Raw genomic sequence first — 57,671 nt, 5'->3', positions numbered from 1 at the left:
TCGTCCAAGCCGGAATCGGCGAGGCGCTTTGCGTACTCCGGGTAGCTCGCCAAGCGTCCGTTCGTGATGAGGCTCACGCGGTCGAAGCCAATGCGCTTTGCGATTTGGATCAACTGAAACACGCCGCGACTGAGGGTCGGTTCCCCGCCGTCCAGCGTGAGCTCGCGCGCCCCGCGTCGATACTCTTCGCTGAGGTGTTCGCTCAGCGCGCGTAGCCGCGCGCGTTCATCCGTTGGAACCTTATTGCCGGGCGGAAGCGCAGGTGGGCTGCCGACGCTGCAGAACGTGCAGCGGTTGTTGCACTGGTAGCTCACCGCCAGTCGAACGTGCGCCGGCTGGCGTAGCGCCTCCATGCGGCGGTCGAAGCTCTGCTTGAACGCGCGTAGATCGTCGCTGCTGAATGCACTGGTCTCGAGGCTGGGGTTGCCCTGAAAGTAAGGACCCCAGTCGCGGACCACGGGAAGCGCGGTGGCGCCCTTCTTGAGCGCTTCACGTGCGAGGCGCGTGCCGGGTAGCGGGGTAGCGAACTGGACGCTTGGCTCCGCGTTGAAACGCTCGAACAAATCCAGCGCGAAGCTCAGCGTGCCGTTGATCTCCGCGGCGCTCTCGCCGGGCATCCCGATGATGTAGTGAATCAACAGGTGCACGCCTGCTGCGTGAGCGCGCTCTGCCGTCTCCACGATGGCGCGCAGATCGAGCTGCTTGCCTACCACCTGATCAACCACCCGCTGCACCCCGCTCTCCGCGGAGATGCTCAGCGTCGTGAGGCGACCGCTCATCGCCGCGAGGTGCTTCGGGCGCACGTAGTCCGCGCGCACGCCGTTCGGGATTTCGAAGTTCAGGCCGCGTGCCTCGAGCAACTCCGTCAGCGCGTCGAAGTGTCGCTCGTTGACGTTGGCCAGCTCATCTAAGAGGTGCACGCTGCGGGCGCCGTGCTGCTGCAGCCAGTCGAGCTGTGCGGCCAGGCGCTCCGGAGAGTAGCGCCGCTGCGTCTTGGGTTTCCCCGCGGGAAGGCCCGGGTTGCTCGAGCAGTGGGCGCAGCGAAACGGGCAGCCACGGCTCGAGAGCATCGGAAGGTGATCGGCGTCGATGGGAAACGCCCAGTGTGGCCTGCCGAGGCCTTGCATGACGGAGCGGTGAAAGGCGAAATAGCTTCGCGTGTCGACCAAGTCCCACGCGGGTAACGGGAGCTCGTTTAGGTCGATTTCCGGGCCGTTGTTTCCGTCGCGCACCTCACGCGTGACGGGTCGGCCTTGCTCGATAAGCTCCGCGACCCAGGGCACGAGGTGCCCCTCGGCTTCGTAACGCAAGAGGCCGTCCACCTCAGGGTAGGCCGCGAGGATGTCCTCGCTCGACGCATCCACCACGTGCTGACCGGACTGATAGAGATCAGCCAATAGGATCGGGCGCGTGGGTGCTTGCGCGCGTAGCCCTTCGAGCAACCGCGCGAGCGCCGGGTCTCGCGTGGGCGGGCGTTGAAAGGGCGTGTACGCGACCAGCGCCAGCTCAGCGTCTGTCGCGCCGGCGAGCAGCGTCTCCACGTCGACGCCTAGGCGCACCTGGTCGCCTGCGAGCGGCGTGAGGCTTGCGCCGGGGCTGGCGAGGGCGTCGTGGAGCGTCACCTGGTGCCCTGCCTCGCGCAGCACGGCCGCCGCCTGCACCGCTCCCAGATCAGCAAAGTAGGGGTAGTCGATGAAGTCGCGGGAGATCTCGAGTGGGGCGAACCACACCGCGACGCGCGCCATTCCTCGAGAATAGCCTACGGATCGCCCTGTCACTACGATTACGGGTTGACCCTCGCTGGGGTGGGGGCCCACATAGCGACGGCGATATGCTGCGACGTTGCTTTCGATCCCGCTTTGGAACGCAGGCTTTCACCGCTCCGCTCGGGGCGTCCGTGGCGGTGTGCGCCACGCTGAGCGCACTGGCGCTGCCCGCGCAGGCGCAGGCAACCGAGGGTGAAGGAGCCGCCGCCGCTGCCGAAGCGGCCCCGGCGCAGACCCCGCCAGACTCCGACAAGTGGGACGGCGACTACGACATCAAGTACACGCGGCGCTCCGACGTGATGCTGAGTCTGACCGCGTCGGGGCTCATGGGCTTCGTCTCCGGTTACCCGAACGACGTCGACAAGATCGACCAATCGGAGTTCAAGGCTACCACTGGCGCCGCCCCTGGCTGGAGCGGTAGCGGCATCCTGGGCGTCGCTTTCCGCGACTGGCTGAGCTTCGGAGTCGGCTACTCGCAGCAAGGCTTCTCCGGGAATGGCAACAAGGGGAGCGCCTACTTCTTCCTATTCCGTACGGAAGCATATCCACTGTTCAATGAGTCGGAGCTGGGCAAGAACCTCGGCTTCGCGATCACCGGCGGCCTCGGCAACGTGAAGCTCGAGAAGGACGGGGAGAACACCGCCGACGGCGGCGCGGTCAGCATGGTCGGCCTCGGCGCGTTCTGGGAAGGCCTCCAGGCAGGCCAGCTGTCAGTGGGACCGGCGCTCGACTACCAGTATGTGTTTAGTGAGCCGCTTCAGGCGCACCTGATTTCGCTGGGCGTGCGAGGCGTGTTCTATGGGGGACCCTGAGCAGGGGCAGGGGCCGGGACAGGGTCAGCGTCAGGGGCGGGGTCAGCGATAGCGGCTGAGGCTGTGAGTGCGACCGTGATGATCGCGGCGCGCGTTGCGCGGCCGCTGCGTAGAGGGTGGCGCGCTGTTGGGTTGGGGTGATCGCGGCGCGCTCTCGCGCGGCCGCTAGTGGTGGGGTTTGGGTTTGTTGGTGGTCGCGGCGCGCTTTGCGCGGCCGCTGCGTAGAGGGTGGTGCGCTGTTGGGTTGGGGTGATCGCGGCGCGCTTTGCGCGGCCGCTCCTGGTGGGGTTCGGGCGTTGGCGTTCGGCTGGAGCAAGCGCGTGCCAGGCTTCGCCTGTCACTGGCGCTTGCTTTGTTGCCGTGCGGATTTGATGGGAGCCACTGCCACTGCCGCCGTCGCCGTCCCTGACCTAGTCGCCGTCCCTGACCTAGTCGCCGTCCCTGACCTAGTCGCCGTCCCTGACCCAGTCGCCGTCCCTGACCCAGTCGCCGTCCCTGACCCAGTCGCCGTCCCTGACCCAGTCGCCGTCCCTGACCCAGTCGCCGTCCCTGACCCAGTCGCCGTCCCTGACCTAGTCGCCGTCCCTGACCCCGTCGCCGACCCTGACCCCGACCCGGACGCCGTCGCCGTCCTGTTCCGCCCCTTCGGCGGGGCGGGGCTGTGAGCCCCGCCTCCGGGGCGGAAAGGAAAAACATGGCCCTCAGAATTCACTCCACCGCTATCGAAGCCATCGCGCTTCTCCGTCCAATCGTCTTTCGCTTGCGGCGCTACGACCTGCCGCTCGCGAGTCAAATCTCGCGCAGCGCCTCGAGCATCGCCCTCAACATCGGGGAGGGCGAGCACTCCACGGCGGGCACCCGCCGCCAGCGCTACTTGACCGCTGCCGGTTCCGCCAACGAAACGCGCACCGCGCTCGAGGTGGCTCAGGCTTGGGGCTACATCACGCACGAGGATTGCCGCGCGGTACTGGGTCACTTGGATCACATCCTGGCGGTGCTCTGGAAGCTCACTCGCGCGGCCTAACGCGGCGGTTGGCATCCGCGCCTTGTGGCGCGGATGCCACATATTGCGGCGCTAGTGTCCGCCAACCAGGCGGACCAAGGTGCCTAGTACGCGATCGAAGCGGTCGCGCAGTTCTGGTTCTACCGGAGGCAGGTAGCCGAGCGCTGCCGCCGTTTCGAAGCACGCGAGGCACTCCCGGAGTGAGCCCAACGCGTTGTGGTAGCGCGCCTTGCGATTTCGGCCTTGGCTGTAGCTGCCTTCCGCCACGTTCAGCGGCGCGCTGGCCAACGCCCGGCGGCATTGACGGGCGAGATCGGGATCGCAACGCTCCAGAGAGCGTATCCGAGGGGAAACAGACTCAATCAGTGAGAGTAGAACGGGATAGATGCGTAGCATGTGTTGCTCCTGTGTATCGCCCGCACACCGCGCGCGGGCTTCGCTCATCCCGGGCCGCCGCGCGCAGGCGCGGTCGAGGCTGCGGGCAACGCCCGCACCGCGCGCAGCCACGCGCAGGCGAAGCCGAGCCTGGCGAGCACGGCCACGGCCTCGACCGCACCGAGCACGGCGGCAGAATCAAAAGCCCAGCGCGAGAAAAACTCGCAAAGCGCCACCAACCGCCTTCGACGCGAGCGAGCAGCCGAAGCCCAACGTTCTTCCGATGCGAACGCCGCGAGCGAGCAGCCACCAGCTCGGGCGATTCACCGACTTCCGATGCGAGCCCCGCGAGCGAGTAGCCATGCGCGCTCTCAGAACGGTGAACGACTTCCGATGCGAGCGCCGCGAGCGAGTGGCCGCTCACCGACTTCCGATGCGAGCGCCGCGAGCGAGTAGCCATGCGCGCTCTCTGACCGGTGAAGACTTCCGATGCGAGCGCCGCGAGCGAGTCGCCTTTCCTCACGCGCCCGCGCTCTCCTCACGCGCCCGCGCTCTCCTCACGCACCCGCGCCCCCTCACGCTCTCCGCGCACTCACGACCCTCTCGTGCCCGCCATAGTCTTTCTTCCGCTGCACCTCGACGTACCCGAGCGACTCCAGAAGCTCGCTCGTGCGTTGCGCCTGGTCGTGATGCAGCTCCATCGCGAGCACTGCTCCGGGCTTGAGGAAGTCGAGTGCGCCGCGGCTGATGCGCTCAACGAAGCGCATGCCGTCGCTGCCGCCATCGAGGGCCATGCCGGGTTCGAACTCCCGGATGTCAGCATCCAGGCCTGGGATTTCGCCGCTCGGGATGTATGGTGGGTTCGCCGTGATCAAGTCGAATTTGTTTGCGTACGGAATCGACTCGAAGAGGTCACTGGCTTGCCAGCACAGACCCCAAATCGCCCCCAGACGGATTGCGTTCTCTCGAGCTAGCGCCAACGCGTCCTCTGATAGGTCGCTCCCGATGACTCGCCAGGTAGGTCGCTCCTTGTGCAGCGCGATCGCCACACAGCCGCTCCCGGTGCACAAGTCGAGGGCGTTGCCGAAGGTCTCAATCCCTCGGGTGCGCTCCAAGGCTACCTCGACCAGCGTCTCGGTGTCGGGTCGAGGGATCAGGGCCCTTGAATCCGTACGGAACTTGAGCCCCCAAAACTCTCGTTCGCCCAGGATGTAGGCGATGGGCTCGCCGGTGCGTCGTCTCTTGATCAGCTCGCGGTAAGTGGAGAGCTCCTCCGGCAACAGCGGGCGCCCAGAGTCCATGATCAGCTGGACGCGACTTAGGCCAAGGCACTCACCCAGGAGCAGCTCGGCGTCTAGCCTTGGGGCGCTCAGCCCGCGCTTTGCAAAGTCGTCCTGGGCCCAGCGCAGCACCTTGCCGATGGTCCAGCTTTCCGCAGCTTCCGACATGAAACTCAGGCGTTGGCGGTCGCGCTGGCGACCAAGCCTTCCACATGCCCCTTCAGCTCTTGGAGGCGCTCTGGAGTTTGGGCCTCGAAACGCAAGACGATGATGGGGCCGGTGTTCGATGCACGGGCGAGGCCCCAGGAACCGTCAGGGTAGGAGACGCGCACGCCGTCGATGTCGCTCAGCTCGCCGTTGCCTTCGGCGGCGAGCGCTGCCTTCACCTGCTCCACCACGGCGAACTTCTTGTCGTCGGGACAATCCATGCGGATTTCCGGCGTGGTGTGGCCCTGAGGCAGATCCGCCAGCAGTTCGGAGATGCTCTGGCCAGAGTGGCTCAAGATTTCGAGCAGACGCAGGGCGGCGTAGATGCCGTCGTCGAAGCCGAAGTAGCGGTCAGCGAAGAAGAAGTGGCCGCTCATTTCCCCGGCCAGCGCGGCGTGCTCTTGCTTCATCTTGCTCTTGATCAGCGAGTGACCCGTGCGCCACATGATCGGCTTACCGCCATGCTTGGCGATGTCGTCGTACATCGACTGAGAGCACTTCACTTCGCCGATCACCGCAGCTCCGGGGCGTTGCTCGAGCACGCGCCGCGCGAAGAGTGCGAGCAAGCGATCGCCCCAGATCACGCTGCCGTCTTTGTCCACGACGCCCAGGCGATCTGCGTCGCCGTCGAAGGCGATGCCCACGTCTGCACCTTCCTTCTGCATCGTGGCCATTAGATCCTTGAGGTTCTCCACGACTGTAGGATCGGGATGATGATTCGGGAAGCTACCGTTCATGTCGCAGAACAGCTGGATCGGCTCGATGCCGCAGCCCTTGAGTGCCTGGACGCCCAGCGGACCGCCGGCGCCGTTACCGGCGTCGAGCACCACCTTTAGCTTGCGTTGCCCTAGGGAAATGTCCTGGCGCAGCTGGGTCAAGTAGGCTTCTTGGATCGGCACCGTCTCGATGGAGCCGCGGCTTCGTTCGGCGAGCTCGCCGCCCTGGGCTAGCTCCTTGAGGGCTCGGATGTCGTCACCGAAGAACGACGCCTTCCCCTTCATGATCTTGAAGCCGTTCTCGTTGCCCGGGTTGTGACTACCGGTGATCATCACCCCGCCATCGGCGTCCAAGTGATGCACCCCGAAGTAGACCAGCGGCGTCGGGCCGACTCCCACATCCGTCACGTGAGCACCGCCACTGGTCAAGCCCTTGAGCAGCGCTTCGAACAAGCGCGGTCCTGAGGCGCGGCAGTCACGGCCCACGACGACGTGTGGTGCCTTTCCGCTCGCTGGACGCAGCAGGCGGGCGAGGCCCGCACCAATGCGCTGAGTCAGCTCATCGGTCAGGTCGCGATCGGCGACTCCGCGGATGTCGTATTCACGAAAGATGTGAGCGGGGAAGTCCGTCATGAGGCGCCCGGCATAGCAGAGCAGGCGCCTGGAGGCGCGGTTATCACGCAGCGCTTCCGGGGACGCCGTAGCGGGGGTTGGCCCCGGGGCGAGCTGGTGCGCCTCACCCCCAAACTCGCCTTGGACTGTTCCCGCGGCGCCAACTACAAAAATAAAAAGTAGGAAGTCCTACTGTTAAGATTGGGTTTGGCGGCCGAGGGGGGGCATTCCAAGTCCATGGAATGCCGCCACAAAACTCGGTTCCACTCGCTTATACGCAGTTTTCTGCTGGTTTTTGGGGGGAGGGAGAACTGGAGCGGACGTTCGATTGCTCTTGGAGCGCACCGTCTGGTTGGGTTAGACACATGCCCGCCATGGACACCCCCTCTGTCGAACGACCCCGCCGAGGCAACTCCAAGGAGCGCGTGCTGCGCGCCGCGGGTTACCTCTTTTCACGTCAAGGTTACGCCGCCACCAGCGTCGACGAGATCGCCACTCGCGCGCAGGCGTCGCCGTCGAGCATCTACTGGCACTTCAAGGGTGGAAAAGAAGACATCCTCGTTGCCGTGCTCGAGCAGGCCGCGCAAACGTATATGCGGCGCCTGGCGAATCAGGTGCAGTCCGGCGGCACGATGCTGGAGAAGATCGACATCTTCCTCGCAGACGTACGCCAGCAGGTCGAAGAGCAACCTGACACGCTTCGCTTGATCATGCAGATCGCCCTCGAGCGTTCCCATGCGGATAGCGGCGTGCGCACCCGCATCCAGAACATCTACCGCGCTTACCGTGCGGCAATGGTAGAGGAGATGCGCAAGCTCGTCCCCGACGAGGAGACCCGGCGCCTCGAGCGTTCCGCGTTTCTGGTGGTCGGCTTGCTGGAGGGTATCTTCCTGCAGTGGCAGCTCGACTCCGAGGACGTCGACATCGACGGTGCGCTACAGCTGCTGCGCGTGCTGATCTATCGGCAGTACGCCGGGCGCAACGTGCGCATCCCGCCGCTGCCCAACGTGCGCCCGAGCTCGCCCCTCGCGGCCAGCGTGCCCCCCGAACAAGATGAACCAGCGGCGGAGGCACTCGCCTCCGCAGAAGAAGCGTTGGCGGCGGCCCGGGTCAACAGCGGCCCTGTATTCGCCGCGGAGTAGAGCGGCCCAAGCAGCTGCTACGAGGGCGCCGTCCGGTTCCGGTCGGCGCCTTCGACGCGTCAGCCGTCGTTGCTTTCTTTGATTCGGCAGGCCTTGGGTTCCTGGCAGCTGGCGCCGTCGTCGGTGTACCAGTGCCCAGAGAGGTAATACAGCTCACCGCCCGTTTCCGAGGGCAACCAGACCATCACTGGGGGCGCGTAAAAGCAGCTCGCTGGGGCTTGCACGTAGGCGCCGTCTTGCCACTCCCAACGTCGCCCAACGTACTCCCAGCGCCCGTCCACCCAGACGCATGGCGGTCCAGGATCCGCAGGAAGCTCTTCCACCTCGGCGGGCGGCGGTGGAAAGTCGACGACCTCCGGTTCCGAGCCGTTCACCGGGTGGCTGCCAACTCGAGCGCGACGTAGGTCGCTCCCACACCCAAGCAGAACGGTTGCGACGAGGCACAGCGCAATGCGCCCGATCGGTACCGCAGGGATACGATTCATGCGCCAAGCATCCAGTCTCTGAGCTCCGCGATCAGGTAGGGACCGAAGAACTGATACTCCAAGATGGCCAGCACCAAGAATGGGCCAAACGCCAAACGGGCCTGGCTGAAACTGCCATCGGACTCCTCTGCCAATGGGTCGGCTTCGAACTCCGCGAGCAACGCTTCACGCTCCTCACCCTCTGCTGCCTCAATGGCTTGCTGCAGTTCCTCCCGCTGGCGCTGCACTGCCTCAGGCTCGCTGATCTGGCCTCTAGAGACCAGCATCACGATAGCGCCGAGGGTGCCCTGGAAAGCGCCGACGAAGAGCGCGAACACTGCGCCCACCCAACCGAACCAGGCGCCAGCGAGCAACAGGAGCTTGGCGTCCCCTAGGCCCATGCCCGCCTGCCCTCGGAGCTTGCGATACAAGACGTCAAAAGGCAGCCAGACCATCAAGAAGCCAATCGCTGCCCCAAGCAGCGACTCCTGCCATTCGATTCCTGGACGCACGAAGCTCGTTGCGAAGCCCAGGACTGCGCCCCCCAGGGTGATCTCATCCGGAAGAATCATGTGCTCGACGTCGATGAATGCCGCCGCGACTAGCCCGAGGGTGAGCGCCAGGTTCGCGCAGAACAGCCCGAGCGCCGTCCAGGCGTTCGTCTCTGGCGGTAGCCCCATCACCACGACTTCGATGATCGCGTATGCCGCGAGTCCGCCAACCAGCTCAACCAACGGGTAGCGTGCCGAGATGGGCGCCTGGCAACAGCGGGCTTTTCCGCGAAGAACCACCCAGCTCAGGACCGGGATGTTGTCATAGCCGCGGATCGGCTTTCCACACGCTGGGCAAGCGCTGCCGGGGTAGGCGAGGTTCTCTCCACGAGGCAAGCGATAGATCACGACGTTCAGGAAGCTGCCGAAGGCCAACCCGAACGGGATCGCGAACGCCAGCAAGAAGACGTGGGGGAAGTCGCTCAGCTGCAAGGCTCGGAATCTACACCAACTGAGCTATCGAGACAGGCGCCGTGCTGGAGGCGCTGCTCACCCCGCGCCGAAGCTGTGTTCGCGCCCGGGGGACGCGAACAAACAGCGTTCACGGCTGCGGCTCTTCAGCGAGCAGGCGGTCTAGCTGTCCGCTGTGCTCCAGCGCCGAGAGCTCCGAGAAGCCGCCGATGGAGCGATCGTTGATGAAGATTTGCGGCACGGTGTGCTGTCCGGTGGCTTCTCTCAGCCAGGCTCGTCGCTCGAGGTCCCCCGACACGTCGATCTCCTGGAAGCTGACGTGCTTGCCCTTCAGCAGGAAGTTGGCCCGGATGCAGTAGGGGCAGAACCGGGTGCGGTACATCACGACGTTTGCGGCCACCGGTTACATCTAAGTCAGTCTGAGGCTCTGCGCCAGACCTGCCGTGACCGCCGTGTGCGCCCCGGGCGTGAGCCGTTCTTTGGCCGCCGGCGAGTCCGGAGTACTAAGGGACATGGCAGAAGCCACCACCAAACTCAGCCTCGCGCGCTTCCGACCCGATGCAAAGGCGTTGGTCGCCGGAGCGCAGACGCTAGCCGACGAGCGCAAGCACGCAGAGGTGACTCCGCTTCACCTGCTATTTCGTGCTGTGGACCGAGACCCGGGCGTGGCGCACGTCCTGCGCCTCGCAGGAGTCGATCCGGCACTCCTTGGATCCGCGACGGAGCAGCGCCTGGCTGAGCTCCCCGCCAGCGGTGAAGAGGCGTACCTCTCGACCCGACTGCTCGATCTGCTCGAGCGTGCTGAGCGGGAGGCCGAACGGGATCACGTCGAACAGGTTGGGGTAGAGCAGTTGTTGAATGCCCTGTCCCAGGAGATTGGTGGCCCCACCGGTGAAGTGCTCGAAGCCGCAGGCATTCGCCCTGGGAGCCTACGAGAGTATGTTCCCTCGTTGAAACAAGTGCCGCGGCCTATGGTCAGGCCAGCCAGCGAGCTCACCGCGACGCCTCGCGACTTGGTTGAGTTGGCTCGCAACGGCGTCCTCGATCCGATGATCGGTCGAGACGTCGAGCTGCGGCGTCTGATTACGATCCTCGAGCGGCGTAGCAAGCAGCACCCGCTCCTTGTCGGCGAACCCGGTGTTGGCAAGAGCGCGGTAGTGAGGGGCCTCGCAGCTCGTCTTGCGAAGGGAGACGTGCCGACGTCGATGGTCGGCGTGCACCTGCTCGAGCTCCAGCCGGGCCAGCTCCTGGCCGGACCGCGCCTGCGTGGCGAGATGGAAGAGCGTGTGAAGCGCTTGCTCAGCGTGCTCAACGACGAGCGAGGAAACAACGTCTTGGTCGTGAGGGGGATCGATACGTTGCTCGCGCAGACCGGTAGCGGGTCAGCCGTGGGTGAGTTGATTGCCTCCGCCTTGCAGCGAGGCGAACTCCGCATGTTGGGAACCACGACGCCCGAGGGCTTGCGGAAGTTGCAAGAGCGCGACGGCAGCCTGCTGCGCTCCTTTACCCTGTTGGACATCGCCGAACCGTCCACCGCGCAGGCTATCGAGATTCTGCGGGGGATCGCCATCAAGTACGAGGAGCGGCACGACATTCAGATCAGTGACAGCGCGATCGTGGCTGCGGTGAACCTCGCCAAGCGCTATCTTCAAGATCGTTTCCTCCCGGATAGCGCAGTGGACTTGCTCGACGAGGCTGCCGCGTCCTATCGAGTAGAACAAGATGGTCTCCCCCGCGAGGCCGACGGGGCGCTCCGGCGTTTGGAGTCTCTCGACGCGCAGCTTCTGAGCCTCGCGGACGCGGAAGACGTCGCAAGCGTCAAGACTCGCCAAGTACTGAACGAGGAGCGCTCGGCTCTCGAGCCGCGAGTTACGGAGTTGCGCACGAAAGCAGAGAGTCGCCGTGGCGCGGTCGCGGCCATGCGCGCGCTCGACAACGAACTGACCCAGGCGCTCGCCGACAAAGAGAAAGCACAGGCCGCCAAGGAGTTCGCGCGCCTCGGCGAGCTAGAGCACGTGACGATTCCGGGCCTCCGTTCGCGGCTCGACGCTGCTCAGTCCGCTGTACGCAAGCTGGGACTGCAGACCAAGCCTTGCCCTCTCGACGACGCGGTCGTGGCTGAGACGCTTGCGATCTGGACCGGTATCCCCGTGGCAAAGATGCTGGAAGAAGAGGCCGAAAAGCTCCTGCAGATGGAGCAACGACTCGAGCAAAGGGTCGTGGGCCAGGACGACGCGGTGCGTGCGGTGAGCAAGGCGGTACGTCGCGGTCGTGTCGGCCTACGGGATCCAGGAAAGCCAATTGGCTCCTTCTTGTTTCTAGGACCGAGCGGCGTTGGCAAGACCGAGCTCGCCAAGGCCGTCGCGGAGTTCCTGTTCGATGATGAGCAGGCGCTCACGCGCCTGGACATGAGCGAGTTTGCGGAGCGCCACATGGCCCAGCGCTTGATTGGCGCACCACCAGGCTACGCTGATAGCGAGCAAGGTGGGTTCCTGACCGAGGCCGTCCGTCGTCGCCCCTACTCGGTGCTGCTCTTCGACGAAGTGGAGAAGGCCCACCAAGACGTGTTCAACCTGCTACTTCAGGTACTCGATGATGGCCGGCTCACCGACGGTCGTGGCCGGCTCGCTGACTTCTCCAACACGGTGGTCATCCTGACGAGCAACATCGGGTCCCAGCGCATCTTGGACACTGACGCCGGCCTGTTCGAGCATGATGAAGGACGCGAAGCCTTGCGCGACGTCTTGCTCAACGAGCTGTCCGACTTCTTCCGACCTGAGTTCTTGAACCGTGTCGACGACGTCGTGGTTTTCCGCCCGTTGCTGCGTGCCCACCTGAGACAGATCGTCGATATCCAGCTTGGAAAAGTGCAGCGGATGCTCCAGGACCGGGGGCTCGACGTGGAGGTGGATGAGGCCGCCAAAGATCGATTGGTGGAGCTAGGCTACGAGCCGGCGCTCGGCGCACGACCGCTCAAGCGTGCCGTGGTACGGCAAATTCAGGATCCACTGGCAGAAGCCATTCTGAGCAAGCATGCCGAGGCGGGTACACGCCTACGCGTTCGGTGGTTGGACGGAGAGTTCAGCATCACCAACGAATCCATGTGAAAAATATCCCGCGGCGCGCCCTGGACGCCAAGCGGTGCCAAGGCGCTGGGGTCCAGCTTGTCCGAGCGCGCCACCCAAACACCTTCAGTAAGCTGCAGTTGGTACGTTGCGTCATGCAGCGTGGTGCAGCGACCAGGGGAGTCTAGGGAGCGCGCGGCGCGCCGCGTCGGACACCCAACGGGTGGTCCCGATGTGGTCCCCCAGGCGCACGAGGTCGTACACAATAGTGTCATCGGGACGGCCGGCCCGTTGACGAAACCTGCGAAAATAAAGGACACTCAGGGACGGAGGCTTGTCATATGAAGAGCGCGAAAGTCAGTCGCCGCGAAGCTGCACAGGCGTTGGGTCTTGGTGCGGCGGCATCGGTGGCGCTGGTCAGCGGGATGGGGAATGCTGCCCCAGCCAGTCCAACTGTTGTTTCCGCGGGGGCGTCAACCGTGAACCCCGAGGATACGAGTGAAGGTGTTTCCTCCACCGCACACATGGGTTTCCAGTTGGTCGCCCCCCTGACCGCCGGGAGTCAGCTTGGTCGCTGGAAGGTGGCCGGTGTACTACCGCTTCGTGAAGGCGCCGTGAGTGTCGTGATGGCGCACGGAAACGACGAGCGGTTCCAGCTCGACGTGGTTGCGCGCGGTGATCAGCGCGCGCCCGGTGAGTCCGAGTTCTTCCAAGTGATGGTGGTCAACCGGGGTGACGGCGCCACTACAACGCGAGAGGAAGAAGGCTTGGCTGCGATGGCGTTGGCCGACGTGATTCGCGCCAACGAGCACGCGGTCGATCGCTCGGGCTTCCTCACGTTGGAGCAGCGAGCAAAGCGGGCGCGCCAACACCTCCACGAAGTCAACGAGAGCTAGCCGGTGCGCCGGGTCCAGCTTGCGGCGAACTGCAATAACCGCTGCGTGTTCTGCGCGCAGTCTTCGCCTTTCCATGCGGAAGAGGCCGGTTACGAGCAGTTCGTCGATCAGCTGGATGAGGCCGAGGTCATGCTCGTCGGGGGTGAGCCCACGCTGAACCCCCGCTTGGAGCAGTGGGTCGAGCGCTTCACGGCGCAAGGTGTTCGCGTTGGCGTGCAGACCAATGCACGACTGCTCGGGCGTGAGCCCGAGCGCGCGACACGGCTCGCGGCGGTGGGGTTGCGTCGGCTGGAGGTCGCCCTGCTCGGTTCGACCGCCGCTGCGCACGACTATCATACGCAGGTGCCGGGTAGCTTTTTCGAAACCTGTAACGGGATTCGCGCGGCCATTGCCGCGGGGATTCAGGTGCGCGTGACCACCTTGGTTACGCGCTCCAACTTCCGACAGCTCGCCGAGTGGGTACGCTTAGCCGCCGCGCTGGGTGTGCTCCAGCTCGAGATGCGATCGGTGCTCCCGTTCGGCCGCGCCGCCTCTAGGCAGCGTCTAGAGCCGCCGCACGAGCTCGCCACACCGCACATCTTGGCGGCGATCGAGCAGGCCAAGCGGCTCGGTGTCGAGTGCCAAGCTCGGGGCGCATCGGAAGATGATTTCAGCGTGAGTGGTGTCGAGCCAACTTCACGGCTATTATCCATAAAGAAAATGGCTGGCGCCGAGCAGGTGCTGGCCGATTGTTCCACCCACCGCCCAGCGGCTCCGAGGACGGGGGAATGGTCACCTGCTTAAGGTTCAACCAAGTCCAGAGGTAAACCACATGGCCCGCAGTCTCAGCACTACTTGTCGATTTTTCGTTGCCACTGCCCTGTTCTCCAGCGCTGCTGGGTTGGTGGGCTGTGCTTCGGGGGGTGAAGCGGAAACCAGCAGCAATGGCGGTAACGCGGGTGATGCCGGCGCTGGCGGCGATTCGTCCGGCGGAAACGGCGGCACTGGGGCTACCAGTTCTGGTGGTTCCGGGGGCAGCGACTTCGGTGGTTTCGCTGGCATGGCGGGTGAAGCTGGCGCTGGCGGCAGCGGTGGCTTCGGCGGCTTCGGTGGCGTCGGCGGGTCGGCGGGCGCTGGCGGGTCCAGCGCAGGCAGTGCAGGTACGGGCGGCACGGCTGGCAGCGGCGGAGTCGCTGGGAGCGGTGGGTCGACTGGGGTGCCTGAGGTCTGTGACGGACTCGACAACAACGGCAACGGCCAGATCGACGAAGGTGACCCCGGTGGTGGGGCGCCCTGCAACGTAGCTGGAGAGCAGGGCGAGTGTGCCAAGGGTACGCTGCACTGCGTCTCTTCTCAGCTTCGGTGCCAGGCCGACAACGTCGCAAGTGCTGAGGTCTGTGACGGCCTGGACAACGACTGCGACGGCTCCGTTGACGAGGGCAACCCCGAGGGCGGGCAAGCATGCAATACCGGCCTCGACGGCATCTGTGCGCTAGGCGCCACCCGCTGCGATACCTCGGCGATGCCTCACCGGGTAGTGTGTGACCCGAACGTGACCCCGGGTACGCAGATGGAGAGCTGCAACAGCCTGGACGACGACTGTGATGGTCAGCCCGATGAGGGGAATCCGGGCGGAAATCAAGCTTGTACCATCAGCTCCCTCAAGGGTCCGTGCGCCGCGGGCAGGACAAACTGCGTCACGGGTCAGCTCGACTGCGAGCAGCAAACGTTCCCGACCTCGGAGCTCTGCGACGGCATCGACAACGACTGCGACGGCATGCTGGACAACGCGCCGAGCGGCCAGTCGCTGCCCGGTGTCGGAGCTGCTTGCAGCGTCTCAGGCGCCCAGGGTGAGTGTGCCATCGGCACGCAGTCCTGCAGCGGAGGCGGCTTCCAGTGCAACCCGACCTTCACTTCCCGTGCGGAGCGCTGCGACGCCAAGGACAACGACTGCGATGGCAGCAACGATGAAGACAGCGCGCGGGACATGTGCACCCGGAAATGCTGGGACAGCGGGGACCTCGCTCAGGGTGCAGCCATTCCGGATATCACCTCCAGCACACTGCAATGCAATGCGGGTGTGTGCGAGCTGACTCAAGCGAACTGTCCCCCGGGTCGAAGGGATAACAATGGGGACATCTGCGATGGATGCGAGAGCACCGTTTGCAACACCACCTCAGACATCAGCGCTTCGTGCAGCTCACCGACCACGCTGACAGGCACCCGGAACGGTCAGATCGTGACCTTGAACGGATCCTTGTACTTCACCGTCCCACTCAGCAAGCCAAACCCGGCTTCGGATCAGGGGTGGAACCCAACCGTCACGCTCTCTGCCCAGTCCAAAACCAACGGCTATCGCATGGACGTGATCAGCAACTGCTCCAACTCAGCAGTGAGCTGCCCTCAGGCTGGTGGCACTGGTAGTGGGACCGGCAGCAACATCACTCAGTGGTCGATGAACTACGCAGCAAGCCGTAACGTCAACTGCGCGCTCGGTGGAGCGACCCACTGCACCGACAACTCGAATCCGCCTGGGACGCTGATCATCAAGATCACACGCACCTCGATTCCGGGTTCCGGGAGCAATCCCGAGTGCAACCAGTTTACCGTCACCTTCACGGAGTGATTCGGCGCCGGTCCCCTATTGACTCTGAGTGAGGTTAGGGAAACAACGCGGAGTACATGTCCGACCTTGATGTGAAGCAAGCGGATGGCTCGGTTACCATCTCGTTCGACGAAGGCCTCTACCCGAAGGACGCGATCTACGGCGCTGCGTACATCTTCATCGATCGCTGCTACGTGAAGCTCGATCGTGATGCTGGAAAGGTCAGCGTGCGGCTCAAGCTGAAGCCGAGCGTCGAGCGTGAGCTCGACGCTCTGGTGGGTGAGTTCGAGAACGAGATCCTGGGTCAGGCTTGGCGCCGGATGATCACGGATGAGAACCGTGAGCTGATCCAGCAGGTGACCAGTCAGGCGATGGCAGGCGCCGCGGGCCCGCCAGGGCTCGACGACTTGCTCGAGATGAACATCGACGACGACACCGCCTTCGAGGACCCTCTCGGCATCGCCATGAGCTGGGAGGACAAGTACAAGAAGGTGAACAAGGCCGTTCCGTTCGACGACCGCGGCGACCCTCAAGGTGACAGCGAGGACGACAAGGAGTCGAAGGGAGAGAGCGCGTGATCGAAATCCGTTTCGATCCCGATCTCTACATTGGTGAGGCCATCGAAGCGGCGGTCGGGGTGTACGGCGACTTCGCTGACCTCAGCCTGGACAAGCAGGTCGACGCCTATGTGGTGCGGCTAACGAGTCGCGGCGAGCACGAGGAGCAGGTGCTGGCTGATGAGTTCGCCAACTACTGCCTTGGCGGCACCATCGAAGCGCGCACCGACTGAGGCGAGCTTGCTTGGTGGGTGTCTGCCAGGCCGGCATTCGGTTTGGCCGGACTTCCCTGCTAGGCTCCAGGGGTGAGTGGGGCTGGCGACGAGCACGGAGAGACGAGCCGTCCTGCGACGCTGCGCTCCAACTCGTGCAACTTCGTGATCGGAGAGGCAGTTGCATGGCCAAAGGGTCAAGTCTGTCCTTTGATCCAAGCGAAACCTCGGCTCAATCGCGCGAGCACGCTGTGGCTCTCGATGCCTGGTCAGATCCGCTTATGCAGCACTCAGACGACGGACTTCTCTGAAGCCGAACTGCTGGCGATCAAGGATCGCTACGGCCAGCTTTACGTAGACGTGTCACGCAAGCTCGCGCCAGACGATTTCGCGCGCGACCTGCGTAAGCTTCGGGAGCTGAGCGTTTGCGGCCCTTGCCCATTCCGTACGGAATGTGGAGGGGCGTGGCAGGCTCTATCCACGGATGTCTTCAGCCACGACGAGACGAGGCTGCTCGGCCTGCTAGCGGGCCTGAAGGGACGTATCCTCGACATCGGATGTGGGGACGGACCCTACCTGAAGGCGTTCGAGAGCGCGGCACTTGCGGGCGAGTTGGAATACGTCGGAGTCGATCCTGACGCGCAGCGCCTGGCCGTCCTCGCTGAGCGCTACTCCTGGGCACGGTTTCAGCCCGTGCCCGCCGAGTGTGGCTTTGACGCGCTCGATGGGAGCTTCGACCACTTGTTGGTCTTACGCAGCTTCAATCACCTCGAGGATCCACGCTCCACCTTGAAACAGGCTCTAGCGCGACTTTCGCGAAGTGGTACGTTGACCATCGTGGACAACGTGGCGTTCGGCTTGGTGCGTCAGAGAGCTATCGCTCGCCGCGCGGAAGCGGGGCCGGCGGAGTATGAACACTTTCGCAACGCGGACGCCGACCAGGCGATCGCGCTTCTCGATGGGCTGCCGCTCGAGCTAGTGGAGCGCTGGGACGTCAGCCCGGCGACTAGCAATCAGTGGCTCCTGCATTTCAGAGTTAGTCAGGCCAGCGCGCCGGAGTTGAATTCATGATCGCCGAACACGACGCAGTACAGCCCTCCACACTGACCTCCGCAGAGGACGAACTCCAGAAGGTCGAGAGCCACGAGGAAGCCGCACACGAGAAGCGAAACTGGGTTCGGCTGAGCTACGACTGCAACAACAAGTGCACCTTCTGCCTCGATTCCCTCGCCCATGTGGGAACGATGCGCAGCAACATGGACGTGAAGATCCAGATCGTGGAGGGGCGCAAGAAGGGTGCAAGCCGCTTGATCTTGAGCGGTGGCGAACCAACCATGCACCCCAACTTCTTGGACTTCGTGAAGCTCGGGAAGCGGGCGGGCTACCCGAAGGTGCAGACGGTCACCAACGGTCGAATGTTCGCCTATCCGGATTTTCTGGATCGCGCGGCGGAGAACGGGCTGGATGAGATCACGTTTTCGCTCCACGGCCACAACGCGAAGATCCACGACGCCCTGGTTGCGACACCGGGGGCGTTCGTGCAGGAGACCGCTGGGCTAAAAGCCGCGCTCGCCTCCGGACGGTTCATCGTCAATGTCGACATCGTCATCAACAAGCAGAACGTGAAGCACCTGCCGGAGATGCTGGAGACTTTCATCTCATGGGGCGTCAAGGAATTCGACCTGCTTCATATTATTCCATTCGGAAATGCTTGGGGGCCAGCGAAGGAGCATCTCTTCTACGATCTCGAGGGAAATGAGGAAGCACTTCAGCGTGCGTTTGAGTACTCGAGGCGTCCAGACGTCCATATCTGGCTCAATCGCTTTCCGCCGCCGTTCACCGAGGGATTCGAGGAGCTGATCCAGGACCCTTACAAGATGAACGATGAAGTCCGAGGGCGCAGGGAGGAGTTTGACAAGTACCTGAGCATCGGACGCAAGCTGAGCTGTAGGCAGCCGGAGCGGTGTCACTACTGCTACCTGAACCAGCTCTGCGACGGCCTCGATGACGCGCTAGCGGAGCGGCAACACGAGCACGTGGACGAGTTGCGATTGGTAGCCCCGGCGCCGGTGTCTGGGCAGCTCCCGCAAGCGGCAGCGCTGCGCGTCGTCGCGCCCAGTGTCGAAGGCGCGGTCCAGCTCATTCAGGACCAGCGCGCGAACTTCACCGAAGCACCGACGCTCTATCTCGAGCTGGAGAACTATACCGGTCTCGACGAAGCGCTCGAAGGCGATCGCTTTGCAGATCTGGTGCTCGGGCGCTGCTACGCGAATACACCAGCTCAGGCGAAGCTATTGTTCGGGCTCGAGGGCGCCTTCGAGGTGTGCGTCGCCCTCACCCAACAAACTCGCGCGATCATCGATGAGCATGCCGACGACCCCCGGCTCGGCTTGGAGCAACCAAACTACGATCGGGTGACTGAGCAGCTCAGGAGTGACGTCCCTCTCCGTGAGGTGTTGTCTGGGTTGCCAACAAATATCCCGGTGGAAAATGTTCCTGCCTGCATATTGGGACGCGAACCGCGTGCCGTCGCGACGCATCTGGACGCAGCAATGCTTGGTGCTGACGCGCGCATCGACATGACGAAGTACACCAAGCGCTACATCGCAGACCGCTACTACACGAAGAGCAGGCGCTGTAAGGAGTGCAAGTTCGATTCGACCTGTCGCGGCGTGCACATCAACTTCGTGCGTGCGCACGGCTACAAGGAACTCGACCCGGTAGCGGGCTGACGTTCAGCGCTTTCGGGCTCGCTCCAGGAACTGCTTGATCGCCGTCTTGTTGCCGGAATCCGGGCGGTTCGCGTAGCGGTAGGGGCGCGGCGCCTGCCTCTCGTAGAGGCAGGCGATCTGGGTCTCCAAGTTGTCGATTGACGCGTCGTCCTTGTCCTTGGCGACCCGAGACAGGCTCGTTGCCAGAGGCTCGCAGACGGCGGCTTCGGGGAGCTCGATCTTCGCATCAGGACAGCAGTCGCCCACGATGGTCGCAAGCGCTGCGAGTTCATACCACGACAACAGCGACCACTCGCGCATTCCGGGGCTTATCTGACCCTGTCCTCCAACGACGATTCTGCGGTGGAACTCCTTCGCCAAGCGTCGTGGGTCGTGATCTGTGCACAGTGTGGCGATGCTCGGTTCACCCGCGCCAAACGTTCCCTCGGGGAAATGGTTGGCGGCGCAGGTCGCTAGGTCTGCTGGCGACACTGGCTGCGATGCGGGGCTCGGCTGCGATGTGGAGGCTGGCTCAGTTGAGGCCGTGACCGCAGGCGCCACCTCGGCGCTTGGTGGGGTGGGTGGCGCAACAGGCTTCGCTGTGGAAGCCACGGAAGGGGAGGGAGATGGCGCGGTTTTGCTGCGCATGAGCAGCAAGGCGATGGTGCCTGCTGCCACTAGAGCGGCGAGCAACAGCATCATTAGCGCTGGCGCCGTGCGCTTGGGCGGCTTTGCGGCGCGCTTCACCTGAGTCTGGATGTCCGCTTGAGAGATCTGTCCGGATGGGGGCAGGGTATCCATCCGGCGCCGAAACTGCTCAGCCTGCTCGTTGATCACGATGGTTGGCGGATGCAGACCAGGCTCGGGGGGCGGTGGTTCGCCGGACTCTGGAAGCTGCTCGGCGTTGGTTGCACCTGGGGCGGGAGGCATGAGCCTTAGCTCACGCAGGTCGTCCGCCGTGAAGCGTCCAGTCTCTTCCTCTGCGTCGGAGTTCGAGTAGCTGGGGCGAGCGCTGGGTAGCGGAGACTGCTCTTCCGCGTCCTCAAAGGAATACGCGGGTCGAGCGCTGGGGATCGCTGGCGACGTCTCCTCCCCTGGGAGCGCTTCGAAGCGCGGGTGTTCGGCGCTCCGGGCTGCGTCGCGGAGCGCCTGTTCGCCGGCCGCGAGCGCTGCATGAGCCTCGGCGAGCTGCCGGATATCCGATGGTAGCGCAGGCGCGGTGTGATCATCCCAGGCTTCCGGAGGAGCGCTCGCGGGTGCCACGGCCACCGGAGCCATTGGTGTTGGACCGGGGTCAGTCACGGCGGGCATCTCCGAACTCGGTCGCGCCGCCTTGGCGAGTTTCGCGATGTCCGTCGGGAGTGCCGGCGCGGTCGCCTCATCGGTGAAGGAGATCGGGGCGTATCGCTCGAGTGGCGCGCTCATCGGTTCGAGGCGCGGTGGCTTGACCGACTCCTGAGGTGCGACCGAGGACGCGCGAGGCGCGCTCGAGGCAGGTCGAGCCGCTGGTTGAGTTCCGGGAGGAAACGCGGGGTCTATGGTGACGGCCGGCGGAGGCCGTGTGGACACTCGGGGTTCGTCAAGATCTGCACCTCGCCGAATCCATTCGACCAGCGCTAGCTCGAGCTCCGAGGCGCTTTGTCCGGAGCCGTCTAGTTGGAAACCGGTCGCGATGATGCTGTCCAGTCGAGGGTCGTCTACTCCACGAGACGAGAGCGGATTATACTCCGCGTTGAGGATCGACTGCGCCAACGCGTCGCGGCTGCCACCACGAAATGGCTGGGCGCGAGCGATTGCCAGGTAGAGCAAACAGGTGAGTGCCCACACGTCGTCTTCTGCGCTGGGACCTCCGCCTTGCACGCGTGGCGGAGAGCAAAAGGCGCCGCTCGGCGGGGCCATCAAGTGGGTGAACACTGGCACCACACCGTCGCGCACGACCACCACGCTCCGCGGGCTCACGGCACCGAGCACCGCCTGGCGGCCATGGATTTCTTTGAGTGCGCGTGCGAGCCGCATCATCCAGTTCACCGCGCGGGGGGTGGGAATGGAGGCGGTTTCGACCCGCTGATGCAGCGTGCGCCCAGAGATGTGTTCAGCGACGACCAGCGCTTGTGTGGAGAGGTCGAGGCCGCGCGGCAGCTCTCGAGGATCCGCGTCATCCAGCACGTGATGGACTCGGGCCAGATGCGGGTTGTCGTAGCCGACGAGTGGAACGAGGGTCCGAGCCCGAGGGATCGGGAGGCTGCCAACGACTACTCGTTGTCCTGTCTCCTCATCGCGCGCGATCCAGGATGCGCTCTTGCCTGAGGAGGCGAGCGACTGCTGGAAACGGTAGCGCCCCAAGAGGGGGGAGGGATCGGTCATGCGAAAGGCGAAGCCATAGCGCAGGGAGTCTCGGAGGGGCAGCGCTCGCGGCACTTGTTCCCCGTTTTCCACGAAGGATCAGGCTTGTTGCCGAGGCGCGCAGAGAACGTTGGTAGGAGCGCGCGGCACCACGGGATACCGCAGCGCTGCTTTGGAGAACCGCGGGTTTGCTAAACCAAACACCATCCACGACGGGTTGTAAACGCTCCGATAACGATCCGCGCTTCGCGCCGGTGCGCGGGAGTAGCCGCAGCTTTCTTTAGGGCGGCTGCGCGCGCACGCTGCCTGTTTCCTTTGGAGGCGGGCGTTTTCTTCCTTTACGCGCTGGCGCGACAATTGTGCGGGGTTCACCAGCGAGCCTCACTTGTGGGGCCTAGGTGCGGGGTAGGCGCGCGCCATCGGTGTCCACGGCGCGCACTTTCTGGGGCTGGCTTGAGGGTGCTGTCTTGGCGCGCCAAACTGAAGACTGCAGGTTCCCTCAACACCTCACCGCATCCAGCTTGCACGGGAGCCTGCCGGCGGCTACACGGAGGCCGCGTCTGGTTCACCACCTCTCCCGCTGCTCCGTGCAGCACCACCGCAGCTGAACGAGAGTTTAGCTACGGAAGCAGGCGAGCTAGGCCACTTACAACGTTCGATGACGCCAGCGGCGTCAGATTGCGGATCGCCGTGAAGACTGGCTTCCACATGCCGCCCTCACGCACCGTATCCGCTCGGAGGAAGTCACATGGAGCATCTTGGCCCGGTCCGTAGCGAGTACGGCCTCGAGAACCACGGCATCGTCAACGCAAAGCGTGTGTACTGGAACCTCTCTCGCAGCGTGCTGCTCGAAGAGGCGGTTCGTCGTGGTGAAGGTCACGTCAGCGCAGCGGGCGCCATCGTGGTCAACACTGGCAAGTACACGGGACGCTCGCCCAACGACAAGTTCATCGTTCGCGAGTCTTTCAGTGGCGAGAAGATCGACTGGGGCAAGGTCAACCGTGAGTTCGAGGCGACCAAGTTCGACCTGCTCCACGCCCGTCTGTCCGCGTACATGCAGGGCAAAGAGCTCTACGTTCAAGACTGCCGTGGTGGCGCCGCCAAAGATCACGCGCTCGACCTGCGCGTCGTCAGCACCAGCGCCGTTCACTCGCTGTTCGCGCGCACCATGTTCCTGCGCCCCACCAAAGAAGAGCGCGCCAGGCATCTCCCCCAGTTCACCGTGCTTCACGCACCCGAGTTCAAGGCGGACCCCACGATTGACGGCACGCACAGCGAAGCCTTCGTGATCGTGAACTACGACAAGAAGCTCTGCTTGATTGGCGGCACTGCCTACGCCGGCGAGATCAAGAAGAGCGTGTTCAGCGTGCTCAACTACCTCTTGCCGCTCAAGGGCGTGTTTCCGATGCACGCTTCCGTGAACGTCGGGCCGAACGGTGACTCAGCGGTCTTCTTCGGTCTCAGCGGTACCGGCAAGACCACGCTGTCTGCGGATCCCGCACGTGAGCTGATTGGTGACGACGAGCACGGCTGGGCTGATGACTGCGTCTTCAACTTCGAAGGCGGCTGCTACGCCAAGGCCATCCGGCTCTCTCAAGAGGCGGAGCCAGACATCTGGCAGGCGGTTCACTCCTACGCGACGATCCTCGAGAACGTGGTGATGGATGAGTGGACGCGCGAGCTCGATCTCGACTCCGCGGACCTCACGGAGAACACGCGCGCCGCGTACATGCTCGGCCGCATCCGCAATGCCTCGCAGAGCGGCGTTGCCGGTGGTCACCCGAAGAACGTGATCATGCTCACCGCGGATGCTTACGGCGTTCTGCCGCCCATCGCGCGCCTCACGCCGGCCCAGGCGATGTACCACTTCATCTCGGGCTACACCGCTAAGGTTGCGGGTACCGAGCGCGGTGTGACGGAGCCACAGGCGACGTTCAGCGCGTGCTTCGGTGGGCCCTTCCTCCCGATGCATCCCACGGTCTACGCCAAGATGCTCGGCGAGAAGCTCGAGAAGAGCGGCGCAGCCGTGTGGCTCGTCAACACTGGCTGGACTGGTGGCCCTTACGGCACCGGCAAGCGCATGAGCATTCAGCACACCCGAGCGATGGTGAGCGCTGCCCTCGAAGGCAAGCTCAAGGACGTGAAGACGACGCCCGATCCAGTGTTCGGCGTCGGGATCCCGGAGGCCGTGCCTGGCGTGCCTGCCGAGGTGCTGCAGCCTCGCAACACCTGGGCCGACAAGGCAGCATACGACGCGAAGGCCAAGCACCTCGCAGGTCTCTTCCAAGAGAACTTCAAGAAGTTCGCTGACCAAGCGACGGACGACGTCAAGGCAGCGGGCCCCAAGGCCTGAGCCAAGACGTATCCGCAAAGAAACGGCGCCCGCGAGGCGCCGTTTCTGCTTTGTTCGCCCGCCCCGCCCCACAGCGTGCTGCGGACTAAACAGCGTGCTGCGAACTAAAATGACGCTGCGACGGTGAGCGCGATCAGCTGGGAGTAGTCGAGCTTGGGCAATCCACCCAACGTCACTCGCTGACCGTCTTGGGTCACACCACGGTTGCTTTGGTAGATGTCGCCGGTCACCTTGCTGTGCAGAGAGAACGTGTACAAGAGCCCCAGCGTCAGCCAACCGTCGAGCAGGTCATAGCTCGCACCGATTCCGAGCGGATACTCGATGAACACGCCTGCCTGGCTTGCTCCAACGTGGAAGCCGTCCTCCGCATTGACGTGATCGACCCTCAGCTTGCCCCAGCCAACACCCAGCACACCAAAGGCCCGCAGGTCACCTGAGCGCCAGGTTGGTTCGAGGGTGAAGCGCAGTGAAAAGCTCGACACATCGTCGTAGCTGCCGCTCTCGGCGCCATCCACGAGCGGTTTGCCGTCGACCTCATGGGTCGCGTTGATGTAGCTCAAGCGCGCAGCGAGGAAGCTCACCAGGTTCGTCCGCAAGTAGCCACCCCAGGCAAGCGCCGGCGAGTAGCTCAAGCGGTCGCTGTCGCCGCTACGCAGGTTGAGGCCAACCAGCGGTCCGATTTCCAGGGTCTTCACCGACTCGAGTGGCGGAGACTCTGGAACGCTGCCGGGCTGTTGATCGCCGGCATGAGGTTCAGGCGGTTCTTTGCCGCTACCGACGAGCTTCAGATCCTGATCCAGCTCCTCGACGCTCTTCTTCTTCTTGGCCTGAGGGAAGTCGTCCTCGTCTTCATCCTCATCATCGTCAGTCGCGTCGGCGTCCGCCGCTCCCGCTTTGGGTTCTTCGCCCTCGTCGTCTTCATCCTCATCCGTATCAGCGTCTGCCTGCGCTTTATCGGCTTTTTTCGGGGGTGAGGGCGCGCTGGCGTCCGCGGGAGACGTTGGTTTGGTGGCGGGTTGCGCTGTGGCGGGGAGCGCCTCACCCAAAATAAATCCGAGCACCGAACAGACGAGGACGGCACGCCGCAGACGACGAGGTGCACCACATCCGTTACCGTGTGGAATGGTAGCGTCCCTAGACCCCGGTGGTCCCCCGAGGCCCAGCGTCGCCACACCGGAGTCAGCGACGTCAGTCACGCGCGTAGCGTCGCTCCGACGGCCTTCTCGGCTTGTTGCACGGCGCGAGTGTGCGCCTTGTCCACTTCCTTGTCGGTCAGCGTGCGTGCGTTGTCTGGATCGAGCGCGGCCTTGGGATCGCGATACACCACGCGGAACGCCAGCGAACGATGTCCAGCCGGCAGGTCGCCGCCGACGAAGCTATCGAAGAGCTCCACGGACTCGCAAAGCTCACCGGCAGCTTCGCTGATCAGGCTCTTGAGCTGGCCCGCTTGCACACTGTCCCCGACCACCAACGCCACGTCGCGAGTCACGGCAGGCAAGCGCGGGATGGGCTTGAATTTGGGACGCTGAGTACCGAGCGCCTCGAGGGCGACGATGTCGAGTTCGATGACTTGCGCGTCGCCATCCAGATCCAAGGTGTCGACCACCTCCGGGTGCAGCGGTCCAAGGCGGCCTACCTTGTGCCCTTCCACCAACACGTAGCCAGCTCCGCGCGGATGCAGGTGCTGAGTATCGGACTCGCCCGCAGCGGCTTGGATTTGCACCGAGCGACCAAGCAGGCGCTCCACCAACTCTACCGCCGCACCCTTGGCGTCGAAGACGTCGTGGCGCTGAGGTTTGCCAGTGAGGTACTGGGGACGTGGCCCGGCGAGCACTGCCGCAAAGCTGCTGCGCTCCTCGGGCAGTTGCCCCTGGTCCTCCGCGTTGAGCGGTCGAATGCGCTGACGGGTCTCGTCTTGAGCAGAGGTCACGGGCGAGAGGAAGATGGGGCCAACGCTGAAAAGCCTCAGGCTCTGCTCGCCCCGCCGTCGGGCGCGCCGCAGCGCCTCGAGCAGGCCCGGGAGTAAGCTCGTGCGCAGGACGCTGCGCTCCTCGGTGAGGGGATTCAGCAGTCGGACAGCGGCCTTCGGAGCATGCACGGCGTCGAGTTCGCGCTCGGAGACGAACGCGTAAGTCACGGCTTCGCTCAGCCCGATGCCTGCAGCCACGCCGGAGAGCTTGCCTTCGAGGCCTGGGTCACGCGGCTTCTGCGGGGCGATGGCTGGTAATTCCGTAGGGATTTTATCTAGGCCGATGACGCGCGCGACCTCTTCGATGAGGTCCACTTCGCGTCCGATGTCTGGACGATGAGCCGCTCCCCGTACCTTGGCGTGATCCGCGTCAGACTCGAGCACCTCGAGACCCAAGCGGCGCAGTGTCTCGAGGGAGTGCTTGAAGTCGAGCTCGACGCCCAAGAGCGCCGTCTGGCGCGCGTGGCGCAGTGCAATCTCCGGGAGCTTGGGTAGCTCGCCTTTGGCGTGGATGGCGCCGGGGACAGCGCTGCCTCCGGCGAGCTCGCACAACAGGGACGTTGCGCGGTCGAGCACCAGCGAAAGTTGGCTGTAGTCGACGCCGCGCTCGAAGCGATAGCTCGACTCCGTGGAGAGCCCCTGACGGCGGCTCGTGCGGCGCACGCCGCTCGGCACGAAGTACGCACACTCGAGCAGCACGTCTTGAGTATCTGTGCGGATTTCCGTGTTCTCGCCGCCCATCACGCCGGCGAGGGCGACGGGGCCCTCTGCGTCGCAGATCACCAGGTCATCCGCGGCTAGCTTGCGCTCGACGCCGTCGAGGGTCTTGAACGGCTCTTGCTCCGTGGCGCGTCGAATGACCACCTGCTTGCCACGCAACAGCGCCATATCGAACGCGTGCATGGGCTGTCCGAACTCCATCAAGAGCAGGTTCGTGATGTCCACCACGTTGGAAATGGGACGAATGCCGAGGCTCTGGAGGCGCCACTGCAGCCACAGCGGGCTGGGGCCAATCTTCACGCCCAGCACCGCGCGGGCGCCATAGTGCGGGCAGCGCTCGGTGTCCTGGTTGTCGATGCGCACCAGGGCGCTCAAGTCTTGATTCGCGATGCGTTCTGGCGTCGCCGCCGGTGGGAATTGCCACTCGAGATCGTAGAGCGCTGCGACCTCACGCGCGACGCCGACGTGCCCAAGGGCGTCGGGACGATTCGGAGTGATCGATACCTCGAGGATCCAGTCTTGGCACTCGGGCAGCGCCTCGGGCAGTGGCGTGCCAGGCTTCAAGCCAGCAGGAAGGATCAGGATGCCTTCGGATTCCTCCGCCAGGCCGAGCTCCTTTTCGCTGCACAGCATGCCCTCACTCACCACCCCACCGATGGGGCGCGGTTCGAGGGTCATGTTCACCGCGGGCAGATGAGTACCGATGCTAGCGAGCACCACCAGGCCGCCCGGATCCGGAACGTTGCTCGCGCCGCACACGACGGTCTGCTCTCTCTCGCCGAGCGACACCGTGACCAGACGCAGCTTGTCGCGCGACGGGTGCGGCTCGATGCGGCGCACCTCGGCGACCCGAACGGCTTCCAGGCCTTCGCCAACCCGCTCGATGCCGTCCAGCTCGAGGCCGGACGCGGTCAATCGTTCACCCAGCTCCGTGGCCGAGGCCTGGAGACCGGGAACTAGCTGCTGAAGCCAGCGTAGGGAGATCCGCATGAGGCCGGCCATTTAGCATGGCTGTTTGGCCGTGGGAGGAATCAGCCCTTTGCGCTCGTGACCGCGCGGCGCGGCGCTCAATTCCAGGCATTCACGCGCACTTGCAGTCTCGCCAGAATGGCAAGCCCAACCACGTGGATCGGGAATACCTGAGAAAGTCGTGGGTTTTGGCGGCTGGCGGGAGTACGCGCAGGGCGCATACCGCCAAGTTGACAGCAGTGAAGCCACCGCTAGGATGCCGCCGCCTCGATGCCGGCCCCGGGCCAGCCCAGGGGTTCTGTCGTCGCCGCGAGTTTGCGGCGTCCCAGCGGCCAAAGATTCAAGGCGCGAGCCACGCGCCCAACAACACCCGAGTCGAGTTCAGCTTACGCCACTCAATTGGGGCACAGGAGGTCGGATGGCAACCGACGTGATGATCGAAGCCAACTCGCTGGGAAAGCGATTCGGCTCAGTCAAAGCTCTAGACAAGATTAGCTTCGAAGTTCGCAAGGGCGAAGTGGTTGGCTTTTTGGGCCCGAACGGTGCCGGCAAGTCCACCACGATGCGCATCCTGACCTGCTTCATCGCGCCCAGCAGTGGGTCCGCGAAGGTGCATGGCATCGACGTGTTCGACAATCCCCTCGCCGTGCGCGAGAAGATCGGATACCTGCCTCAGCGCGCGCCGCTCTACACGGACATGACCGTTTGGGAGTACCTCGAGTTTACCTCGCGGATCCGCGGCATCGATTCCGGTAGCTTCACCAACCGCCTGAAGAAGGTGGTCGAGGTGTGCGGCCTCGCCCAGGTGCTGGGCAAGGACATCGGGACGCTGTCGCACGGTTATCGTCAGCGCGTCGGCCTCGGTCAGGCGCTGATTCATGACCCGCCGATCCTGATTCTCGACGAGCCCACGGCCGACCTCGATCCGAACGAGAAGGCTGAGCTCCTCAAGTACATCAAGCGCATCGGTAAGGACCGCACGATTCTCCTCAGCACTCACAACCTGAGTGAGGTCGAGGAAGCGTGTGCGCGCGCCATCATCGTCAGCAAGGGCCGCGTCGTCGCCGACGGTGTGCTCGACGACATCCGCGCGCGCCAAGGGCGCCTGCGTTACACGATCACCATCGACGAGAAGAACGCGGTCAAGGGCAGCGCGCCCAAGGCCGCTGAGGTCGCCGCCGCCTTCCAGGCGCTCAAGGACGCGAAGAGCGTGCGTGAGCTGCCCACGGACGAAAAGGCTCACAAGTTCGAGGTGGTCAGCGCCGAGACGGTGGACCTGCGTGGCGAGCTATTCCGCGTGGCATTCGACAAGGGTTGGATGCTCCTCGAGCTGCGTCGCGACGCTCAGAGTCTGGACGCGGTCTTCCGCGACCTGACCAAGGGCGACGAGGCGAAGGATCGCGGCCGTAAGGTGGACGACGCCGTCGACGACGAGTTCGGCTACGACGACGAAGACGATGATGACGAAGACTTGGACGACGAGGATGAAGAGGACACCGAGTCCGCCTCCGACGAGTCAGAAGATGATGAAGATGAAGAGTCCGATGACGACGACGACGATGAGTCGGACGACGACGAGGACGATGAGGAGGACAAGAAGTAATGTCGCCCTTGGTCACCATTGCGAGGCGTGAGTTCCGTTCCTACTGGGACTCCCCGCTCGCGTACGTTGTGATCTGCCTCGGCTTCCTGGCTCTCGGCGTGGTGTTCTTCACCAACGTCATGGACCAGAGCTTCTGGCAGGTCGACCGCGCCACCTTGCAGAGCATGTTCGAGTTCACTCCGCTCGGGCTCATCTTCCTCGTGCCGGTCATTACCATGCGGTTAATGGCCGAGGAGCGTCGCTCCGGCACCCTGGAGATGCTCATCACGTTGCCCGTCAAGGACAGCGATGTCGTGATGGGGAAGTACCTCGGCGCCCTTGGCTTGGTGCTGGTGCTGGTGGTTGCCACGCTCATCTACCCCATCGCCATGTTCAAGTGGCCGTGGGATCTCGGTTCCATCGACATGAACCCGGTGTGGAGCGCGTACCTTGGCTTGATCCTCTACAGCGCGGCGACGGTCTCGATCGGCCTACTCGTCAGCTCGCTCACGGATTCTCAAGCCGTCGCGTTCTTCCTCACGCTCGCGGTGCTGCTGGCGTTGTGGATCCTCGGCGTTGGCGCTGAGCACACCCAGGGCACGTTGAGTGACGTCCTGGCTTACGCCAGCACACGGTCGCGCCTGGAGGGCTTCGTGAAGGGGCTCATCGACACGCGGGACATCGTGTTCTTCGTCAGCATCACCGTGCTGTGCTTGGTCTTCTCTTTCCGCGCCCTCGAGCGGCGCAAGTGGGCGTGAGTCATGGCAGGTCAGGACAATCGGCGTAAGGCCGCGGCCCAGACTGGGCTCTACCTCATCATCATCACCGCGATCGTCGTGGTGGCGAACATCCTGAGCGCGGGTCTCTACACCCAGAAGGATGTCACCAAGAACGAGCGCTACACGCTGAGCGAAGGCTCAGGCAGCTTGGTCAAGAGCCTGAAGGGGCCGCTTCAGGTCGACGCATACGTCACCCGCGGCCTCGCCAGCCTCGACACCTACGTGCGCGACCTCACGGAGCTCCTCAAGCAGTACGAGAAGAAGGGCGGCGAGAACTTCAAGTTCACGATCATCGAACCCAAGACTGACGAGGAGAAGAAGGCTGCGGGCGAAGAAGGCCTGCAAGAGATGCCCTTCGCCGAGCTCAGCCAGACCAAGGATCAGTCGGCGGCGATCACTCAAGGCTACATGGGCCTGGTGTTCAAGTACGGCAGCGAGAAGCTCGTCATCCCCGCACTCGACACGCGCCGCGTAGACGGTCTCGAGTTCTGGATCAGCAACAAGATCCGCGAGATCCGCGATAAGGCCGACGGCAATGAGTACAAGATCGGCGTCATCACCGGCAAGGACGAGCTCAAGCTGACGGACAACAACCTGATCGCTCGTCAGCAGGGGCAGCAGAGCCCCAGCATCCAGCAGATCCTCACCAACGCGTTCCCGTTCTACAAGTTCGAGGACGTCGACCTGAAGGACGGCGAGACCGAGATCGACCCGAAGCTGCGCGGCCTGATCATCACCCAGCCTCGCAAGGACTACTCGGACAAGGAGCTACGTCGCATCGACCAGTTCCTGATGCGCGGTGGGAAGTCGTTGGTCGTGTGGGCGTCCGCCGTCACGATGAAGCCGAACGACGCCACGATGAAGGCGGATCTGAACCTCCATGGCCTGGACAAGCTGCTCGGTGGCTACGGCATCAAGATGAACAAGGACGCCGTGCTCGATCACGACGCCCAGTTCCGACTGCCGATCTTGACCCAGAGCGGCGTGGCCGCGATCGGTCACCCCGGCATCGTGCACGCCGTCAACGAAGGTGATGGCGACGAAGCCACGGAGATGCTCGACGACTCGTTCGCCGGTTTCTTCCGTATGGCTGAGATGGCGATCCCGTTCCCCTCGAGCCTCGAGCTCGAGAAGGACAAGCAGCCCGAAGCCACCATCAAGTCGGTTGCTCGGACTTCTCAGGGTGCCACCGTCACCGCATCGGACACCGTCGACATGGCGCTCTTCGCCGATGGCAGCATCAAGAAGTGGACCGCCGAGGGCGATCCCAAGAGCTACATCATCGCGGCCACCGTCGAAGCGGAGCCGGGGAAGGGCAAGCTCAAGGCCGCGCTCGGTACTGGCGACGGCATCGACGTCGCGGCGTCCACCGACGACGCGCGTATCCTCGTGGTCAGCTCCAGCGAGTTCGTCACCAACCCCTTCGCCTACGCGGGCAACGGTCCAGAGATGGGCGGTCAGTTCGCGATGTTCGGTGGGATGGGTGGCGACAAGCAGCTGCAGCAGTTCGCGACTCCCTACGCTCAGCGCTACCTCACCAACACCATCCTGAGCGTGAAGAACACCCTCGACTGGATGAGCGGCGACGCAGACCTGCTCGCGGCGAGCGCGAAGCTGATGGGCGATCCGAACATCAGTTACAAGGACGCCAACATCCAGAAGATCAAGCCGACGGACGACGAGGACACTCAGAAGTCCAAGGCCGAGGCAAACAAGCAGGCTCGCGAGAAGCTCCAGGGCAATGTGCAGTACACCCTGATCTTCGGCATGCCGCTGTTCTTCATGGCCTTCGGTTTCATCCGCTGGCAACTCCGCAACGGCAAGCGCGCTCAGATGAAGATCTGAGCATCAAGTAGCGAATAGTACTTCCGCACGGATAAGGTGCTCCGCTCCTTGAACGGGGCACCTTCCGGCGGAGTCGAAAGTAGGAACCAGGACTATGGCAATGGGTACAGAAACCAAGCTCTACGTCGCCGTCGGCGTGCTCGCCGTGCTGGGTGGCGCCCTCTACCTGAACTCGAAGAACAAGAAGGCAGAGGCGGAGAGCTACACCCAGGCGGGTCGCGCTGCTGAGCTGCCGTCGCTCACCTTCACCGACGACGACACCAAGAAGATCGACAAGATCGTCTTGGAGAAGGGCGCTGACGAAGACGGTGGTGCGGGTGCGGAGTTCGAGCTCACCAAGACCGGCGATGAGTGGAAGCTCACGAAGCCCGTCGCCTACAAGGCGAACCAGGCCAACGTGAAGAGCCTGCTCGATGCGCTCAAGCGGCTGAAGACCAGCGAGCAGATCACCACCAACAAGGAGCAGTACGACAAGTTCGGCGTCGCTGACGGCAAGGGCTTGCACGTCGTGCTCTATGAAGGTGGCAACGTCAAAGCCGACCTACGCTTCGGCGAGGGCGGCACCCGTGGCCAGATGGCGCGCATCGGTGACAAGGACGGCGTCTACAGCGTGAAAGGCTACTCGAGCTTCACCTTCGATCGCGACGCCAAGGGCTGGCGCGACCTCGGGATCCTGAAGTTCGACGAAAAGGACGTAGAGAGCGTCGAGCTGACCAACGAGCATGGTGAGTACACCTTTGCCAAGGACGGCGATAACTGGACTGCCAAGTACAAGAAGCCGAAGGCCCTCGGCGCTGGCAAGATCGACGACTTCGATTCCGCGAAAGTGGGGGATCTGTTGCGTGCGTTCAAGAACCTGAACGCGGCGGATTTTGGCGACGGCAAGAAGCTGACTGACATCGGCCTCGAGCCGCCCAAGGGCCAGCTCACCATCAAGCTGAAAGAGGGCAAGGCCACCTACGTTATTTCCGTGGGGGACAAAGCGGACGGCACCAACGTCTGGACCAAGGTCAACGGCGACGATCAGGTTTTCCAGGTCAGCTCTTGGGCTGCGGACTGGATCACTGCGGAGCCGACCAAGTTCAGCAGCAAGAAGGACGAGAAGGGCGCGGCTCCACCCCCTGGTGGAATGCCGGGTGGGATGCCGGGCGGAATCGACCTGAGCAGTCTTGGCGGTGGTCACGAAGGCCACGACGACGAGTAGTCTCCAAGTCTTCGATCGATAGCAGGCGGCCCGGCTCGAGAGAGCTGGGCCGTTTTGCTTTGGTGCTCGCTTTGAGGCCCCACCATTGTCTCACGTGCGGGCCTCTGGGAGCCTGAGAACGTGGACAACCCTTATCAAGCTCCCGTGTACGACGAGCCGGAGTACGATGAGGTGGTCGCGCCTGAGCGCGACTTGAGCCAAGTGCCGTTCTACCAGGTTGGACTCATCAAGCTCGCCTGCTTGACCCTGCTCACTTGTGGGTTCTACGAGGTCTTCTGGTTCGAGCGCCAGTTTCGGCATCAGGCGGCCCACAATCGCGAACGCGGCTTCTCAATTTTCCGGGCGGCTTTTTCATTCTTCTACGTGCAAGATCTGGTCTTGCGTGTTGAGCGGGCGCGCCGCCGGGAGCTCGGCATCGAATCGACAAACCTGCGGAGCTTCGCGGCGCTGTATATGGGTTTGATCTTGGTGTGTCGCGGCGGGCTGCACATCATGTACTTCCTGCTGGGGGACTACGCCGTCGCTGCTGGATTCGCTGCGGGGCTCTTCACCTTCGTGCCTCTCGTGCGCATTCAACGCGAGATCAATCGGGTGCTGGCGCGCTCTCACCCCCAACAAGGGAAGAATCGGCTGCCGAGGCTGTGGGAGATCGCGATGGCGGTCGCGGGTGTGGCCCTGACCTGGTACCTCGGCTACTACCCGCTCACTGCGCTGACCGAGATCTCGCTGTTCTAGCTGACGCTACGGACCGAGGAGTCCAAGCTGGGCAGCGATTCCGAACGCGAAGAAGCTGCCAACCGTGAGCAAAACCAAGATATTCCACGCGGTAAAGCGCGTGTTCATGTCCATGCCGCGATGCTCATGCTCGAGGATGCGGTTGATCTCCCGCTGCGCCATGGCGACGGGGGAAACGCTGGCAGCAAACATCAAGAGGGAGACACCCCGCGCCGGAACGGCATCATCGGCTGGCCACTGTGCGCCTGGATGTAGCGCCACTGACGCTCGAACCAAAAAATCAGATAAAGCCCGCTCGTGGCTAGCGCCATCACCCACAGCTTGGTGGTGCCAACTGGATAAAACGGAGGCAGCTCTGGCCCCGCCACGCTCGAAGGCGGCGCCTCGTCATCCGTGGGTGCAGCGTAGGGGTTGGTCATGTTTCTCTAACTCGTGGCGTAGCCGGTCACCAGCGCCTGAGCGAGCAGCCCCCAGCCGTCGATGGCTACGAACAGCAAGAGCTTGAACGGCAAGCTGACTTGAGTGGGGTTCATCATCTGCATCCCCAGGGAAAGCAGCACGTTCCCGACGACCAGATCGATCACCAAGAATGGCAGGTACAGCGCGAAGCCAAGGGCAAAAGCCTCCAGCAGCTCCGTGACCATGAAGCTAGGGATCAGCACCACTAGGTCGTCCTGGCCCACGCGAGCGCGTTCTGCCTCGGGGCGCGCTGACTTCGCGAGCTCGAAGAAGCGCTTCTTCTCACGCTCGGACGCGTTGGCGCGCATGAAGTCTCGCAGCGGTTCGACGGCTGCCTTGAACACTCCAGCCACCAGCACTGGGGTGTCCTGAACGGCTTCGCCCTGCCAAAGTGGTTCCGCGCGGTCTGCAATGCGACTGCCAACGGGAGCCATGGCCAGCAAAGTCAGCGCGCCCGCCAGCGCCATCACCAAGGTGTTGGACGGTACACCTTGTGCCCCAATCGCGCCCCGCACGATCTGCAGCACCGTCGAGATCTTCACGAACGCCGTCACGGTCATGAAGGCAAACGGCAGAATGGCGACCAACGCCAGCGCAACCACCAGCGCAATGGGGCGCGTCAGCAAGTCGTCCGTGGTCGCGGGGTTCTTGGCTTGAGCCTGTGCAATCAGCGGGGAGAGCCACAGCGCCGCGAAGCTCAGCAAGGCCAACAGTCGCTTCACGCCTCGTCCTCCACCTCTTCGGGTTTGGGGGTGAGGACAGCCGCGACAGGGTCGCTCGGTAAATTTTCCACGCGGGTATTCTTCTTGCGAGGCTGCTTCAGTACGCGTCCCAAGACGTCCGAGAACTGAGCGGGCTCGTTGGTGTCGAGGTCCAGCTCTGCTTCGTCTAGCTCCGTGAGCCGGGTGAGCCCGCCTTCACTGGCGCCTACCACCACGATTTTGCTGCCGATCTTCACCAGGTACACCGCGCGGCGACCTTCGAGGGGGAGACGTCCAACCAGCTGCAGCGGTCCGCTCTGACGGCCAACACCCACGCGCCGAGCGGCGTACAGCACCAGCACCGCGAGCGCGATCACCGCCAGCAGGGTCACCAGTGTCTCCACCAGGTACGACGCAACCGGTGAGAGCCCGGCGGACAACCAAGGCGCAGTCATCGCAGGCGCAGCCAACCAAGGCGCTGCCAACCAAGCAATGGCGCTCGCGCTGTGAGTCGGGGTTGGCACTCGCGCAGGGTAATACACGGCCGCTGTTGAGCTACGGCGTTGTTTGCTCTGAACGGACAAACCTGCACTTCAGTGCATATCCCACATTGACGCGGCGCTTCCGAAGGGGTAGCCGCGCCTCATCGTGGCACTGGTCGTTCAGAAGTTTGGCGGCACCTCGGTTGGCTCTCTCGAGCGCATGGCGAACGTGGCTGAGCGCGCGATCAAGACGGCGGCGGAAGGCAATCAAGTCGTGATGATCGTCTCCGCGATGGCCGGTGAGACGAATCGCCTGCTGGGCCTCGCTGGGGACATCACTGACGTTCCCGATGCTCGGGAACTCGACGTGCTGGCTTCCACCGGCGAGCAGGTGAGCGCCGCCCTGGTGGCCATGACCCTGCAGAAGCTCGGCCATCCGGCGCAGAGCTTGCTCGGCTCCCAAATCCGGATCCGCACGGACGGTGCCTTCACCAAGGCCCGCATCCTCGAGATCGAAGGCTCGAAGCTCTTGGACACGGTCAACGGCGGCAAGATCGCGGTGGTCGCGGGGTTCCAAGGCATCGACGACCACGGCAACATCAACACCCTAGGTCGTGGTGGCTCAGACACCACCGCCGTGGCCATCGCAGCGGCCATCAAGGCCGATGTGTGCGAGATCTACACCGACGTAGACGGTGTCTACACGACTGACCCAAACATCTGTCCCAAGGCCAAGAAGATCGAGCGCATCAGCTTCGAGGAGATGCTGGAACTAGCCAGCCTCGGCGCGAAGGTGCTGCAGATCCGCTCGGTCGAAGTGGGCATGAAATACGGAGTACCGATCCACGTGCGCTCATCATTTTCAGATCGCACCGGCACGATCGTGACCGGTGAAGAAGGCTTGGAGAAGGTGGTCGTCACCGGCATCGCTTACGACAAGAGCGAAGCCAAGGTGCAGATGATCAACGTGCCCGACCGCCCTGGGGTGGTGGCCAACGTCTTCGGCATGCTGGCCGAGAAGAACGTGTCGGTTGACATGATCATTCAGAGCCCTTCCCGTGAGAGCGGCAGCACCACCGACGTGACCTTCACGGTGCCGAAGGCTGACTTGGCCCGCACCAAGGAGAACATCGAAGAGTGCGCTCGCTCCATCGGCGGCGCGGCCATCGAGTACGACCCAGACATCGTGAAGGTGTCCATCGTCGGGCTCGGTATGCGCTCCCATGCTGGCGTGGCTTCACGCATGTTCCAGATCCTCGCGGCAGAGGGCATCAACATCCAGGCCATCAGCACCAGCGAGATCAAGGTCAGCTGCCTGATGGCGAGCAAGTACACGGAGCTCGCGGTGCGGGCGCTGCATACCGGCTTCGGGCTCGACAAAGAGCCAACCGAAGAGACCATCAGCTGACGCTCCACGCCCGTGGCTTGAAGGCACCGGCTAGCGGACCCGCTGGGACAGGCTGCGTTCATGGTGTCGGGTTGCATCTCGGCTGCAGCGCAACGGCAAGAGACGCTGCGAACGAGCGGTTTCAGCCGTAGGTCTGAGCAATTGCATCAAAGCGCTCGCGCTTCTGTTGGCTAGCCTGGGGATCGATGCCGGCTATCGTATCCGTTGAGCGCGCCCCTCACCCCCAAACGCAGTGGCCGCAAGTGGATCGACGGCGCGCGGGCAGGCGGCTCGCGCCGCGCGTGGGGTGGTTGCTGGGGCTCTTGGTCTGCTCCGCGAGTGCGGTCGGCTGCGACACCGGTGAGGTCGGTGATGGGGGCAACGGAGCGAGTGCTGGCACAGCTGGTAGCAGTAGTGCTAGCGGTTCCGCGGGGAATAGCATCGGAGGTGGCTCCGGGAACGCTGGCTCCGGTGCGGGAGGTTCTGGCGTTGGAGGTTCTGGCGCCGGCGGGCTCGGTGGAAGTGACCAGGGCGGTAGTGCTGGGTCAGCGCAAGGCGGCGCGGGTGGTGTGGGGCAAGGCGGCAGCGCGGGCACTGCGCCTGGAGGCAGCGGCGGTGAAGCAGGCAACGGGGGGAGCGGTGCTGGAGGTTCCGGAGGCGGACCCGTCACAGTCCAGGACTTGTTGGCGCTGACTTCGGCTTGCAACGTGGTGGGCGGCGACTACGCGACCGACTCCGGTGGTGAGGAGACGGTGCCGATCTGTGAGTTGACCGGCGCGCTATTCTGGACCGCGGACATGGACATCGACTGCGATGGCTATGCCACCGCCGAGTGCAACGAGAACACCGACCCCTGGTATCAAGACGCGACGAGCATGGGGGACCACATCGCGGCGAGCGTGTTGCCCTATGTGGTGATTCCTTCGCCTAGCGGGCGCTTTGATTATCGCGACTGGGGGATCGAGCTCGGCGCCGTGGTCGCGGTGATCTACGAGGGACAAGTGCGCTACGGCGCGTTCGTCGACACGGGACCCGAGGGCATCATCGGGGAGGCTTCGTATGCGATGGCGGACTTGTTCGGCATCAATCCGGATCCCGCCACAGGGGGCACAGCTGGGCCGGTGACGTATATCGTGTTCACCGATTCGTCCGCGGTGGTGCCCGCAGAGGACATCAACGATCACTCCGTTGCCGAGTCGCTTGGCGCGTCCGCCGCTCGCACCGTCGTCGACAACAACTGAAAGCGTGGTTCCGATAATTGCCTGGCGGAAAAAAGATGCCGGGGAGGTTTCCAGGGTGAGTCTTGGGCGACTAGCAGGGTGTTGAAGAACACCCTGCCAATCAACAGCAACCGTGCCCGCGCACAACTTGACCAGATCTCGCTCTCGCAAAACCCTCACTTCTATGGGGTTTTGCGAGAGCGTGGTCCGAAGAACCGCGCGGATAAGCACGCAAGATGTGCCGCGCGAACGACGATTTATGAACATCTCCAGAACGGAGTCCCGCTCATGCTTTTCCCATGGCGGGGCGTGACTGGGGACTGGGCGTTTTAGGGCTGTTCTTGCTGGGCTGTGCGACGAGTGCCGATCCGGCGCCGACCTCCGAAAGCGGGGGCTCCGGCTCGGGTGCGGCAGGAGGCAGCGACTTCGGTGGTGAAGGCGGAGACACGCAGGGCGGCTCGAGAGTAGGCGGCAGCGGTGGATCCACTTCGGGAGGCAGCGGTGCAGGCGGGGGCGGCGGCGCCAGCTCTGGAGGGAGCGCTGCGGGTGGAACAGGTGGTTCCGCGGGGCAAAGTGGAACGTGTCCAAGCTCCGCCAGCGCTGGGCCGGAGACGGTGCTTGACGACGTGGAGGACGGTGACGACGCGATCCTGAGTGCGGACGGTCGCACTGGTTACTGGTTCAGCTACAAGGACGATCTGGATAGCGCGAGCATGGTCTCCACGCCCACCGCGATGACACCGGGAGCGAACGCCACAACGCACGCGATTCAGGTGACTGGCAAGAGCTCGAGCGCCGCGGAGTATGGGCCGGGTTTTGGCTTTCCGTTGCTCGGAGTCGAAGTTGGCGGAGGCAGCATGGCGAGCTTGAGCTGCCCCTACGATGTGTCGAGCTACTCTGGGATTTCCCTGTGGCTAAAAGCTACAGGGGTAGCCAGAGTCGAACTGCTGGTGCCGACGTCGGCGACCACTTCGACGGCTGAAGGTGGAACCTGTGCCACGAGCTGCGACGATCACTTCGCGGAGACGGTGACTGTGAGTAGCAGCTGGACCAAGGTGGACATCGCCTTCGCTTCACTGGCTCAGGGCGGTTGGGGCACCCCGGCGACGTTTGACGCCCACGCGGTTAGTGGCGTTGGCTTTGCAGTACCGCCCGGTGTCACCTTTGTGGTGTGGGTGGATGAGTTGACCCTCACCCCCTGATCCCGATCGCTCAGCGCGAGCCCGGATCCATCAAGCGGCGTGACCAGAAGCCGATGTAGAGCAGCGCGAGCAAGGCGGTGGGCAGGGCAGCTGCGAGCTGAGGTCTTTGCTGCAGGATGTAGGCGCAGAGGCACAGGGCGACAGCAATTGCCGCGTGGTAAATGTGCAAGCGCTTGCTCTTGGGGTCGCGTGCGAGCCACACCAGGTGAACGATGCCCGAGACGAATGAAATCAAGAGGGCCGCTCGCCCCCAGGGAGTGGCGGTCCAGGCAGCCAGCGCCGGGTCGCCGCCCAGGGTGGGGTCGAACATCCCGACTCCCATCGCTTGCTCGGCAAACACGCCGAGCGCCAGGGGTAAGCAGACGATGATCACCGCCAGCGTGGCCAGGGCGTGGAGGGTGATGAAGATCGGGTTGACCTTGCTCGTCATGTTCTAGCGCTCAACGTGCCGCGCGGATTTGCGCGAGCTGCCAGGTGCCGACGACGTTGCGTAGCTGTTGTTCGGTCCCCGAACTCACGCCGTTGCTGAGCACCCGTGGTCGGGCGTTCTCTACCACCACGCGCACCTCAGCGTCTTTCACCCGCGCCCGAGTCAGTACGTCTTTCAGGTCGGACACCAAGCGGGGCGGAGCTTTGCCTCGGGCGAGCCGTGGCTCGCCGTTCTGCACTTTCACGCAGAAGAGCTCAGTTGCCCGTCGCAGGCTGAGCCAGAAAAGCAGCGCCACGGCTCCGATTGCGAGCAGGATCCAGGACACCAGATGGGTCTTCTAGCGGCTCGTGTCCGTGGACGCAAAGTCGGCGGGTGTACTGGGCGCTTGACCGGAATGCTTTCCCCTGCAATCTAGCCCACGTGACCGCAGTAGACGAGCAGCTCCCACGGCGTTTCGGACGCTTCGTGCTGTTCGACAAGATCGGTGAAGGCGGGATGGCGCGCATCTACCTCGCCAAGAGCTCTACGGGGCTCGGGGGCGAGCGCCGAGTGGTGGTCAAGCAGATCCTCCCGTTGCTCTCCGACAGCTCGGAGTTCAGCCGGCTCTTCATCGATGAGGCGAAGCTCAGCGCCAAGTTGACTCACGGCAGCATCGCCCAGGTGATCGATCTGGGGCGCGAAGAGGGCAGCCTCTACATCGCGATGGAGTACGTCGAAGGCTTCGACCTGCGTGAGCTCTTGCGCGCCTGCTCGAAGAAGCAGATCCCGTTGCCGGTGGAGTTTGCGCTGCTGATCATCAGCGAGACCCTGAAGGCGCTCGACTACGCGCACCGCAAGCGCGACGAGAACGGTAAGAAGCTCGGCATCGTGCATCGCGATGTCTCTCCGTCGAACGTGCTGATCAGCTTCGAGGGCGAGATCAAGCTCTGCGACTTCGGCATCGCGCGCGCCATGGGCAGCGGGGAAGACGTCCCTGAAGAAGCGATCCAGGGCAAGGCCGGCTACATGAGCCCAGAGGCTGCCAACGGCGAGGCGCTGGACGGTCGCGCGGACGTCTTTGCCGCGGGGATCATGCTCTGGGAGCTGCTCGCCGGGCGCCGCTTGTATCGCTCGCCAAAAGGCTCGCCCGGGCCGAGTCTGGTGCAAGCTCAGGAAGCGCTGATCCCCGAGCTGCCCTCGCGGGGCTACCCGAACGAAGAGCGCTTGCACGGGATCGCGATGAAGCTCCTCAGCAAGGATCGCGAAGCGCGCTATGGCTCCGCCCACGACGCCCTGCGTGAGCTCGAAGACTACGTCGCCGAGAACTCATTGGTAGCGAGCCCGCTACGCTTCGGCGAGTGGCTGATGGAGCACTTCGGTGCGGAAATTCTCGAGCGCCGTCAGCACAACGAGCAGGCAGCCAACGAGGTGCTGGATCAAGACCTCGAAGGTACCCTGGGGAAACGCCCGAAGCCGGAGCCGTTGAAGCCCAGCGAAGCGCCTCAGGCTTCGAGTCTCAGCGCGGGAAACGCCGACGTGAAGATCCCTGCCGCGTTCTCCGATCGCCAACCCAAGAGCGAGCCGGTTTCTTCACCGGTGTTCGAACCGCCGCCACCATCCCTGCAAGCCGTCGTGCGTCCCTCGGAGCCTGCGCCGGAGACCGCGAGCAAGGCGTGGATGCTGATCGCCCTGGCGGTGGTGGTGATCGTTGGCGTGGCGGCCTACTTCATGACTCGGCCCGGGCCCACCCCCTGAGTCCCTCGAGGCCCGAATGAGCTTCGCTCGCGTCGCGGTGCCGGTGCCCCTCGGTCAAGCCTTCAGCTACCAAGTCCCTGAGGCGCTGAAGAGCGACGTGCGTGAGGGATCCCGTGTGCTCGTGAGCTTCGGGCGGCGCAAGGTGATGGGCGTGGTGGTGCGCCTCGAGGAAACGACGGACGTCCCCGAGGAAAAGCTCAAGCCGCTGCTCGCAGTCGTGGACCCGGAGCCGGTGCTGCCGAGCGAGCTGCTCTCGTTTCTCGTCGAGCTTGCGCGCTACTACCTGGCACCGGTGGGCGAAGTGATGCGCCTCGCGCTTCCAGCCCTGGAGCGCACCGCAACCGAGCGGCTGGACCAGGCGGGGTTGCTCGACGGTTTGCAGGTGCAGTCGGTGGGCAAGCTCGTGCAGGTGGTGCGCGCGCTGCCCGTGGCGGATGGCGCCGCACCCAAGCTGCGCTCGAAGCAGGCACAGCAGATCCTCGAGGAATTGCGGGAGCTAGGGGATTGGGTGAGCGTGAGTGACCTCGCGCGGCAACACAAGAGCGCTCGCAGCGCGACCAAGCGCTTGGCTGAGCTGGGTCTGGTGGAGGTCGACAAGCAACAGCGCGAGGTCGATCCGTTTTTCGCCGAAGCCAAGCGCGATGTGGCGCCGACGTTGACTGAGGCCCAGAACGACGCCGTCCAGGCGGTGCTCCCCACTTTGAAGCAACACGGCTACGCCGGCTTCTTGCTTCACGGCGTGACCGGCTCCGGCAAGACCGAAGTCTACCTGCGCTTGGTGCAGCGCTGCCTGGAGCTTGGTCGCGGCGCGGTCGTTTTGGTGCCGGAGATCGCGCTCACGCCGCAGCTCGTTGGACGCTTTCGTTCGCGCGTGGGTGACGCCATCGCCGTACTGCACAGCGGGCTCACGGATCTCGAGCGCCAGGCGATGTGGAAGCGCCTGCGAGCGGGAGAGCTAAAGGTTGCGGTGGGAGCGCGCTCGGCGCTGTTCGCGCCGGTGCCTGATTTGTCTTTGATCGTCGTCGATGAAGAGCACGACGGCTCGTTCAAGCAGGAAGAAGGCGTGCGCTACAACGCGCGAGACATGGCGTTGCTCCGGGCGCATCGCGCCGGCGCCGTGTGTGTGCTCGGCTCGGCGACGCCATCCTTGGGTAGTATCCATGCGGTAAATAGTGGGCGGATGACTCACTTGGTACTGCCCGATCGCGCCCATGCGGCCGCGGCGTTGCCCCAGGTGGAAATCGTCGACTTGCGGCGCATGGGCCCAGGCCCTTCGGGTGACAAACTGATCAGTCTCCCGCTGCATCGCGCGCTGGAGCGCACGCTGGAGGCGAAGGAGCAGGCGATTCTGTTCCTCAATCGACGTGGCTTTGCGCCGTCGCTCACGTGTGCGAGCTGTGGCCAGGTGGCGGACTGTCCCAACTGCTCAGTCGCGCTCACCTATCATCGCGCGCGCGGTGAGCGGCTGGTTTGTCACTACTGCGACTACACCGCCCACGCACCGGCACGCTGTCCGCGTTGTGGCGCTCCAGGGATGGTCGACGAAGGCGCAGGCACCGAACGCATCGAAGCGCTGCTGAAGCAGAGCTTCCCGGAAGCGCGGGTGGCGCGCTTGGATCGCGACGTCGCCGCTGGGCTGAAGAGCGAGCGCATCCTGGACGCAGTGCGCCGCGGAGATGTCGACATCTTGGTCGGAACCCAGATGGTGACCAAGGGCCACGATCTCCCCGCGGTGACCCTGGTTGGGGTACTCAACGCGGATGCCGCGCTCAGCATGCCTGATTTCCGCGCGGCAGAGCGTACCTTTCAGCTATTGGTGCAGGTCGCGGGGCGCGCAGGGCGAGGAGACGCACCGGGCACGGTGTTGATCCAGACTCGGCAGCCGGATCATCCGGCGATCAAGGCGGCGCTCACTCACGATGTCGGGAAGTTCGTCGAGCGCGAGCTGCAGGACCGCGAGGAGCTCGGGTACCCGCCGTACTCCCATGTGGCGATGGTGCGTGTGGATGCCACCTTCGAGGGCGCTGCCCACGAGGTGGCTCGGCAGGTTGCAGAGCTCGGGCGTCGCTCAGCGGGGGAACGCTTCGAGCTCGAAGTGCGGGGGCCTGCGCCGAGTCCACTGGCCCGGCTTCGCAACCGCTACCGCTTTCAGGTCATGCTTCGCGCCGAGGATCGCAAGGCCTTGCGTCCGGCGCTGCTCGCGATCGTGCGCGGCCGTTGGGATCGCCGTGTGCGGGTGAGCGTCGACGTCGACCCGATGAGCATGCTGTAAGGCGCGACGCAAAGCGGTGTTCGAGACGTTGTCTCCCGGTTGGCTATGCGAGCAATGCGACGTCGCCCCAGCTCAGAAACAGTGATAAGCCCCCGAGCCATGGCGTTCTCCAAGGGCCTTCGCTTGCTGCTCGCCGGGTGCACGCTCGTCACGGGCTTCGCGTGGACCGAACAGGCGCACGCCTTCGAGCGTCAGTGGCACCTGGGAGCTGGGCTCGGGGTCGCCAGCTTCCCGCAGATTGAGAACAGTGGCGCGCCGTTCAACGGGGAGAGCCTCAAGCCGCCTGCGTTCGGGCTCTACACCGCCTACGGGATCTCCGACTACTTCGACTGGCGGCTCGAGCTCACCTGGGGTCTGCACAGCTTGGACGGTGTACCGGAAGAGCCGGTTGCTGAGCTCGAGACGACCCACGTCGTTTCCGCGTCGAGCGGCCTCTCCTACAAGCTCGATGTGATCGACTGGATCCCATATCTAGGCGTGATGGCTGGCTACTACGGCTACTTCGGCGGCCCGCATCTGACCTCAGATGGACTCGCGGAGGGTGGCGGCAGCGATCTGGGGGCGTCTCTGATCCTCGGGTTGGATCACGCGGTGAATCGCGATTTCGCTGTGGGCATTCAGCTGCGATACGACCGTTTGCTGTCGGGGCAGGACTATTTCATCGGCCAGCTGCGTTTCGAGCATACCTGGGGGTTCTGAGTCGCACGGGCTTCTGAGTCGCACGGGCTTCTGAGTCGCACGGGCTTCTGAGTTGCAGCACGGACTGAGAGCGGCGTTCCTCACCCCCAAAAACTCGTAAGCGGCCGGAAACACACGAGGTCCTGTTTTCGTGCCCGGGAGCGGCGAACCAGCAACAATTCAACATATTTGCGGGTTGGGTGGGGGCTCGTGCTACCCCATAAGCCGAGGTCGAGGTCGGTTTGGTGGGTAAGCTGCAAGAAACGAAGCTGCGAGCGCGACGCTGGGCGACGCATGTCACTCACTGGTTCGTGGCCGGTTCGGCGCTGGGTGTGCCAGTGCTGGAAGCCGGCTGCACACAGCAAAAAGCGGGCGAAGGTCCGCCGCCCGAGGCTGGGACGAGCGCTGCTCAGGTTGCTCCGCCCGCACCCACCAAGCAACCCGATGACCAACCACCGCCGACGGAAGACTTCAGGCCGGCGATGCGTGCTGGGGACTGGAAGACTGCCGCGGCGATCATCGATCAGGCGCCGGAGGCGGTAAAGAAGTCGCCCGCTGCGCGCTTCGCCCGGGCTCACGCCGCCTCCCAGCTGGGGGAGTTCGCGACGTGTGTCGAGCGCCTGGCTGGCCTCGAAGCCGACCTCCCGGTGCTGGGAGCGGAAATCGCGGAAGCGCGCGCCCACTGTCAGCTCGAAGTCGGACCCTACGACGCCGCGGCGGCGTACTTCGGCTCCAGGGACACCTCTCGAGACCTAATCCGTGCGGCAATGGCCTTCGAGCGCGGAAAGCAACCAGACAAGGCCAAGGCCGTGGTGGCTCAGGTCATCACGCGGGAAGCTTCCCGGCGTGCCCGCGCCCGGGGCCGAAACAAAGCTCACAAGTTGCGTGCGTCGCTGGCTCGTGAAGCCGAGGCGCGCGAAATCCGCGCGCGGGTCTACGACATTCAAGAAAAGCCTCAGCTCGCCGCAGCCGACCGCCAGTGGATCGCGACTCAGGTTCCCGCGCATGCGCCGCCCAATGCGGCTGCGCCACAGCAGCTCAGCAAGCAGCAGCGCTACGAGCGGGCCATGGAGTTTGCGCGGGACGGAGACATCGAGCACACCGACGCCGAGCTGGAGCTAATCGCGAAGAGCCCAGGCGCTGCGATCCCTGAAAAGGAGCTCGTGCACGCCCGCGGCTGGGCCCGCTACATGGCGCGTCACTACAGCGAGGCGGCGCCGCTCCTGGAGCAGGCGAATCAGCTCGGATCCCAGCACGCCATTCGTGACTACTACTACGCCGCCAAGGCGTGGTCCCGCGCGGATCAAGATACGCGGGCCATCGAGATGTACGAGCGCCTGATGGTGCGCTACTCCTCGAGTAGCTACGCGGACCACTCGCGCTACATGGCCGCTCGCCTGCGGTATATCCTCGGGGATTGGAAGGGCGCAGAGAAGGCCTACAAGGGCTACCTCGCAAAGTACCCACGCAAGGGCCAACACTCCACAGAGGCGCGCTACGAGCTGGCGATCACCTGGCTTGCCGGTGACAAGCCTGGCGACGCACAAAAAGTACTCTCCGAGCTCGCCAAGGACGAAAGGGACCCGCGAGATCGCGCGCGCCTCACCGAGCTACTCGGGGTCGCGCTAGCGGCCCAAGGTAAGGCGCCCGAAGCCGCAAAGAATTTCCGAGCGGTAATCGAAGAACGGCCGCTGTCCTTCGCGGCGCTGATGGCCACGGCGCGACTCAAGCAGATGGGGCAGAGCCCGCCTCCGCCCATCGCTCCTCCGGAGGCCGCCAAAGCGGCGGGGCCTCTCGACCTGAGCTTGCCACCCAAGGTGCAAGCGCTTCACGATGCGGGGCTCGCGCTGCGGGCGGAGTCCGAGCTCGAGCGTCTCGAGCCAACCTACAAGAAGTCCTTCGCCGACCGCGCTGACGAGGCCCTGTGTCGTAGCTACGCCCTCCTGGGCAGCGCCGCCAGGCGCTATCGCGTCGGTCAACGCGCGGTGCGCTGGGCGGATCTGAACACGGCGCCAAGCACCAGCAACCGCTGGGCCTGGGAGTGCATCTACCCGGAGCCGTTCGTCGAGACGGTGGACATCGAGGCGCGCAAGAATTCGTTACCGCGCGGATTAGTCTACGCGCTGATGCGCCAAGAGAGCGGCTTTCGCCCTCACGTCGTCTCCCCCGCCAAGGCGGTCGGTTTGATGCAGCTCATCCCGCCAACGGCGAAGAACGTCGCGGACGAGCTGAGCGTCGACTACAAGCCGGAGCTGTTGCGGCTGCCGGCGTACAACGTGCGCTTCGGCAGCTACTACCTGAAGAAGGTGCTCGACCAGTTCTCCGGCAGCGTGCCCCTTGCACTAGCCGCATACAATGCGGGGCCGTCCGCCGTCGGGCGCTGGCTGAAGACGGGGCATACGCTGCCGCTGGACGTCTTCGTGGCGCGCATCCCGTATGGAGAGACGCGCGGCTACGTTGCGCGCGTCGTTGGCAACCTCGCCCGCTATGCGTACTTGGAAGGCGGCGAGGCCGCGGTGCCGGACATCGCGCTCGAGTTGCCGAGCGACGTCAAAGTCCCTGAGGACGCTTACTGAGCGCTACTCTGCGGGAGAGGCGCCGTCGAGGGCGAGCTCGGAAGCGGTGATGGGCTCGACCCGCGACTTGAGCCACGCGATGGTCGCAGCCTCGTCGCGCTCGGGGGCGCCGGGCAGCTGCACCACGCGCTTTGCTAGGCCCTTCCAAGCGCCGACCATCAGCATCAACCAAACCTGGAAGTAGTCCACGCCGTCGAACACCACTGCGTCTTCGCGCCCGTAGACTTCCTTGTTGTCTTCAAATTCCGCGGGGTAATCCGCGAAGTGGCAGCGCGCCTTCACGTGATGGTGAATATGGTACCCGTCGTTGAAGCAGCGGCGGTTATAGCGCGTGTTGATGCAGGTGATGCTGTTGCGGTAGGCGACCTCAGGTGAAGCCGGATCGATGAAGGCATGCTGAGTCCAGTTGCCCATCATCATCAGCGTGCGAACGATGATCACCGGCAGCACGAACACCACGAAGGTCGCCTGCCAGTTCAAGTAGGCCAAGCCTCCGATCACTAACCAGAAGGTCGTCTCACCGACGACCAGCCGGCGGATCATCTTCTTGTTGCCCTTCTCGAGGTGGTAGGCCGCGAGGTCGTAGAGCCCGAGGAACATGAAGCGCAAGTAGTAGCGCAGCCAGTGCGTGAAGCGGTCACGCTTGAAGCGCATGGTCGACGAGGTGTCGTGCTCCAGGTTGTTCTCTGGGTGGTGCATGCCCATGTGATGCACGAAGTAGCTCTCGGGCGTTTCCCCGAAGAAAGGCCCAAGCAGCCACGGGATCACGTAGTTGAGCGCGCGGTACTGCTTCTTGAACAGCATGCGGTGGGAGGTGCAATGCAGCATCAAGATGAAGCGGTCGACCACCCAGGCAAACCACAGCACCCAGTACACGGGCACCAAGTACCAAAAGTAGTCTTTCGCGAAGAACAGCCCGATGCCGCAGCATGCGACCACCGCGCACTGCAACATCAGATGCAGGAACGGCAGGTCCCGGGGGTCTTGGATCAGCTGGACCAGTTTCGCGTCGAGGGACTTCACTTCAGATCTCAAGGGCAAGCGGGCAGGCGCAAAACGCGCCAGCCGTTGCGGCGGGAGGTTAAACCACTGGGCGGAGGCTGGCGAGGCTGGGTGGGCACTGGCCAGTGGACGCAGCCGAACCCCATCTGTCTGTCGCTGCAACACACGGCGAAACAGGTGATTTCAGTGTGCCCGCGCCTTCCCGAAGAGACTTAAGCAGGCGCGAACGCTCGTTCGCACCTGGGCAACTTGTCCGCAAACTCGCGGTGCGTGCGCGCAGAGAGCGTTTCGCCAATGGCTGCTCATCGCTGGATTCGCCCACTGAGGATTCCTTCGTGGAAATCTATCAACCGCCCGGTGGTCGTTCAGTTCAGCATCGTCCTACCTAGCTGCCACGGTGTGCAGATCAGGCAGATCCCGGGGGAAACGGAACGGTGTGCTGGATCCCTGGCTGAAGCGTTCGCTCCAGAGGAACGCCGGATCACACCGCAGGGGGCGCGCCAGTTCACGCCAGCGCTGTTTGCCTGTGGTAAACCTCCAGGCTTCGCAGGTTGTCGCGTCCGGCTCGAGTTGGCCCGTGACTTGCTGTGGCGTGCGGCGGGCGCGCTGGTTCTGCTGGCGCCCCGCTTTCCTTTTGCTTCTGGAGAAATGAATGACCAAACGGATTGGGGCGCTGCTGGCGCTCGGTGTGCTGTGTGCGTTGCCTGCTTGCAGCAGCGATAGCGGAAGCGAGTCGCGAGGGACGGCCAAGCAGGGTGAAGCTTGCTCGAAGGATCTGGATTGCGCCTCGGAGTTGGCGCGTTGCCACCCTCAAGGCGTGTGCACTGGTGAACTGACGAGCGAAGCGCTGGAGACCGAGTGTGAGTCAGCGACCGCGAGTTTGTGCGCCGGGTTCGCCTGCCTGGTGCTCAACGCCAACGCCCAGGGGAAGACGGGGCTCTGCACCTACCAGTGTGAGTCCAACGCGGACTGCGGGCAGGGCGTGTGCGTTCAGCTGCAAGGCGCCGGGACCGTGTGCCTCAGCCCGTGCGAGGACAACAGCGACTGCTCCAACGGATTTGTTTGCGTGACCGACCCCGGAGGCAGCGGCAAAGCCTGCCTGGTAGAGCCCGCCGCAGGCTAGCGTCCCTTCAGCGTTAGCTTTCTAACGCGAGACATTCGCGCCCGGGAGGCGCGAACAAACAACAATGCGCGCGTTGCTGCGCGGAAGCGTTGGGGCACGACATGGAAAACGTGTCATGCTCCAGCGCATGTCTCGCAATCGGGTTTGGGGGTTAGGGTGTTTGCTCTGCGTGGCGCTGAGTGCGTGCACCTCGGGCAACAACGAGGCAGAGCCGACCCGCTGCGGGCAGCTGCCTTGCGACGGCGAGTGCTGCGACGAAGCGTGCAGCGTGTGCATGCGCAGCGGAGACGTGTGCGAAGAGATGTGCGTCATCGGCCGCTGTAGCGGACTGGTCGCTCAAGCGGTTGGCGAGTGCAACGACTCGCTCGGCTTCCGCTGGACGGGCAGCGGCTGCGAAGAGCTGATCGGCTGCACCTGTGAAGGCACTCACTGCTTTGCGCTCTACGCCTCTCTGGATGCCTGCGAATCGTACAACGCGGAGTGCGTGGTCAAGTAGGCTCGAGGTGCTGAGCTAGCGTGAGCAGCTCGGCGGGGCAGCGCCGCCGAGTGACAGCGCGAGCAGCGCGCAGAGCACTCCGTATCTCACTTGGAGTGCAACACGAGGCCCTCACAGATGTTCCCAGGTTGCGAACCGTCGGTCTGGGATGCTCCCTCACCCCCAAACCCACGGCCGTGAGCGGTAGCTGCGAGGTTTCGCGTCCTTGAGCTCACTACCGGACCTGGGAGCTGATGTTGGGTGAGGGAACGCTGCTTGTCCGTGCGACGGCGGTGTGAGGAGGTGGGAGCCGCGCGGTTTCTCGGCTACCTACGGAGCCTGAGCGCTGAGACCTCGCGGAAGCAAGCGAGCACTTCATTGCCCAGTTGTTGCTGGCCTCCGCTTACCGGCGTGCTCTACTCGCGGGCCATGCGCTCTCCCAGCGACGAGGCACCGCTCTACCCGCCGAGCCCGGCGAATGTGCCGAAGGACTTCACTCGACCGACGGCCCGCTATCGCTGGCACGCCCGCCTTGCGCTGCTCGCGCTGCTTGGCTTCGTTGGCTTCTATTTCTTTCTGTGCTTCTGGTTCGTGCGTGCGGTGTACCGCAACGGCGTGCTCTTGATGCACGGAGGGGACCACGCGCTGCGGGCCCTGATCTTAGGCGGTGTGGCCTTCGTGCTGGCGCTTGTCCTGGTCAAGGCGATGTTCAAGGTGAAGCGCGCAGAGGAGACAGACCGCCGTGAGCTGCGTCCAGAGAGCGAGCCGGAGCTGTTTCGGTTTCTCTACCGCCTCGCTGACGAGGCCGGTGCGCCGCGACCCCATCGAGTATTCGTTTCCGTGCGGGTGAATGCAGGAGTGTTCTACGATTTGTCGCTCCTCAACTTGCTGCTGCCGAGCAAGAAGAATCTGGAGATCGGGCTGGGTCTGGTGAACGTGCTGAACTTGAGCGAGTTCAAGGCCGTGCTCGCCCATGAGTTTGGGCACTTCGCTCAGCGCTCGATGGCGGTCGGGCGCTGGGTGTACATCGCCCAGCAAATCACTGGACACCTGGTCGCGGGGCGCGACTGGCTTGACGAATTGCTGCTTCACGCGCCGCGCATCGATATCAGGATCGCCGTCGTTGCGTGGACGCTGCGTCTCTTGGTGTGGGCCATGCGGGCGGTGCTCGATACTGCGTTCTCGCTGGTGGTGCTCGTCGACCGCGCGCTTCGCCGCGAGATGGAGTTTCAAGCGGATCTGGTCAGCGTCTCGCTGAGCGGCAGTGATGCGTTGATCCACGCGCTGCATCGACTTGGCGCTGCGGACGACGCCTTGGATCAGGCTGGCGCGGTGGCAGGAGCGGAGCACAGCCAGGGCCGCCTCGCGCCCGATCTGTTTGCCATTCAGAGCTTGGTGCTCGAGAGCATGGCGCGCGTCGTCAACGATCCGGAGTATGCAGTGCCTCCCAGCTTGCCAGAGAGCGGCCGTGAACAGCATCGGATATTCCCGGAGGAAATGGGTTCGCCCCCGCGCATGTGGTCCACTCACCCGAGCAATCAGGATCGTGAAGCCAACGCCAAGCGGGTCTACCTAGAGGGCGCGCTGGACGAGCGCCCGGCGTGGCTACTGTTCAGCGATCCCGAGGGACTGCGTAGGGCGGTAACTGCCGAGGCGCTGAAGCGCGTCGAGACAACGCAGGAGATGCGTGAAGCGACCGAGGAGGAGGCGGAGGCAGCGGTCGCGCGCCGCTTCTCTCAACTCGCACTGAATCCGCGCTATCGTGGGGTGTACCTCGGACGCTCCCCCGTGTTGGCGGCCAGCAGGGTCTCAGACCTGTTCGAGAGCGCTGGGGCCAACGTAGATCTCGCGGCGGAGCTCCGGACCCTGTACCCCGAAGCGTTGTCCCAGCAGGTCGAGCGCCTGCGCGACCTGCGTCGTGAACTCGGCGTGCTCGAGGCCTTGAAGGATGGTTTCCTGTCAGCGCCGGGTGGGGTGATTCGTCACCGCGGCGAGGACCTGCGAAAGCGCGACTTGCCTGGTGCCATCTCCACGGTGCGGGCTGAACGCGATGCCGTTGCGGCGAGCGTCGCGGCACACGACCGCCGCTGCCGATCGCTTCACTTGCAGGCGGCCCAGTCTCTCGGCCACGGTTGGGAAAAGTATCTCAAGAAGCTGACAGCGTTGCTGCATTACTCAGCGCACGTGGAGGCGGACATCGACGACGCCTACGGCCACCTGATGAATGTTTTCTCCGTTGTAATTGCCGACGGAAGCGTGAGTTCGTCCGAACGTGTGCGCCTCGCGTTCGCGGGCTCCGAACTCTATGCCGCGTTGTGGCAGGCGGACGGCCAGCGCAAGCAGGTGAAGGTTCCTGAACCCGTGTTGAAGCGCCTCGAAATCGAAAGCTGGGATGGCGCGTTGCAGTCTCGCTTCGATTTGGAGCCGCCCACGTCTGAGAATATCGGCCAATGGATGCAGGTGGTCGATTCGTGGTACCGAGCCTACACGCAGCCGTTCGAGGCCTTGCGCAGCCAAACGCTCGAAGAGCTGTTGCACACCGAGGCACGCATCGCCGAGTGGTTCCTTGAGGAAAAGGAACCCGAGGACGCGCCGAGGCCCGCCAGGGTGCCCAAGGAATACACGCTGCGACCTCCTGGCAGTGAGCGCCCACGTCAGCACCGTCTTGGCGCGTGGGATCGCTTCGTAACCGCGGACGGGGTCCTGCCCGCGCTTGGTCGCTTGGCGGTGGCGGGATCCATCGTCGGTTGCGTCGCTGCATTCAGCGCGGCCGGGTCCGATGCGAGGGTGCACGTGATCAACGGGTTGGGTTGTCACGTCTCCGCGGATATCGGGCCCACCCACGTCGAGCTAGAACCTGGCGAACACCTGAGCGTCTCGGTTCCTCCGGGTAAACTACAGGTCACCGCGCGGAGCGGAGACGTGGCGATCGAAGACGTCGAAGTAGAGGCGGCCGGGCTGGGTACTGACTACGTCTACAATGTCGCTGCCGCATTGCCATTGGTGGAGTGGACAGCCGCCTACGGTTCCGCAGACGAGCAGTCACCCACGTACTTGGGCGCGGTTCGCTGGGCGGAGTCAGACGCCAAGTACTTCTTCGAGGAGCCGCCTCGCTCCGTGAAAATCAAGGGCAAGGGCACGACGCGAAAGATAGTCTCCGCGCCCCCGATCCATGAAGCGTCCACGATTCTGAATCGCGCGGGAACGGAGGAGGAACGAAACCACATCATTGACGTGCGCGCTCGCTACGACGCCCCAGGTTCTGCGAGCCTGCTTTACTGGCTCGCAGGGGTGGATCGACTCGAGGGCCAGGCCGAGGCGATAGTCCGCGAGCGGCTGCAGCGCAATCCGCATGAGGTGGAGTCACTGCGAGCTCAACAGGATCTGGCGTCGAGCGACGCGCGCCGCGACGAAGTGTGCGCTGAGCACGAGCAACTAATGAAGCAGTTTCCGGACGACGGTGACATGCAATACATCGGCCTGCGTTGCATGCCCGACGGTGAGGAACAGGACGCGGCGATCTTGGCCACGTTCACGCGCTTCCCGACGAATCCTTGGCTCGAGAACGGTGCGGCGTGGGTGCATCTCCAGCAGAATGAGTTCGACGTTGCCGCAAGGATATTCAACCACCTCAGGTCCAGCGCGCCTGCCTTCAAATCACAGGCGGCGATGGCTCTTGGCCGCCTGAAGCGCGTAGCTCCTGGAAGCGACTATGGCGCGGCTCTGCTAGAGCGAGACAGCAAAGAACTCGAGATGTTGGCCCATCTCGAGTCTGGGCTGGAACTGGATGAGACAGAACGCGGCTACCAGTTTCTGAACCAAGGCGACCTACCCACCGCGGTGAAGCGAGCCGAAGCCATCCCGTCGATGCTGCCAAGGGTGATACGGTTTGCCGCGGTGTCCCACGGTGCAACGCCGGAAATCGTTGAGCGCGCCCTCGCGCTCCCCGTCGATCAAGGAGTGGACGCTAGCACGGTTTGGCCTGCGCTCGCGCTAGCCGCTCTAAACAACCGCGAGCTCGACCCCTACATCAAGGTTGCCAAGCGGACGCTACCGGAACACGCCGACCTCTTGCTCGGATTGCTCGCCAAATCGGGGGAGAAGTTGGTCAAGCCGAGTGACCTTGACCCGCAGCTCAATCGGCTCCCGCCTGACGCCCGCGCCCGGGCCTACGTACTCGCGAGTAGCTACCTCGGCGACTCAGCACCACTCGAGTGGCGTCGCTTCGCCATGAACTGGTTGTTCGCGCCGGAGCGACCTTATTTTGAGGTGCAGTGACGCACGATGTATCCACCGACGATCTCGATGCGGACGTCATCCTGACGCACATCGAGCGGCACCTGGGCGTTGCCGCACGGTACTGCAAGAAGGAGTACGCGCCGACTGGAGATTGCATCTTCTACATGACCTTCCACGGTACCCCCGTGCCTGAGGCTTCCACGCTCGTCACTTTCGGCCTCTCGCGCCACTTGCTAGAGCAGCCCAAGAGCCCCGCGATCCGTCAGGAGCTGATGCTCAGCTGTTTGACGTCTCAGCTGGATGATTCGCTGCTAACGGTGCTCTCCACGCTAACCGAAGAAGTGCTGGAGCGTCACATCGCGATGGCGCGCAACGACGTCGTTGGCTCTCGGGGACCAATCGCCCACCACGCCAGCGTGCAAGGGTTCCTGGTGCAGAGCCCGTGGTGCTGGGACATCGAGTTCGAGCGCGCTCCTCACAACGTGGCCTTCCCAATGCTGCTGCCTATCACGCCCGTCGAAGAGCGCTTCATCCGCACTCATGGATCCAAGCAATTCCTCGAGGCACTGACGGACCAGGACATCGACTACCTAGATCTGCGACGCGAGTCAGCGCAGGTGTGCCGTGGACCTCACGATGACTGACGAGGAGCGCATGACACTCCCTGAACACCTAAAATCAACGGGCGAACTGCTGACGCGGGCCTTCCCTCGCGGAATCGATGAAGGCGAGTACATGTACGTGCTGGCGATTCTCTATCCACATATGGCGGACGGAAACCTCACCTGGGTGGCGACCGTACTAACGGGTAGAGATGAAGGTCTCGTGATGAACGACGTGCTTAAGGCATATTCCTTCAAAGGCTCCCAGGAACTCATGGAGTCCACGCTCGCAAAGCTCAAAGCCGCCGGGCTCGACGAGTGGATCGCCGAGGACGAGCTTTAGCATTACCACGAAGAAATGGAGCTGCGTCACACCCGATGAACGTTATTGGACTGTGGTACGAAGATGAATTCCCGTGGCCCGACCCGCGGGAACTCGTGGGCCCACCTTTGGAAGACAAGGTGCAGATCGTCGCGTACCTACGTTCTGGTGTGCGTGTTCACGAACAACTCGGCTACTCCCACTGCCGTTTCCCAGAGGGACCCCCGCCGGAACAGATGGGCAACTGTGAACTCACTGATGGCACCTGGATCTGGCCAGAAGGTCTGTGGGTCTACGTGCACTTCTTTGACGTCAGGCTGCCGGACGAGTTCATCCAACACGTACGCGGAGCTAACTACAGGCACGATTGCACGTGGTCTGAGGAACTCGAAATGGCCCCGATGCGGCACGCGTTCTGGAACGAATGGAGCCGCTCTGTGGGGAAGTGACTACTCCTCGAGGGCCCAGGTCAGCCTGAGCCAGTCGAGGAGCTCGCTCTCTTTCTCGTCGATGGTACCGACCGTCGCGAGCTGGAAGAGCTCGCCGTAGATCAGCTCGCGGGCTGGCTGCCGCGCGATGCCTTGGGCGAGCTTCTTCACACCGTCTTCGCTGAGGTCGAGTGCTTCGAGCTTGTCGTTCAGCTCGTCGTAATGCTCAGGGCCGATGTGGTCGGCGAAAACACGCATCTCTTGGGCTTCGTCTTCACTGACGACGCCGTCGCTCGCCGCGAGCAGCTTGAGCAGCGAGATGGCGCTCAACAGCTCTTCTTCCGTGAGATCCTGGAACTCGAAGATATCGGCCATGATGATTCCTTGTGCTTCCCGAGCCGGCTTTCAGCCAGCGTAGTCTTTCAAACAGGTGAGCAGGCTGTCGATCTCGTCGTCCGTACCCACCGTGATGCGGAGGCCATCATCCAACAGGCGCTCCGCGAAGTAACGCACCAAAATGCCGTTCGCCTTCAAGTGCTCGAAGGCGCCGCGCGCAAGCTCTACGCGGCTCTTTGCCCCGTCGGAAATCGGTGCGCGCGCGAAGACGAAGTTCGCCGAGCTGGGCAGCACTTGATAGCCGAGCTCCGTCAGCCCGGTGGTCAGGCGCTCCCGCGTCTTCACCACCTTGGCCACGTTCTGAGCGGTCCACGCGGTGTCCCGCAGGCTGGCGGCGCCCGCCACGATCGCCAGGCGGTCCAGGTTGTAAGAGTCCTTCACCTTGTTCAGCCCGGAGATGATGTCCTTCGACGCGAAGGCGAGGCCAAGGCGCATTCCCGCAAGGGAATGGCTCTTCGAGAAGGTGCGAAGCACCACGACGTTGGGCTCGCTGGTGGCTAGCTCGAGAGCGTTCGTTGCGCTGAAGGCCGCATACGCCTCGTCCACCACCAGCACGCCGTGCTTCAAGCTGCGCGCGAGCGCGCGCAGCTTCTCCGTTGCGTGCTGGGTGCCCGACGGCGAGTTCGGCGTCGCCACGAAGACGAGCTTCGCGTCACAGCCGCCGAGGGTCGCCGGCAGGTTGAAGTCCGCGTCGAAATCGAACGTCTGAACTTCGGCGCCAGCCGCCGCGGCCAGCGTGCGGTACAGCACGTAGGTCGGGTAGGGGTAGGCGATGCTGTCTCCCGGTTCGAGGAACGCGCGGAAGAGCAGCGCGAGGAGTTCGTCTGAACCATTGCCGTGGAGAATTTGATCCACCGGCAGCCCGGTGACTTCGCTCGCCGCCTCGCGCAGCGACGTCGCGTGCGGGTCACTGTAGAGCCTGAGTCGCGCCGCCCCGTGTTCGAGCTCCGCTTGAATCGCGGGCAGCACCGTGGGGCTCGGCGGATACGGATTCTCGTTGGTGTTCAGCTTGATGATCTTCGTGCCGGCCTTCGGTTGCTCACCGGGCACGTACCCAACCATCGCCTCGACGCTCTTGCGAAACAGGGACATCTTCGACTCTCGCTGCTAACGGCTCACACCCGAGCCGCGCGGAGCCTAGTACGTTCCAAGGCTCCGCGCAGTGGTTCGCGGGTGAGGGGCGCCGAAAGCCGATCAGGCGGCGCCAGCAAGCCGAACCAACGTGCCGATGATGCGGTTGAAGCGCGCCACCAGCGGTGCATCAAGCTCCGCCAGCACACCCAGCGCGACCGCAACCTCGAGGCAGGCGAGCGTCTCGCGCGCTGAACCTAGCGCCGTGTGATAGCGAGCCTGCCGGTTCCGACCGCGACTGTAGGACCCTTCAGCCACGTTCAGCGCTATCGAGGACTGCGCGCGCCGAAGCTGCTTGCTCAGGTCCGGATCCGAGCGCCGGATCCGCACCTCCAAGGGACGCAACTGAGCAATGGTTTCGAGAATGAATGGATAGACATCGAGCATGAGGTGTTCTCCTTTCGAACGAACAAACACCCCTCCCCACCGCCGGCGAGTCGCAGGTCAGGCGGCTCTAGAAAACAGCCAGGCTGCGAGCGAAGCGAGCACCGGCGAAGCCGGCCCCGGCCTGGACACGACCGAGCACGCCGGCAAGCTAAAAATCCACGAGGAAATAAAAGCCACCTCCTCAAACTCCAAGCCGCAGCGATGCTCGCACAGCGAGCGAGCCCAGCCCTACCCGACCGCGATGCTCGCGCCGCGAGCGAGCCCACCGCCCTCCCGACCGCGATGCTCGCGCCGCGAGCGAGCCCCGCCGGTATTCCTAGTTCAAGCTCGGCGTTGCTGCGATGCTCGCGCAGCGAGCGAGCCAAGGCATTCGCCCTCGCGCTGCCTCACGCCCTCGCGCTGCCTCACGCCCTCGCGCTGCCTCACGCCCTCGCGCTCCCTCACGCCCTCGCGCTCCCCCACGCCCTCGCGCTGCCTCACGCCCTCGCCCTAATACTTCCCCACCGCCTCACTCGCAGGCGTCGCCAGCGCAGACCCAATCTCAAACGAACCGTCACTTGCC

Annotated in this window: 51 protein-coding genes (1 of these 51 running past the window's edge); 31 read left to right on the top strand and 20 right to left on the bottom strand. The window is 64.0% G+C overall.

The genetic code is table 11. From position 1 onward, the window contains the following. Positions 1-1,745, bottom strand: the 5' portion of a protein-coding gene (locus H6718_26625) for a radical SAM protein (protein ID MCB9589016.1). 643 nt of this gene lie to the left of the window's left edge; the window shows 1,745 of its 2,388 coding nt (coding positions 1-1,745); its start codon is at positions 1,743-1,745; its stop codon lies beyond the left edge, outside the window. Positions 1,746-1,831: 86 nt separating this feature from the next. Between H6718_26625 and H6718_26620 the strand changes: the two genes are divergently transcribed. The 3 genes from H6718_26620 to H6718_26610 all read left to right on the top strand — a co-directional run bounded on the left by H6718_26620 (position 1,832) and on the right by H6718_26610 (position 3,602). After that, the gene (locus tag H6718_26620) at positions 1,832-2,578 is read left to right on the top strand and encodes a hypothetical protein (protein MCB9589015.1); all 747 of its coding nucleotides are present in this window, start codon (positions 1,832-1,834) and stop codon (positions 2,576-2,578) included. 296 nt (positions 2,579-2,874) lie between these two features. Continuing rightward, positions 2,875-3,243: a hypothetical protein gene (locus tag H6718_26615; protein MCB9589014.1), complete on the top strand. Its 369-nt coding sequence runs from the start codon at positions 2,875-2,877 to the stop codon at positions 3,241-3,243. A 29-nt stretch (positions 3,244-3,272) separates the two neighbouring features. After that, positions 3,273-3,602 (top strand): four helix bundle protein, encoded by a 330-nt coding sequence (locus tag H6718_26610; protein ID MCB9589013.1) that lies wholly within the window; start codon positions 3,273-3,275, stop codon positions 3,600-3,602. A gap of 51 nt (positions 3,603-3,653) precedes the next feature. On the opposite strand, the gene H6718_26605 is transcribed toward H6718_26610, so the two are convergent. From H6718_26605 to H6718_26595, 3 genes are all read right to left on the bottom strand, one after another. After that, on the bottom strand, positions 3,654-3,977 hold the full coding sequence (locus tag H6718_26605) for a four helix bundle protein (GenBank protein ID MCB9589012.1): 324 nt from the start codon (positions 3,975-3,977) through the stop codon (positions 3,654-3,656). Between the two features lie 554 nt (positions 3,978-4,531). After that, complete coding sequence (gene prmC / locus H6718_26600; GenBank protein MCB9589011.1) at positions 4,532-5,404, bottom strand: peptide chain release factor N(5)-glutamine methyltransferase; 873 nt, start codon at positions 5,402-5,404, stop codon at positions 4,532-4,534. A 5-nt stretch (positions 5,405-5,409) separates the two neighbouring features. Further along, positions 5,410-6,792: a phosphomannomutase/phosphoglucomutase gene (locus H6718_26595; GenBank protein MCB9589010.1), complete on the bottom strand. Its 1,383-nt coding sequence runs from the start codon at positions 6,790-6,792 to the stop codon at positions 5,410-5,412. A 353-nt stretch (positions 6,793-7,145) separates the two neighbouring features. On the opposite strand from H6718_26595, the gene H6718_26590 reads away from it, so the two are divergent. Beyond that, positions 7,146-7,913: a TetR/AcrR family transcriptional regulator gene (locus tag H6718_26590; protein ID MCB9589009.1), complete on the top strand. Its 768-nt coding sequence runs from the start codon at positions 7,146-7,148 to the stop codon at positions 7,911-7,913. Positions 7,914-7,972: 59 nt separating this feature from the next. Here H6718_26590 and H6718_26585 read toward each other — a convergent pair whose 3' ends face one another. From H6718_26585 to H6718_26575, 3 genes are all read right to left on the bottom strand, one after another. Further along, positions 7,973-8,398: a hypothetical protein gene (locus tag H6718_26585; protein ID MCB9589008.1), complete on the bottom strand. Its 426-nt coding sequence runs from the start codon at positions 8,396-8,398 to the stop codon at positions 7,973-7,975. Beyond that, entirely contained in the window at positions 8,395-9,360 is a 966-nt protein-coding gene (locus tag H6718_26580) for a prepilin peptidase (GenBank protein ID MCB9589007.1), read from the bottom strand. Before H6718_26580 ends, H6718_26585 begins: the two co-directional genes overlap by 4 nt. Before the next feature lie 109 nt (positions 9,361-9,469). Further along, positions 9,470-9,721, bottom strand: a complete 252-nt coding sequence (locus tag H6718_26575) for a glutathione S-transferase N-terminal domain-containing protein (protein ID MCB9589006.1) — start codon at positions 9,719-9,721, stop codon at positions 9,470-9,472. A 130-nt stretch (positions 9,722-9,851) separates the two neighbouring features. Between H6718_26575 and H6718_26570 the strand changes: the two genes are divergently transcribed. From H6718_26570 to H6718_26535, 8 genes are all read left to right on the top strand, one after another. Continuing rightward, positions 9,852-12,446, top strand: a complete 2,595-nt coding sequence (locus H6718_26570; protein MCB9589005.1) for an AAA family ATPase — start codon at positions 9,852-9,854, stop codon at positions 12,444-12,446. A gap of 299 nt (positions 12,447-12,745) precedes the next feature. After that, a complete protein-coding gene (locus H6718_26565; GenBank protein ID MCB9589004.1) occupies positions 12,746-13,300 on the top strand; it encodes a hypothetical protein in 555 nt (184 codons plus the stop codon). A 3-nt stretch (positions 13,301-13,303) separates the two neighbouring features. Beyond that, positions 13,304-14,083, top strand: coding sequence for a radical SAM protein (locus H6718_26560; protein ID MCB9589003.1), 780 nt, complete (start codon positions 13,304-13,306; stop codon positions 14,081-14,083). A gap of 28 nt (positions 14,084-14,111) precedes the next feature. Beyond that, positions 14,112-15,905, top strand: coding sequence for a hypothetical protein (locus tag H6718_26555; GenBank protein ID MCB9589002.1), 1,794 nt, complete (start codon positions 14,112-14,114; stop codon positions 15,903-15,905). A 56-nt stretch (positions 15,906-15,961) separates the two neighbouring features. Then, positions 15,962-16,462 carry a His-Xaa-Ser system protein HxsD gene (gene hxsD, locus H6718_26550; GenBank protein MCB9589001.1) on the top strand — a complete coding sequence of 167 codons (501 nt, stop codon included), beginning with the start codon at positions 15,962-15,964 and terminating at the stop codon, positions 16,460-16,462. Further along, a complete protein-coding gene (locus H6718_26545) occupies positions 16,459-16,674 on the top strand; it encodes a hypothetical protein (GenBank protein ID MCB9589000.1) in 216 nt (71 codons plus the stop codon). The genes hxsD and H6718_26545 overlap by 4 nt, the downstream gene beginning before the upstream one ends. Before the next feature lie 72 nt (positions 16,675-16,746). After that, a complete protein-coding gene (locus H6718_26540; GenBank protein MCB9588999.1) occupies positions 16,747-17,724 on the top strand; it encodes a class I SAM-dependent methyltransferase in 978 nt (325 codons plus the stop codon). After that, complete coding sequence (locus H6718_26535; GenBank protein MCB9588998.1) at positions 17,721-19,385, top strand: radical SAM protein; 1,665 nt, start codon at positions 17,721-17,723, stop codon at positions 19,383-19,385. The genes H6718_26540 and H6718_26535 overlap by 4 nt, the downstream gene beginning before the upstream one ends. A 3-nt stretch (positions 19,386-19,388) precedes the next feature. Here the strand turns inward: H6718_26535 and H6718_26530 are convergent, their stop codons facing one another. Beyond that, complete coding sequence (locus tag H6718_26530) at positions 19,389-21,800, bottom strand: hypothetical protein (GenBank protein MCB9588997.1); 2,412 nt, start codon at positions 21,798-21,800, stop codon at positions 19,389-19,391. A gap of 655 nt (positions 21,801-22,455) precedes the next feature. On the opposite strand from H6718_26530, the gene pckA reads away from it, so the two are divergent. Next, positions 22,456-24,060 (top strand): phosphoenolpyruvate carboxykinase (ATP), encoded by a 1,605-nt coding sequence (pckA, locus tag H6718_26525; GenBank protein ID MCB9588996.1) that lies wholly within the window; start codon positions 22,456-22,458, stop codon positions 24,058-24,060. Between the two features lie 104 nt (positions 24,061-24,164). Here the strand turns inward: pckA and H6718_26520 are convergent, their stop codons facing one another. Together H6718_26520 and H6718_26515 are read right to left on the bottom strand one after the other, a co-directional pair. Then, complete coding sequence (locus H6718_26520; protein ID MCB9588995.1) at positions 24,165-25,256, bottom strand: hypothetical protein; 1,092 nt, start codon at positions 25,254-25,256, stop codon at positions 24,165-24,167. Beyond that, positions 25,253-27,739 (bottom strand): phenylalanine--tRNA ligase subunit beta, encoded by a 2,487-nt coding sequence (locus H6718_26515; GenBank protein MCB9588994.1) that lies wholly within the window; start codon positions 27,737-27,739, stop codon positions 25,253-25,255. The genes H6718_26520 and H6718_26515 overlap by 4 nt, the downstream gene beginning before the upstream one ends. Positions 27,740-28,151: 412 nt before the next feature. Here H6718_26515 and H6718_26510 point away from each other — a divergent pair, with 412 nt between their 5' ends. The 5 genes from H6718_26510 to H6718_26490 all read left to right on the top strand — a co-directional run bounded on the left by H6718_26510 (position 28,152) and on the right by H6718_26490 (position 33,863). Then, positions 28,152-29,321: an ATP-binding cassette domain-containing protein gene (locus tag H6718_26510; GenBank protein MCB9588993.1), complete on the top strand. Its 1,170-nt coding sequence runs from the start codon at positions 28,152-28,154 to the stop codon at positions 29,319-29,321. Further along, complete coding sequence (locus H6718_26505; GenBank protein ID MCB9588992.1) at positions 29,321-30,058, top strand: ABC transporter permease; 738 nt, start codon at positions 29,321-29,323, stop codon at positions 30,056-30,058. Before H6718_26510 ends, H6718_26505 begins: the two co-directional genes overlap by 1 nt. Before the next feature lie 3 nt (positions 30,059-30,061). Further along, positions 30,062-31,924, top strand: coding sequence for a GldG family protein (locus H6718_26500; GenBank protein MCB9588991.1), 1,863 nt, complete (start codon positions 30,062-30,064; stop codon positions 31,922-31,924). 100 nt (positions 31,925-32,024) lie between these two features. Further along, positions 32,025-33,128, top strand: coding sequence for a DUF4340 domain-containing protein (locus H6718_26495; GenBank protein ID MCB9588990.1), 1,104 nt, complete (start codon positions 32,025-32,027; stop codon positions 33,126-33,128). A 120-nt stretch (positions 33,129-33,248) separates the two neighbouring features. Then, positions 33,249-33,863: a hypothetical protein gene (locus H6718_26490; GenBank protein ID MCB9588989.1), complete on the top strand. Its 615-nt coding sequence runs from the start codon at positions 33,249-33,251 to the stop codon at positions 33,861-33,863. Between the two features lie 6 nt (positions 33,864-33,869). On the opposite strand, the gene H6718_26485 is transcribed toward H6718_26490, so the two are convergent. From H6718_26485 to H6718_26470, 4 genes are read right to left on the bottom strand one after another with little or no spacing between them, the layout of a single operon-like run. Further along, positions 33,870-34,055, bottom strand: coding sequence for a hypothetical protein (locus H6718_26485; GenBank protein MCB9588988.1), 186 nt, complete (start codon positions 34,053-34,055; stop codon positions 33,870-33,872). Next, the gene (locus tag H6718_26480) at positions 34,055-34,282 is read right to left on the bottom strand and encodes a hypothetical protein (GenBank protein ID MCB9588987.1); all 228 of its coding nucleotides are present in this window, start codon (positions 34,280-34,282) and stop codon (positions 34,055-34,057) included. Before H6718_26480 ends, H6718_26485 begins: the two co-directional genes overlap by 1 nt. Before the next feature lie 6 nt (positions 34,283-34,288). Next, a complete protein-coding gene (locus tag H6718_26475) occupies positions 34,289-35,044 on the bottom strand; it encodes an EscR/YscR/HrcR family type III secretion system export apparatus protein (GenBank protein MCB9588986.1) in 756 nt (251 codons plus the stop codon). Further along, positions 35,041-35,478: a flagellar biosynthetic protein FliO gene (locus H6718_26470; GenBank protein MCB9588985.1), complete on the bottom strand. Its 438-nt coding sequence runs from the start codon at positions 35,476-35,478 to the stop codon at positions 35,041-35,043. Before H6718_26470 ends, H6718_26475 begins: the two co-directional genes overlap by 4 nt. A gap of 193 nt (positions 35,479-35,671) precedes the next feature. On the opposite strand from H6718_26470, the gene H6718_26465 reads away from it, so the two are divergent. The 3 genes from H6718_26465 to H6718_26455 all read left to right on the top strand — a co-directional run bounded on the left by H6718_26465 (position 35,672) and on the right by H6718_26455 (position 39,314). Then, positions 35,672-36,913, top strand: coding sequence for an aspartate kinase (locus tag H6718_26465; GenBank protein ID MCB9588984.1), 1,242 nt, complete (start codon positions 35,672-35,674; stop codon positions 36,911-36,913). Between the two features lie 776 nt (positions 36,914-37,689). Next, the gene (locus H6718_26460; protein ID MCB9588983.1) at positions 37,690-38,133 is read left to right on the top strand and encodes a glycoside hydrolase family 75 protein; all 444 of its coding nucleotides are present in this window, start codon (positions 37,690-37,692) and stop codon (positions 38,131-38,133) included. Between the two features lie 278 nt (positions 38,134-38,411). After that, a complete protein-coding gene (locus tag H6718_26455; protein MCB9588982.1) occupies positions 38,412-39,314 on the top strand; it encodes a hypothetical protein in 903 nt (300 codons plus the stop codon). Positions 39,315-39,324: 10 nt separating this feature from the next. On the opposite strand, the gene H6718_26450 is transcribed toward H6718_26455, so the two are convergent. Continuing rightward, on the bottom strand, positions 39,325-39,744 hold the full coding sequence (locus tag H6718_26450) for a hypothetical protein (GenBank protein ID MCB9588981.1): 420 nt from the start codon (positions 39,742-39,744) through the stop codon (positions 39,325-39,327). Between the two features lie 10 nt (positions 39,745-39,754). Next, the gene (locus H6718_26445) at positions 39,755-40,069 is read right to left on the bottom strand and encodes a DUF3634 family protein (GenBank protein ID MCB9588980.1); all 315 of its coding nucleotides are present in this window, start codon (positions 40,067-40,069) and stop codon (positions 39,755-39,757) included. Positions 40,070-40,164: 95 nt separating this feature from the next. Here H6718_26445 and H6718_26440 point away from each other — a divergent pair, with 95 nt between their 5' ends. The 4 genes from H6718_26440 (at position 40,165) to H6718_26425 (ending at position 47,004) form a co-directional block, all read left to right on the top strand. Further along, complete coding sequence (locus H6718_26440; GenBank protein ID MCB9588979.1) at positions 40,165-41,478, top strand: serine/threonine protein kinase; 1,314 nt, start codon at positions 40,165-40,167, stop codon at positions 41,476-41,478. Positions 41,479-41,494: 16 nt separating this feature from the next. Then, a complete protein-coding gene (priA, locus tag H6718_26435; protein ID MCB9588978.1) occupies positions 41,495-43,750 on the top strand; it encodes a primosomal protein N' in 2,256 nt (751 codons plus the stop codon). A gap of 99 nt (positions 43,751-43,849) precedes the next feature. After that, positions 43,850-44,449: an outer membrane beta-barrel protein gene (locus H6718_26430; GenBank protein ID MCB9588977.1), complete on the top strand. Its 600-nt coding sequence runs from the start codon at positions 43,850-43,852 to the stop codon at positions 44,447-44,449. Positions 44,450-44,673: 224 nt separating this feature from the next. Continuing rightward, positions 44,674-47,004, top strand: coding sequence for a tetratricopeptide repeat protein (locus H6718_26425; protein ID MCB9588976.1), 2,331 nt, complete (start codon positions 44,674-44,676; stop codon positions 47,002-47,004). A gap of 3 nt (positions 47,005-47,007) precedes the next feature. On the opposite strand, the gene H6718_26420 is transcribed toward H6718_26425, so the two are convergent. After that, the gene (locus H6718_26420; GenBank protein MCB9588975.1) at positions 47,008-48,027 is read right to left on the bottom strand and encodes a fatty acid desaturase; all 1,020 of its coding nucleotides are present in this window, start codon (positions 48,025-48,027) and stop codon (positions 47,008-47,010) included. Between the two features lie 631 nt (positions 48,028-48,658). Between H6718_26420 and H6718_26415 the strand changes: the two genes are divergently transcribed. The 6 genes from H6718_26415 to H6718_26390 all read left to right on the top strand — a co-directional run bounded on the left by H6718_26415 (position 48,659) and on the right by H6718_26390 (position 55,216). After that, a complete protein-coding gene (locus H6718_26415) occupies positions 48,659-49,129 on the top strand; it encodes a hypothetical protein (GenBank protein ID MCB9588974.1) in 471 nt (156 codons plus the stop codon). A 127-nt stretch (positions 49,130-49,256) separates the two neighbouring features. After that, a complete protein-coding gene (locus tag H6718_26410; GenBank protein ID MCB9588973.1) occupies positions 49,257-49,625 on the top strand; it encodes a hypothetical protein in 369 nt (122 codons plus the stop codon). 408 nt (positions 49,626-50,033) lie between these two features. Beyond that, a complete protein-coding gene (locus H6718_26405) occupies positions 50,034-53,882 on the top strand; it encodes a M48 family metalloprotease (GenBank protein MCB9588972.1) in 3,849 nt (1,282 codons plus the stop codon). Next, positions 53,879-54,487, top strand: a complete 609-nt coding sequence (locus tag H6718_26400) for a suppressor of fused domain protein (protein MCB9588971.1) — start codon at positions 53,879-53,881, stop codon at positions 54,485-54,487. Before H6718_26405 ends, H6718_26400 begins: the two co-directional genes overlap by 4 nt. A 10-nt stretch (positions 54,488-54,497) precedes the next feature. After that, positions 54,498-54,788, top strand: a complete 291-nt coding sequence (locus H6718_26395) for a hypothetical protein (protein MCB9588970.1) — start codon at positions 54,498-54,500, stop codon at positions 54,786-54,788. Positions 54,789-54,823: 35 nt separating this feature from the next. Then, positions 54,824-55,216 (top strand): hypothetical protein, encoded by a 393-nt coding sequence (locus H6718_26390; GenBank protein MCB9588969.1) that lies wholly within the window; start codon positions 54,824-54,826, stop codon positions 55,214-55,216. Here the strand turns inward: H6718_26390 and H6718_26385 are convergent, their stop codons facing one another. The 3 genes from H6718_26385 to H6718_26375 form a co-directional block, all read right to left on the bottom strand. Continuing rightward, complete coding sequence (locus H6718_26385) at positions 55,217-55,570, bottom strand: TerB family tellurite resistance protein (GenBank protein MCB9588968.1); 354 nt, start codon at positions 55,568-55,570, stop codon at positions 55,217-55,219. Between the two features lie 30 nt (positions 55,571-55,600). Beyond that, positions 55,601-56,683 (bottom strand): histidinol-phosphate transaminase, encoded by a 1,083-nt coding sequence (gene hisC / locus H6718_26380; protein ID MCB9588967.1) that lies wholly within the window; start codon positions 56,681-56,683, stop codon positions 55,601-55,603. Between the two features lie 102 nt (positions 56,684-56,785). Further along, positions 56,786-57,109 (bottom strand): four helix bundle protein, encoded by a 324-nt coding sequence (locus tag H6718_26375; GenBank protein ID MCB9588966.1) that lies wholly within the window; start codon positions 57,107-57,109, stop codon positions 56,786-56,788. Positions 57,110-57,671 lie beyond the last annotated feature (562 nt).

Source organism: Polyangiaceae bacterium (assembly GCA_020633205.1).
In the GTDB taxonomy this organism is placed as follows: domain Bacteria; phylum Myxococcota_A; class Polyangia; order Polyangiales; family Polyangiaceae; genus JAHBVY01.
This window is presented reverse-complemented; position numbering and strand designations above follow the sequence as displayed.

Coding starts and splice junctions, on each gene's coding strand:
- H6718_26620 (MCB9589015.1), top strand. CDS start 1,832: ATGCTGCGACGTTGCTTTCGATCCCGCTTTGGAACGCAGGCTTTCACC.
- H6718_26610 (MCB9589013.1), top strand. CDS start 3,273: ATGGCCCTCAGAATTCACTCCACCGCTATCGAAGCCATCGCGCTTCTC.
- H6718_26605 (MCB9589012.1), bottom strand. CDS start 3,977: ATGCTACGCATCTATCCCGTTCTACTCTCACTGATTGAGTCTGTTTCC.
- prmC (MCB9589011.1), bottom strand. CDS start 5,404: ATGTCGGAAGCTGCGGAAAGCTGGACCATCGGCAAGGTGCTGCGCTGG.
- H6718_26595 (MCB9589010.1), bottom strand. CDS start 6,792: ATGACGGACTTCCCCGCTCACATCTTTCGTGAATACGACATCCGCGGA.
- H6718_26590 (MCB9589009.1), top strand. CDS start 7,146: ATGGACACCCCCTCTGTCGAACGACCCCGCCGAGGCAACTCCAAGGAG.
- H6718_26585 (MCB9589008.1), bottom strand. CDS start 8,398: ATGAATCGTATCCCTGCGGTACCGATCGGGCGCATTGCGCTGTGCCTC.
- H6718_26575 (MCB9589006.1), bottom strand. CDS start 9,721: ATGTACCGCACCCGGTTCTGCCCCTACTGCATCCGGGCCAACTTCCTG.
- H6718_26570 (MCB9589005.1), top strand. CDS start 9,852: ATGGCAGAAGCCACCACCAAACTCAGCCTCGCGCGCTTCCGACCCGAT.
- H6718_26565 (MCB9589004.1), top strand. CDS start 12,746: ATGAAGAGCGCGAAAGTCAGTCGCCGCGAAGCTGCACAGGCGTTGGGT.
- H6718_26555 (MCB9589002.1), top strand. CDS start 14,112: ATGGCCCGCAGTCTCAGCACTACTTGTCGATTTTTCGTTGCCACTGCC.
- hxsD (MCB9589001.1), top strand. CDS start 15,962: ATGTCCGACCTTGATGTGAAGCAAGCGGATGGCTCGGTTACCATCTCG.
- H6718_26535 (MCB9588998.1), top strand. CDS start 17,721: ATGATCGCCGAACACGACGCAGTACAGCCCTCCACACTGACCTCCGCA.
- pckA (MCB9588996.1), top strand. CDS start 22,456: ATGGAGCATCTTGGCCCGGTCCGTAGCGAGTACGGCCTCGAGAACCAC.
- H6718_26515 (MCB9588994.1), bottom strand. CDS start 27,739: ATGCGGATCTCCCTACGCTGGCTTCAGCAGCTAGTTCCCGGTCTCCAG.
- H6718_26510 (MCB9588993.1), top strand. CDS start 28,152: ATGATCGAAGCCAACTCGCTGGGAAAGCGATTCGGCTCAGTCAAAGCT.
- H6718_26505 (MCB9588992.1), top strand. CDS start 29,321: ATGTCGCCCTTGGTCACCATTGCGAGGCGTGAGTTCCGTTCCTACTGG.
- H6718_26500 (MCB9588991.1), top strand. CDS start 30,062: ATGGCAGGTCAGGACAATCGGCGTAAGGCCGCGGCCCAGACTGGGCTC.
- H6718_26495 (MCB9588990.1), top strand. CDS start 32,025: ATGGGTACAGAAACCAAGCTCTACGTCGCCGTCGGCGTGCTCGCCGTG.
- H6718_26485 (MCB9588988.1), bottom strand. CDS start 34,055: ATGTTTGCTGCCAGCGTTTCCCCCGTCGCCATGGCGCAGCGGGAGATC.
- H6718_26480 (MCB9588987.1), bottom strand. CDS start 34,282: ATGACCAACCCCTACGCTGCACCCACGGATGACGAGGCGCCGCCTTCG.
- H6718_26470 (MCB9588985.1), bottom strand. CDS start 35,478: ATGACTGCGCCTTGGTTGTCCGCCGGGCTCTCACCGGTTGCGTCGTAC.
- H6718_26460 (MCB9588983.1), top strand. CDS start 37,690: ATGGACATCGACTGCGATGGCTATGCCACCGCCGAGTGCAACGAGAAC.
- H6718_26455 (MCB9588982.1), top strand. CDS start 38,412: ATGGCGGGGCGTGACTGGGGACTGGGCGTTTTAGGGCTGTTCTTGCTG.
- H6718_26450 (MCB9588981.1), bottom strand. CDS start 39,744: ATGACGAGCAAGGTCAACCCGATCTTCATCACCCTCCACGCCCTGGCC.
- priA (MCB9588978.1), top strand. CDS start 41,495: ATGAGCTTCGCTCGCGTCGCGGTGCCGGTGCCCCTCGGTCAAGCCTTC.
- H6718_26430 (MCB9588977.1), top strand. CDS start 43,850: ATGGCGTTCTCCAAGGGCCTTCGCTTGCTGCTCGCCGGGTGCACGCTC.
- H6718_26415 (MCB9588974.1), top strand. CDS start 48,659: ATGACCAAACGGATTGGGGCGCTGCTGGCGCTCGGTGTGCTGTGTGCG.
- H6718_26410 (MCB9588973.1), top strand. CDS start 49,257: ATGTCTCGCAATCGGGTTTGGGGGTTAGGGTGTTTGCTCTGCGTGGCG.
- H6718_26405 (MCB9588972.1), top strand. CDS start 50,034: ATGCGCTCTCCCAGCGACGAGGCACCGCTCTACCCGCCGAGCCCGGCG.
- H6718_26395 (MCB9588970.1), top strand. CDS start 54,498: ATGACACTCCCTGAACACCTAAAATCAACGGGCGAACTGCTGACGCGG.
- H6718_26390 (MCB9588969.1), top strand. CDS start 54,824: ATGAACGTTATTGGACTGTGGTACGAAGATGAATTCCCGTGGCCCGAC.
- H6718_26385 (MCB9588968.1), bottom strand. CDS start 55,570: ATGGCCGATATCTTCGAGTTCCAGGATCTCACGGAAGAAGAGCTGTTG.
- hisC (MCB9588967.1), bottom strand. CDS start 56,683: ATGTCCCTGTTTCGCAAGAGCGTCGAGGCGATGGTTGGGTACGTGCCC.
- H6718_26375 (MCB9588966.1), bottom strand. CDS start 57,109: ATGCTCGATGTCTATCCATTCATTCTCGAAACCATTGCTCAGTTGCGT.